54 protein-coding genes, 3 tRNA genes, 1 pseudogene and 1 riboswitch (2 of these 59 only partly in view) are annotated in these 55,897 nt (G+C 63.1%); of the genes and pseudogenes, 21 read left to right on the top strand and 37 right to left on the bottom strand.

The window, feature by feature from the left end; all coding sequences use genetic code 11:
* Positions 1-405, top strand: the end of a protein-coding gene (gene pbpG, locus GHT07_RS00510) for a D-alanyl-D-alanine endopeptidase (RefSeq protein ID WP_395688397.1). The gene continues 642 nt to the left of window position 1, outside the view; only the last 405 of its 1,047 coding nucleotides appear in the window; its start codon lies off the left edge, out of view; the stop codon is at positions 403-405.
* Positions 406-447: 42 nt separating this feature from the next.
* On the opposite strand, the gene GHT07_RS00505 is transcribed toward pbpG, so the two are convergent.
* The 3 genes from GHT07_RS00505 to aat are packed head-to-tail and all read right to left on the bottom strand — an operon-like array spanning position 448 to position 2,779.
* The gene (locus tag GHT07_RS00505; protein WP_153583091.1) at positions 448-1,239 is read right to left on the bottom strand and encodes an IclR family transcriptional regulator; all 792 of its coding nucleotides are present in this window, start codon (positions 1,237-1,239) and stop codon (positions 448-450) included.
* Between the two features lie 53 nt (positions 1,240-1,292).
* Entirely contained in the window at positions 1,293-2,036 is a 744-nt protein-coding gene (locus GHT07_RS00500) for an arginyltransferase (RefSeq protein ID WP_323740718.1), read from the bottom strand.
* Positions 2,033-2,779: a leucyl/phenylalanyl-tRNA--protein transferase gene (gene aat / locus GHT07_RS00495; protein WP_153583090.1), complete on the bottom strand. Its 747-nt coding sequence runs from the start codon at positions 2,777-2,779 to the stop codon at positions 2,033-2,035. The genes GHT07_RS00500 and aat overlap by 4 nt, the downstream gene beginning before the upstream one ends.
* A gap of 76 nt (positions 2,780-2,855) precedes the next feature.
* On the opposite strand from aat, the gene GHT07_RS00490 reads away from it, so the two are divergent.
* On the top strand, positions 2,856-4,025 hold the full coding sequence (locus GHT07_RS00490) for a tetratricopeptide repeat protein (protein WP_194792779.1): 1,170 nt from the start codon (positions 2,856-2,858) through the stop codon (positions 4,023-4,025).
* A 78-nt stretch (positions 4,026-4,103) separates the two neighbouring features.
* On the opposite strand, the gene GHT07_RS00485 is transcribed toward GHT07_RS00490, so the two are convergent.
* The 6 genes from GHT07_RS00485 to GHT07_RS00460 form a co-directional block, all read right to left on the bottom strand.
* Positions 4,104-4,988, bottom strand: a complete 885-nt coding sequence (locus GHT07_RS00485) for a peptidylprolyl isomerase (RefSeq protein ID WP_153583088.1) — start codon at positions 4,986-4,988, stop codon at positions 4,104-4,106.
* 40 nt (positions 4,989-5,028) lie between these two features.
* Positions 5,029-5,835, bottom strand: a complete 807-nt coding sequence (locus tag GHT07_RS00480; protein ID WP_153583087.1) for a nuclear transport factor 2 family protein — start codon at positions 5,833-5,835, stop codon at positions 5,029-5,031.
* 127 nt (positions 5,836-5,962) lie between these two features.
* Positions 5,963-6,871, bottom strand: coding sequence for an alpha/beta fold hydrolase (locus GHT07_RS00475; protein ID WP_153583086.1), 909 nt, complete (start codon positions 6,869-6,871; stop codon positions 5,963-5,965).
* A gap of 50 nt (positions 6,872-6,921) precedes the next feature.
* Positions 6,922-8,487, bottom strand: a complete 1,566-nt coding sequence (locus GHT07_RS00470; RefSeq protein WP_323740717.1) for a cryptochrome/photolyase family protein — start codon at positions 8,485-8,487, stop codon at positions 6,922-6,924.
* Entirely contained in the window at positions 8,480-8,644 is a 165-nt protein-coding gene (locus tag GHT07_RS00465) for a DUF2256 domain-containing protein (RefSeq protein WP_323740716.1), read from the bottom strand. Before GHT07_RS00465 ends, GHT07_RS00470 begins: the two co-directional genes overlap by 8 nt.
* On the bottom strand, positions 8,641-8,949 hold the full coding sequence (locus GHT07_RS00460) for a high-potential iron-sulfur protein (RefSeq protein WP_323740715.1): 309 nt from the start codon (positions 8,947-8,949) through the stop codon (positions 8,641-8,643). Before GHT07_RS00460 ends, GHT07_RS00465 begins: the two co-directional genes overlap by 4 nt.
* A 172-nt stretch (positions 8,950-9,121) precedes the next feature.
* Here GHT07_RS00460 and GHT07_RS00455 point away from each other — a divergent pair, with 172 nt between their 5' ends.
* Positions 9,122-10,180, top strand: coding sequence for a MerR family transcriptional regulator (locus GHT07_RS00455; RefSeq protein ID WP_228488107.1), 1,059 nt, complete (start codon positions 9,122-9,124; stop codon positions 10,178-10,180).
* Between the two features lie 204 nt (positions 10,181-10,384).
* A pseudogene (locus tag GHT07_RS00450) lies at positions 10,385-10,504 on the top strand (helix-turn-helix domain-containing protein); the annotation flags it as partial.
* A 50-nt stretch (positions 10,505-10,554) separates the two neighbouring features.
* On the opposite strand, the gene GHT07_RS00445 reads toward GHT07_RS00450, so the two are convergent.
* Positions 10,555-10,917, bottom strand: coding sequence for a carboxymuconolactone decarboxylase family protein (locus GHT07_RS00445; protein ID WP_153583084.1), 363 nt, complete (start codon positions 10,915-10,917; stop codon positions 10,555-10,557).
* A 207-nt stretch (positions 10,918-11,124) separates the two neighbouring features.
* Complete coding sequence (locus GHT07_RS00440; protein ID WP_153583083.1) at positions 11,125-12,339, bottom strand: hypothetical protein; 1,215 nt, start codon at positions 12,337-12,339, stop codon at positions 11,125-11,127.
* Between the two features lie 169 nt (positions 12,340-12,508).
* On the opposite strand from GHT07_RS00440, the gene GHT07_RS00435 reads away from it, so the two are divergent.
* On the top strand, positions 12,509-13,384 hold the full coding sequence (locus tag GHT07_RS00435; protein ID WP_323740714.1) for a zinc ribbon domain-containing protein: 876 nt from the start codon (positions 12,509-12,511) through the stop codon (positions 13,382-13,384).
* A gap of 78 nt (positions 13,385-13,462) precedes the next feature.
* Here the strand turns inward: GHT07_RS00435 and GHT07_RS00430 are convergent.
* The 9 genes from GHT07_RS00430 to GHT07_RS00390 form a co-directional block, all read right to left on the bottom strand.
* Positions 13,463-13,538, bottom strand: a tRNA-Asn gene (locus GHT07_RS00430).
* 37 nt (positions 13,539-13,575) lie between these two features.
* Positions 13,576-15,687: a TonB-dependent siderophore receptor gene (locus tag GHT07_RS00425; protein WP_153583081.1), complete on the bottom strand. Its 2,112-nt coding sequence runs from the start codon at positions 15,685-15,687 to the stop codon at positions 13,576-13,578.
* Between the two features lie 69 nt (positions 15,688-15,756).
* A riboswitch (TPP riboswitch) is annotated at positions 15,757-15,855 on the bottom strand.
* Between the two features lie 37 nt (positions 15,856-15,892).
* Complete coding sequence (locus GHT07_RS00420) at positions 15,893-16,993, bottom strand: NAD(P)/FAD-dependent oxidoreductase (RefSeq protein WP_153583080.1); 1,101 nt, start codon at positions 16,991-16,993, stop codon at positions 15,893-15,895.
* Position 16,994: 1 nt separating this feature from the next.
* Positions 16,995-17,324, bottom strand: coding sequence for a ferredoxin FdxA (gene fdxA / locus GHT07_RS00415; protein ID WP_153583079.1), 330 nt, complete (start codon positions 17,322-17,324; stop codon positions 16,995-16,997).
* Positions 17,325-17,389: 65 nt separating this feature from the next.
* A complete protein-coding gene (locus tag GHT07_RS00410; RefSeq protein WP_153583078.1) occupies positions 17,390-18,676 on the bottom strand; it encodes a sulfate adenylyltransferase subunit 1 in 1,287 nt (428 codons plus the stop codon).
* The gene (gene cysD, locus GHT07_RS00405; RefSeq protein ID WP_153583077.1) at positions 18,676-19,608 is read right to left on the bottom strand and encodes a sulfate adenylyltransferase subunit CysD; all 933 of its coding nucleotides are present in this window, start codon (positions 19,606-19,608) and stop codon (positions 18,676-18,678) included. The genes GHT07_RS00410 and cysD overlap by 1 nt, the downstream gene beginning before the upstream one ends.
* On the bottom strand, positions 19,605-20,345 hold the full coding sequence (locus tag GHT07_RS00400; RefSeq protein ID WP_153583076.1) for a phosphoadenylyl-sulfate reductase: 741 nt from the start codon (positions 20,343-20,345) through the stop codon (positions 19,605-19,607). The genes cysD and GHT07_RS00400 overlap by 4 nt, the downstream gene beginning before the upstream one ends.
* Positions 20,342-20,731 (bottom strand): DUF934 domain-containing protein, encoded by a 390-nt coding sequence (locus tag GHT07_RS00395; RefSeq protein ID WP_153583075.1) that lies wholly within the window; start codon positions 20,729-20,731, stop codon positions 20,342-20,344. Before GHT07_RS00395 ends, GHT07_RS00400 begins: the two co-directional genes overlap by 4 nt.
* Positions 20,731-22,551, bottom strand: a complete 1,821-nt coding sequence (locus GHT07_RS00390) for a nitrite/sulfite reductase (RefSeq protein WP_153583074.1) — start codon at positions 22,549-22,551, stop codon at positions 20,731-20,733. The genes GHT07_RS00395 and GHT07_RS00390 overlap by 1 nt, the downstream gene beginning before the upstream one ends.
* Positions 22,552-22,787: 236 nt before the next feature.
* Here GHT07_RS00390 and GHT07_RS00385 point away from each other — a divergent pair, with 236 nt between their 5' ends.
* A complete protein-coding gene (locus tag GHT07_RS00385) occupies positions 22,788-23,534 on the top strand; it encodes a response regulator (RefSeq protein ID WP_194792776.1) in 747 nt (248 codons plus the stop codon).
* A 6-nt stretch (positions 23,535-23,540) separates the two neighbouring features.
* On the opposite strand, the gene mnmC is transcribed toward GHT07_RS00385, so the two are convergent.
* Complete coding sequence (mnmC, locus tag GHT07_RS00380) at positions 23,541-25,238, bottom strand: FAD-dependent 5-carboxymethylaminomethyl-2-thiouridine(34) oxidoreductase MnmC (RefSeq protein ID WP_153583072.1); 1,698 nt, start codon at positions 25,236-25,238, stop codon at positions 23,541-23,543.
* A 14-nt stretch (positions 25,239-25,252) separates the two neighbouring features.
* Complete coding sequence (locus GHT07_RS00375) at positions 25,253-25,528, bottom strand: oxidative damage protection protein (RefSeq protein WP_153583071.1); 276 nt, start codon at positions 25,526-25,528, stop codon at positions 25,253-25,255.
* 128 nt (positions 25,529-25,656) lie between these two features.
* On the opposite strand from GHT07_RS00375, the gene GHT07_RS00370 reads away from it, so the two are divergent.
* Positions 25,657-26,685 (top strand): sulfate ABC transporter substrate-binding protein, encoded by a 1,029-nt coding sequence (locus GHT07_RS00370; protein ID WP_153583070.1) that lies wholly within the window; start codon positions 25,657-25,659, stop codon positions 26,683-26,685.
* A 28-nt stretch (positions 26,686-26,713) separates the two neighbouring features.
* Here the strand turns inward: GHT07_RS00370 and GHT07_RS00365 are convergent, their stop codons facing one another.
* Positions 26,714-27,358 (bottom strand): FMN-dependent NADH-azoreductase, encoded by a 645-nt coding sequence (locus tag GHT07_RS00365; RefSeq protein WP_153583069.1) that lies wholly within the window; start codon positions 27,356-27,358, stop codon positions 26,714-26,716.
* Positions 27,359-27,476: 118 nt separating this feature from the next.
* On the opposite strand from GHT07_RS00365, the gene GHT07_RS00360 reads away from it, so the two are divergent.
* Together GHT07_RS00360 and GHT07_RS00355 are read left to right on the top strand one after the other, a co-directional pair.
* A complete protein-coding gene (locus GHT07_RS00360; RefSeq protein ID WP_153583068.1) occupies positions 27,477-28,391 on the top strand; it encodes a LysR family transcriptional regulator in 915 nt (304 codons plus the stop codon).
* A gap of 427 nt (positions 28,392-28,818) precedes the next feature.
* Positions 28,819-30,543, top strand: coding sequence for a hypothetical protein (locus GHT07_RS00355; protein WP_153583067.1), 1,725 nt, complete (start codon positions 28,819-28,821; stop codon positions 30,541-30,543).
* Here the strand turns inward: GHT07_RS00355 and GHT07_RS00350 are convergent, their stop codons facing one another.
* The 8 genes from GHT07_RS00350 to GHT07_RS00315 form a co-directional block, all read right to left on the bottom strand.
* The gene (locus GHT07_RS00350; protein WP_153583066.1) at positions 30,544-31,263 is read right to left on the bottom strand and encodes an ABC transporter ATP-binding protein; all 720 of its coding nucleotides are present in this window, start codon (positions 31,261-31,263) and stop codon (positions 30,544-30,546) included.
* The gene (locus GHT07_RS00345) at positions 31,263-32,027 is read right to left on the bottom strand and encodes an ABC transporter ATP-binding protein (RefSeq protein ID WP_153583065.1); all 765 of its coding nucleotides are present in this window, start codon (positions 32,025-32,027) and stop codon (positions 31,263-31,265) included. Before GHT07_RS00345 ends, GHT07_RS00350 begins: the two co-directional genes overlap by 1 nt.
* A complete protein-coding gene (locus GHT07_RS00340) occupies positions 32,020-33,021 on the bottom strand; it encodes a branched-chain amino acid ABC transporter permease (RefSeq protein WP_153583064.1) in 1,002 nt (333 codons plus the stop codon). The genes GHT07_RS00345 and GHT07_RS00340 overlap by 8 nt, the downstream gene beginning before the upstream one ends.
* On the bottom strand, positions 33,018-33,881 hold the full coding sequence (locus tag GHT07_RS00335) for a branched-chain amino acid ABC transporter permease (protein ID WP_153583063.1): 864 nt from the start codon (positions 33,879-33,881) through the stop codon (positions 33,018-33,020). Before GHT07_RS00335 ends, GHT07_RS00340 begins: the two co-directional genes overlap by 4 nt.
* An 11-nt stretch (positions 33,882-33,892) precedes the next feature.
* Positions 33,893-34,510: a LysE family translocator gene (locus GHT07_RS00330; RefSeq protein ID WP_153583062.1), complete on the bottom strand. Its 618-nt coding sequence runs from the start codon at positions 34,508-34,510 to the stop codon at positions 33,893-33,895.
* Positions 34,507-35,694 (bottom strand): ABC transporter substrate-binding protein, encoded by a 1,188-nt coding sequence (locus GHT07_RS00325; RefSeq protein WP_153583061.1) that lies wholly within the window; start codon positions 35,692-35,694, stop codon positions 34,507-34,509. The genes GHT07_RS00330 and GHT07_RS00325 overlap by 4 nt, the downstream gene beginning before the upstream one ends.
* Positions 35,695-35,782: 88 nt before the next feature.
* Positions 35,783-37,369 (bottom strand): benzoate-CoA ligase family protein, encoded by a 1,587-nt coding sequence (locus GHT07_RS00320; RefSeq protein WP_153583060.1) that lies wholly within the window; start codon positions 37,367-37,369, stop codon positions 35,783-35,785.
* A 10-nt stretch (positions 37,370-37,379) separates the two neighbouring features.
* Complete coding sequence (locus tag GHT07_RS00315) at positions 37,380-37,859, bottom strand: flavodoxin domain-containing protein (RefSeq protein ID WP_153583059.1); 480 nt, start codon at positions 37,857-37,859, stop codon at positions 37,380-37,382.
* A 139-nt stretch (positions 37,860-37,998) separates the two neighbouring features.
* Here GHT07_RS00315 and GHT07_RS00310 point away from each other — a divergent pair, with 139 nt between their 5' ends.
* From GHT07_RS00310 to boxB, 3 genes are read left to right on the top strand one after another with little or no spacing between them, the layout of a single operon-like run.
* Positions 37,999-38,937, top strand: coding sequence for a helix-turn-helix transcriptional regulator (locus GHT07_RS00310; protein WP_153583058.1), 939 nt, complete (start codon positions 37,999-38,001; stop codon positions 38,935-38,937).
* A complete protein-coding gene (gene boxC, locus GHT07_RS00305) occupies positions 38,934-40,622 on the top strand; it encodes a 2,3-epoxybenzoyl-CoA dihydrolase (protein ID WP_153583057.1) in 1,689 nt (562 codons plus the stop codon). Before GHT07_RS00310 ends, boxC begins: the two co-directional genes overlap by 4 nt.
* 10 nt (positions 40,623-40,632) lie before the next feature.
* Positions 40,633-42,057 (top strand): benzoyl-CoA 2,3-epoxidase subunit BoxB, encoded by a 1,425-nt coding sequence (boxB, locus tag GHT07_RS00300; RefSeq protein WP_153583056.1) that lies wholly within the window; start codon positions 40,633-40,635, stop codon positions 42,055-42,057.
* A gap of 35 nt (positions 42,058-42,092) precedes the next feature.
* Here the strand turns inward: boxB and GHT07_RS00295 are convergent, their stop codons facing one another.
* On the bottom strand, positions 42,093-43,556 hold the full coding sequence (locus GHT07_RS00295; RefSeq protein ID WP_194792775.1) for a TRAP transporter large permease subunit: 1,464 nt from the start codon (positions 43,554-43,556) through the stop codon (positions 42,093-42,095).
* Entirely contained in the window at positions 43,553-43,996 is a 444-nt protein-coding gene (locus GHT07_RS21245; protein WP_194792774.1) for a hypothetical protein, read from the bottom strand. Before GHT07_RS21245 ends, GHT07_RS00295 begins: the two co-directional genes overlap by 4 nt.
* A 50-nt stretch (positions 43,997-44,046) precedes the next feature.
* Here GHT07_RS21245 and GHT07_RS00290 point away from each other — a divergent pair.
* The 3 genes from GHT07_RS00290 to GHT07_RS00280 all read left to right on the top strand — a co-directional run bounded on the left by GHT07_RS00290 (position 44,047) and on the right by GHT07_RS00280 (position 45,837).
* Positions 44,047-44,123: transfer RNA gene (locus tag GHT07_RS00290), tRNA-Pro, on the top strand.
* A gap of 28 nt (positions 44,124-44,151) precedes the next feature.
* Positions 44,152-44,228, top strand: a tRNA-Arg gene (locus tag GHT07_RS00285).
* Between the two features lie 139 nt (positions 44,229-44,367).
* Positions 44,368-45,837 carry a choice-of-anchor L domain-containing protein gene (locus GHT07_RS00280; RefSeq protein WP_153583054.1) on the top strand — a complete coding sequence of 490 codons (1,470 nt, stop codon included), beginning with the start codon at positions 44,368-44,370 and terminating at the stop codon, positions 45,835-45,837.
* Positions 45,838-45,855: 18 nt separating this feature from the next.
* On the opposite strand, the gene GHT07_RS00275 is transcribed toward GHT07_RS00280, so the two are convergent.
* The gene (locus GHT07_RS00275) at positions 45,856-46,548 is read right to left on the bottom strand and encodes a glutathione binding-like protein (protein WP_153583361.1); all 693 of its coding nucleotides are present in this window, start codon (positions 46,546-46,548) and stop codon (positions 45,856-45,858) included.
* Positions 46,549-46,605: 57 nt separating this feature from the next.
* On the opposite strand from GHT07_RS00275, the gene GHT07_RS00270 reads away from it, so the two are divergent.
* On the top strand, positions 46,606-47,298 hold the full coding sequence (locus GHT07_RS00270; RefSeq protein ID WP_194792773.1) for a hypothetical protein: 693 nt from the start codon (positions 46,606-46,608) through the stop codon (positions 47,296-47,298).
* Between the two features lie 65 nt (positions 47,299-47,363).
* On the opposite strand, the gene GHT07_RS00265 is transcribed toward GHT07_RS00270, so the two are convergent.
* The 3 genes from GHT07_RS00265 to GHT07_RS00255 all read right to left on the bottom strand — a co-directional run bounded on the left by GHT07_RS00265 (position 47,364) and on the right by GHT07_RS00255 (position 51,122).
* A complete protein-coding gene (locus tag GHT07_RS00265) occupies positions 47,364-49,520 on the bottom strand; it encodes a 3-hydroxyacyl-CoA dehydrogenase NAD-binding domain-containing protein (RefSeq protein ID WP_153583053.1) in 2,157 nt (718 codons plus the stop codon).
* 11 nt (positions 49,521-49,531) lie between these two features.
* On the bottom strand, positions 49,532-50,737 hold the full coding sequence (locus GHT07_RS00260) for an acetyl-CoA C-acetyltransferase (protein WP_153583052.1): 1,206 nt from the start codon (positions 50,735-50,737) through the stop codon (positions 49,532-49,534).
* 76 nt (positions 50,738-50,813) lie between these two features.
* Complete coding sequence (locus GHT07_RS00255; protein WP_153583051.1) at positions 50,814-51,122, bottom strand: hypothetical protein; 309 nt, start codon at positions 51,120-51,122, stop codon at positions 50,814-50,816.
* A 122-nt stretch (positions 51,123-51,244) separates the two neighbouring features.
* Between GHT07_RS00255 and GHT07_RS00250 the strand changes: the two genes are divergently transcribed.
* From GHT07_RS00250 to GHT07_RS00230, 5 genes are all read left to right on the top strand, one after another.
* Complete coding sequence (locus GHT07_RS00250) at positions 51,245-52,309, top strand: dipeptidase (protein WP_194792772.1); 1,065 nt, start codon at positions 51,245-51,247, stop codon at positions 52,307-52,309.
* Positions 52,306-53,469: an acyl-CoA dehydrogenase family protein gene (locus GHT07_RS00245; RefSeq protein ID WP_153583049.1), complete on the top strand. Its 1,164-nt coding sequence runs from the start codon at positions 52,306-52,308 to the stop codon at positions 53,467-53,469. Before GHT07_RS00250 ends, GHT07_RS00245 begins: the two co-directional genes overlap by 4 nt.
* A gap of 50 nt (positions 53,470-53,519) precedes the next feature.
* Positions 53,520-53,915: a VOC family protein gene (locus GHT07_RS00240; protein WP_153583048.1), complete on the top strand. Its 396-nt coding sequence runs from the start codon at positions 53,520-53,522 to the stop codon at positions 53,913-53,915.
* Between the two features lie 115 nt (positions 53,916-54,030).
* The gene (locus GHT07_RS00235; RefSeq protein ID WP_153583047.1) at positions 54,031-54,414 is read left to right on the top strand and encodes a hypothetical protein; all 384 of its coding nucleotides are present in this window, start codon (positions 54,031-54,033) and stop codon (positions 54,412-54,414) included.
* Positions 54,415-54,712: 298 nt separating this feature from the next.
* Positions 54,713-55,897 carry the 5' portion of an AAA family ATPase gene (locus GHT07_RS00230; protein WP_153583046.1) on the top strand. 960 nt of this gene lie beyond the right edge of the window, so the window shows 1,185 of its 2,145 coding nt (coding positions 1-1,185); its start codon is at positions 54,713-54,715; the stop codon falls past the right edge of the window.

The raw sequence follows: 55,897 nt of genomic DNA, 5'->3' as shown, positions 1-55,897 counted from the left end.
GACACGCGCTACGTCGAGCCAACTGGCCTGTCGAGCCAGAACCAGTCCAGCGCGCACGACCTTGCGACGCTTGTGGCAGCTGCGTACCACGACCCTGTGGTTCGTGAGTACTCCACGTCACCTGGCCATCAGGTCGCGGTGGGCAACCGTACCCTGACGTACAACAACACGAACCGCCTGGTGAAGAACCCCGATTGGGATATCGGTCTGCAAAAGACCGGCTACATCTCGGAAGCAGGGCAGTGCCTGGTGATGCAAGCCAAGGTCGCGGGGCGCAAGCTCATCATGGTGTTCCTGGATTCCGCGGGCAAACTCAGCCGCATTGGTGATGCTGAACGCGTTCGCAAGTGGGTGGAAGCGCACCCCGCTTTGCCGAGCACGGTCATCCGCCAGGTCAACGGCTAGGGTCTATGCCACAGCGTTAAAACGGCCCTTCGCGGGCCGTTTCTATTTTTTGGCTGCCTGCGCAGCATGTCCCAGCGCAGAAGAAATTTCGTTCGCCGTGCTTTGCAGTTTGCCGAGCCACTCTTCGTCCAGCCTGTCTGCCGGCGAAGAGATCGACAAGCCTGCCACCAGGCGGCCCTGGTCGTCGTAAATGCCGGCCGCCATGCACCGCACGCCCAGTTCGAGCTCTTCATTGTCGCGGGCAATGCCATATTGGCGCGCCTTGGCCAGTTCGCGCTCAAGCACGGCAAGCTGGGTAATGCTGTTCTTGGTGTGGCCCGCCAGGCCGGTGCGCGTTGCATAGGCGCGCACACGCTGCGGATCATCCGCAGCAAGAAACAGCTTGCCGGTGGATGTGAGATGCAGAGGCGCACGTCCGCCGATCGCTCGCACCACCTGCATGCCAGAGCGCTCGCTATAGGCGCGTTCGACATAGACGATTTCGTCGCCCTGGCGCATGCTGAGGTTCACAGGCTGCTGGATCAGCCTGTGCAGCTCACGCATCGGCGCGAGCGCGGCGTCCCTCACGCTCAGGCGCCCCTTCACCAGATTGCCCAGCTCCAGCAGGCGCATGCCCAGACGGTAGCTGCCAGCTTCGGGACGATCGACAAACCGACCTGTCGCCAGGTCGTTCAGGATGCGGTGGGTCGTCGACGGATGCAGCCCCGTCTTTTCGCTGATCTCTTTGAGCGAGATTGCCTCTTCACGCGAAGCGAGCACGTCGATCAAGGCAAACATGCGCTCGATGACCTGGATCGTCGGTGCGGCAGGTGTGCCGGGTTCCCGTTTTCTCATGAATGGCCCAAGGTAGACACCAAGAGCATCATTTTATCTTGTGAAATCTACTTTCACCGCTGGGCAGGTGCGATCCATTGGCCGTCGACGAGCGTTTCGAACGGGATGAAGCGCGACTTGTAGTTCATCTTCGGGCTCTGGTCGATCCAGTAACCCAGATACACGTGGGGCAAGCCCAGTTGCCTGGCCTGCTCGATCTGCCAAAGGACGCTGTAGGTGCCATAGCTCGACTTTTCATCGGGCTCATAGAAGGTATACACCGCCGAAATTCCATCGTTCAGGACATCAAGAATCGAGACCATCCGCAGCGCGCCGTCCGAGCCGTCGGCGGTCGTTTCGCGGAATTCGACCAGGCGTGAGTTGACGCGGCTTTGCAGCAGGAACTGCGTGTACTGATCGATGCTGTCGTGGTCCATGCCGCCGCCCGCGTGCCGGCCCGTCTGGTAGCGCAGGTAAAGCTGGTAGTGCTCCGGCACGAAACACAGCTTGAGCACGCGCGCCTGCAGCTGGCGGTGCTGCGCCCACGCGCGGCGCTGGCTGCGGTCAGGCTTGAACTGGCCAGCCAGCACGCGCAGCGGCACACACGCGCGGCATCCGTCGCAATAGGGGCGATATGTGAACATGCCACTGCGCCGAAAGCCCGTCGTGACGAGATCGGAATAGGCGTCGTTGTGGATCAGGTGACTCGGCGTCGCGACCTGCGAGCGGGCCAGCTTGCCCGGCAGGTAGCTGCACGGGTAGGGCGCCGTTGCATAGAACTGCAGGGTCTGGAGCGGGAGATCCTTGAGGTGCGTCACGCTGTTGGCTTGCGCGGCAGAAGTTCGTCCCAGTATACGGGCAGGAATTCGAACGCAGGCGCGGTGAGCACCGCGTTCTGTGCGACCTGCGCAACAAAGTGCTCGCGCCCAATTTCGCGACCGCCGAGCGAAGCCAGGTGCCGCGTGTTCTGCTGGCAGTCGATGAAGTCGATGTTGTGGTGCCTGCACCAGGCGCACAGCGCCGCCAGCGCAATCTTGGATGCGTCGGGCACGCGCATGAACATCGACTCGCCGAACACAGCGCGGCCGATGACGATGCAATACAGGCCACCGGCGAGTTCGCCGTCGATCCATGTCTCGACGCTGTGAGCAAAACCCGCGCGATGGAACGCTTCGTAGGCGCGCACCATCTGCGGCACGATCCATGTGCCGGACTGCCCCGTGCGAGGGCTGGCGGAGCAGGCGCGGATCACTTTCGAAAAGCTTGCGTCGAAGCGAATCTCACACCGCGGCTCGGATGCGAAACGGGCAATCGTCTTTCGCAGCGACCGATGCAGCTTCAACTCGCGTGCGTACAGCACCATTCGGGGATGCGTGCTCCACCACAAAATGGGCTGGCCTTCGCTGAACCACGGGAAGATGCCGCTCGAGTACGCGCAATGCAGCGTCTGCACGTCCAACGAGCCGCCTGCCGCCAACAAGCCGGGCGCAGGTTCGGACTCGTCCCATGCCTGCGATGCAGGTGGGAACGGATCGCCAGGTTCGAGCCAGGGCAGTTTCATACTGACAAAAATGGGGTCGCAAGTTGGTGAGGACGCTGCTATTGTGGAGCGTGAGCCGCCACCGACGGAGGTCCGCATGTTTCGTTCGATGCTCATTGCTGCAGCGTGCACCGTGATCCTTGCGGGTTGCGCCAGCGCACCCGTTGAACCCGAGCGCCTGCCGTGGCGCGACGCTGCGTTCAACTACCGCGCAGGCCTGGTGGAAGTGTCACGCGACGAGCTGTTCCGGCTCGACCCTGAACTCCAGGCGCACGTGTTGAACCCGCCGCCAGAACAGCTGGGCCCATCGCAAAAGCTCAAGCACCTGATGGCCGTCGTGTTCGGGCCGAACGCCAAGCGCTTCAACTACATGGCCGGCCACTCGACAACGGCGTCGCAAACCTGGCGCCTCGGGCGCGGAGACTGCCTCTCGCTGACCGTGCTGACCTACGCCGTGGCGCGAGCGATGGGCATGACAGCGCAGATGCAGGAAGTCGCGACGCCTGTGCTTTTCGATCGCCGAGGCGAGTTCGACTTCGTCAACCAGCACGTAAACGTGCGGTTCCCGCGCGCCCACAAAGTCCTGACCGAAGACGCTGAGGCACGAGACGTCGTCGTGGACTTCGAGCCCGACTTCATCTCGCCGCGGCCGGGCCGCCCCCTGACGGAGAGCGGCATTTACGCGCGCTACCTGAACAACATCGCCACCGAGCATCTCGCGCTGGGCGACACCCAGCTGGCCTATGCGCATTACAAAGCGGCCATCGAGGCCGATCCTGCCTATGCGGCCAGCTACGGCAATCTCGCGCTGCTGTATCGCAAGTCGGCGTTGCATGCCGAGGCGGAACAGCTGCTGCGCCGCGCAATGGCACTGGAAGCCGAGGCCGATGTGCCGCTTCTGGCCTTGCAGCAGATGCTCAATGAACAAGGCAGGCAATCCGAGTCGCGCCGCTATGAAAGCGTGTTGCAGGGGCGGCAGGCGCGCGACCCCTACTACTGGATCAATGCAGGCGTGCAGGCCCTGCAGGAGGGCGATCACAAGAAGGCCATTCGCGCGCTCGAGCAGGCGCGCGAGATGACCGGCAATTTCCGGGAAGTGCACGCGTTTCTTGCACTGGCGTATTGGCGAGCAGGGGAAGCCAGGCGCGCCACCGAAGAGCTTTCTACGCTGGCGCTACTCGGGACTTCCGAGGCGGGCATCAGCAAGCTGCGCAAGAAATTCAAGGGCCAGGAATCGCAGCTGCAGTGGCAGCCGCAGGTGCAGTAAGCGCGGCCCGCGTCGCCCGAGTCCGTGGCCGAGGCCGAGGCCGTGGCCCACAGCGGGCCACGGAAGGTGGCACCACGGTCAGTAGCCGTTCGCCGTGGCCGTCGCGAACCAGCTCTCTGTCGTGCCCAGGTCGTACACGTCGGTCATCCACGCGGGCGCGTAATACCAGATGTGGCCATCTTTTTCGCCCAGGTACGAGTTGGCGCCAGCGTAGTAGCGATAGGTGAAGTAATAAGCCTCGCCCGACCACGTCGGCAATGCGCCGACATACGCGGGGTATGCAGATTCGAGGTAATTGAAGATGCGGTCGACCGGGCTCGATGACGGGATCTCGGTGGCTGCCAGGATGCGAATGACATAGGGCCTTCCCCAGGTGGCCTGAGTCAACGGCACTGACGTGAACGGGGTGCCATTGACGTTGTAGCGGGGCAGCCCCGCCATCTGGTCGGCGTTGAGCATGGTCGTTGCCGTCACGCGCGCGAAAACGGTGAAGCCGCTGTTCTGGTTATCAAGGTTCGCGGCGTTGTTCACCATGTTGATGAACCACTGGTTGGTGGCGCTGTTCGGCTGGCCATCGACTTTCGCCATTGCCACGGTGCCGCGCAGGTTCGAGCGAGTCGGGCTGAATTCGTTGACGACAGGCGGCTGGGTGGGTACGAGCCCGTAGTTCGATCCATCGGGCCAACGGTAGCCGCCCGCCTGGATGATGAACGACGCGATGCTGCGGTGAAAGAACGAATCCACGTAGTCGCCGCGGCTGACGTAGCCCCGGAAATTGGCCACCGTTGCAGGTGCCTCTGCGTCGAGCAGTTTGAAATCAAGCAGGCCGACATTCGTCTGGATGCGGACCATCGTGTTTTCGGGCACCACGCCTGCAAGCACGGGTGCGGCCGCACAGAGCGCCAGGAGGGGAGCAACAAGAAGGCGGGCTAGAAACTTCATGGTCGGTGAAGGCGAAGACATATGCCGATATTGTGCGTTGAGTTTTGACAGCGATGCGCGGTCAGGGCGCCTGTTTTGCCAGGCGCTTGCGCGCAGGCTTGCCAGCGGCCTGATCCTTGATCCACGCCTCGGCCACGATCTTCCACTGCGTTCCGCTCCTGCGCAGTTGCACGTGCTTCAGGCCGTCATCGACGTGCTGGTTCGATCGGTAGTGCTGAATGAAGCGCAGGTCGGCCTCATCGGCGGTGGCGCGTATCACGCGCACGTCGTCCAGTGTCAGTTCGATGCTGCGATTGGCCAGGCGCTCGCGGCGCTGCGCCTCCCATTGGGCGCGCGTGGCGAACGTACCCTTGAATTGCGGGTCATAGGCGCTCAGGTAGGCGTCGATGTCGCCACGCGCCCAGGCGCTTCGCCAGTCTTCGAGCGTACGGCGCCAGGCGACTTCAGGATTCGGTGGCGCGATGGGCGAGGCCGCGGCGATCCGCGGCGAGCCGATGGGGGCTGAGACCGCCGCGGGCTGCGCCACCGGCTGGGCCGGTTGCTGTGCCACAGGCTGTGCGGCCGTTCGCGCCGGTGCAGTGGTCGGGCCGGGAATTGTGGCGATCACATTGGGCGGCGGCGGCACAGCCCGGCCCCAGCCATCGGTGACGACTGAGAGCCGGCCGTCGCGTGTCGGTTCGACGCGCGCTGTCGCGCGATTGGCCTCGGCCCTGGAACTCGCCGCGGCCGCCTGAACCTCCAGGTCACGCGTGGAACTCGCGCCGCCGTTGGACGAGCAGGCCACGAGCGCCGAACATCCTGCAAGCAGGCTCACTTTGAACACACGACCAGTGATGGGCCGGATCCAGCGAGTAAGGCAGCGCGACATGAGTGCATTCCGAAATGTGACGAAACGCAATTTTGCTGCACTGCGTGCGCGTGCGAAACCCGCATTTACTCGCACATGACAGGACGCGCCCAATGACGCGGCGGGGCTGGTCAACAGGCAGCGGTCTTCAAGCGCCAGGGCCTGCGCTTGCGAGTGACAAGAATCGGTCGTAGGCCGCAATGAAGCTATCGGGCACCTCGAAGTAGGGCAGGGCACCGGTCGGAAAAACAGAGAACTGCCAGTTCGGGCGCTTTTCGACAATCGCCTTGCCACGGTAGTCCGTGAAGTCGCCGCGCACGCCATGCGACATCCACACAGGCATGGTCAGTTGTTCGTAGATGGTGTGGATGTCGGCGCTGAAAAGCTGCGCCGACAGGAAGTGCAGCGGTGCGTGGTGCGCACCCGGCGCCTTGGTGGTGAGCACGTCATAGGCCCACAGCGTCTCGTCGATCTCTTGCGCGCCCCACGTTCGGCGAAGAAAGTAGCGGATCACGCCCGGCCTGGTGAGCCCGCGGAACACTGCTTCACCCCAGCCCTCGCCCGGGCCATGCAGCGCCTTGTAGAGCCACGGCTTGCCTCGTGTCGTGCCAGGCGCAGCACGCCACGGCTTGTGGCCCCGAAAGCCCGTCGGGCTCACGAGCGCCACGGTGCGGAAGTGTTCGGGCGCCTGCGCCGCCGCGCGCGCCAGATACTCGCAAGACAGCGACAGGGCGAGCGCATCTACAGGCCTCACTTTGCAACGCGTGCGTATCTGTTCGGTGATGGCGTGAATGGCATCCGTCATCAACTGGGGGGTGTAGTTGCGGTCGCTGCGGTCTGAAAAACCGTAGCCTGGCAAGTCAACGCAAAAGACGGTGCGGCTTGCGCTGTAGTGCTCGTGCAGCGGCCGCATTTCCGCTGCCGATGCAGAAGCGTTGATGCTGTGGATGAGCAACAGCGGCGGGCCTTCGCCTGTGACATACGCACTCAGCCTGCCCGCCTGGCTGTCGAATTCGAAACGGTCGCCGCGCAGGGCTGGTGGCAGGGCCAATGTCATTGCGTGAATGATGCACCGGAAAAGCAGGCGGCAACGCCGGTTGGCTTTACTCAGCGCGGCGACGCGGCGCCGACCTTGCCCTGGCGAATAGCGGCTGCGCGCTCAAGCACTTCCTGCTTTTGCACATCGCTCAGCCGTGCGACGTTCTTGACCTGCAGCGCCATGCGGGGATTCTTCGCGAGCGAGGCTTCATGCCGCATCAGGAAGTCCCAGTAGAGCGTGGTGAACGGGCAGGCTGAGTCGCCCGAGCGCTGCGCCGGGTCGTAGCGGCAGCCCTTGCAATGCGGACTCATGCGCTGGATGTATTTGCCCGTGGCGATGTACGGCTTGCTTCCCATCACGCCACCATCAGCGTACTGGCTCATGCCGATCGTGTTGGGCAACTCGACCCACTCCACCGCATCGACGTAGACCGCCAGATACCACTCATGAACCTGCCTGGGCTCAACGCCCAGCATGAGCGCGTACAGCCCGGTGACCATCAGGCGCTGGATGTGGTTGGCATAGCCGTGCGTGAGCGTCTGGGTCAGCGCGTCCCGCAGGCAGGCCATGTCCGTGCCGGCCGTCCAGTACCAGGGGGGAAGGTCTTCGTGGGCGTCGAGCGCATTGCGCCGGGCATAGGCGGGCATCTGCGTCCAGTAGATGCCGCGCACATATTCGCGCCAGCCGAGGATCTGGCGAATGAAGCCCTCCACGCTGGGCAGCGGCGCCCGCCCGGCACGATACGCCGCCTGCGCGGCAGCCACCACTTCACGGGCGTTGAGCAGCTTGAGGTTCAGCGCTGCCGACAGGTGAGAGTGATACAGCCACGGATCGCCCGGCCACATCGCGTCCTGATAGCGGCCAAACAATGGCAGTCGCTTTTCGATGAAGGCGTGCAACGACTGCAAGGCCTGATCACGCGTGACAGGCCACGCAAAACCGTCCAGCAGGCCCGGGTGATCAGCAAATCGCGAGTTGACGAGGGCGATGACGTCGCGGGTGATTGCGTCGGGCTCGAACGCCGCGCGCGGCGGCACGTCGCCTGGCCCGGCGGCATCGAACGCCTCGCGATTGTCGGCATCAAAATTCCACTGGCCACCGACCGGCTCATCGGCCTGTGCGCTTTCCATCAGGATCTGATGGCGCTTGCGTTGCTCGCGATAGAAGTACTCCATCCGCAGCGACTTCCGGGCTTTGGCATGCGCCAGAAATTCGCGGACCGTGCAGAAGAAGTGACGGTCTTCGCGGATGTCCAGTGGCAGCGCGTTGGCCTGCGCCACGTCCTTGACGTCTTGCAGCACGCGCCAGTCTCCGGGAGCCGTCATCACCAGGCGTTGCGGCTTCAGGCGGGCGATGTCTCCACTCAGCTGCGCGGCCAGGCTGCCGCGGTTGCCGGGTGCATCCAGCCGCGTGTAGTGCAACGGCCGGCCCGACGCCTCCAGTGCCACCGCAAAGTGGCGCATGGCAGCAAGGAACAGCGCCGTACGCGGTTTGCTCGACCAGACATGCACTGATTCTTCAGCCACCTCCGCCATCCAGGCGGCGTCTTGCGTGGCGTCAAATCCATCGAAGCCCGAGGCATCCAGATCGAGCTGGTCGCCCAGCACGATCACCAGCGACCGCAACTCAGCCACCGCTGGCCTTCCTGTTGCGGCACGCGTTGGAACAGTACTTCACTTCATCCCAGTTCCTGGCCCAGCTGCGCCGCCATGTCATGGGCAGGCCGCACGCCGCACAGGGCTTGCTGGGCAACGCAGACTTGTTGCCGCGAAAGCCGGTGCGTGGCTTCACGCCTTCTTGGCGTAAGCGCTGCACCAGCCTGCGCCGGCCACTTGCTTGCCTGCGAACAGCGGGCAGGCGCCCGCCTTGTCAGCTGCCTTGCCCTGGTACAGCGCGCAGCCTGTGCAGTTCTGGCCAGCAGCGTACTTCGCGTACTTCTTGACGTCGGCACGCTTGGCTTCGGAGACGTAGCCGAGAGCGACCGCCTGCGGGTCTTTTTCGTCAACCATGGCTTGGGCCTGTGCGCTCGTGGCAATCGCTGCGCCAGTAGCGGCGAGGCTCAACAGGAAAACACGACGGGGCAAAGATGGGTTCACGCGAGGCTCCTTGAATGCAAAGTGGAAAGACTTGAGTTGAACCGAAGATCAACTGACGCCGAATAATACAGCGAACCTGCATTGAATCCATCAAGTGACGTTTAATTGGCTCTGAAATCCATTAATATAAAGAGTCAAATACGAGTCAAATGCATTTCCGTCCATGCCATCCATGAACTCCGCCAAAGCCAAGCCAGTGACAAAGGCTTCGATGTACCGAAGCGGTGCGGTAGCGCGCATGTTGCGCATGCCAGTGGCGACCTTGCGTGTGTGGGAGCGGCGCTACCAGCTCACACAGGCGGCCCTGTCGCCGAGTGGTCAGCGCCAATACTCGTCGGAGGATGTCCGCCGGCTTGCCCTTATCAAGCAGCTCACCGATCTGGGCCATGCGATTGGCAGCATTGCGACGCTGGGCATGGAGGAGCTGCAACGCGTGGCGTCCACTCACGCGACCGTGCTGTCGGGCAGCGCAACGGGCGAGCGGCCAGCCGTGGCGCCTGTGCCGCCCCTGGCGTGGCGTGTTGTCGTGATCGGTGCTGCTCTGGGCTCGCGCATGCAACGGCCGGCACTGCTGCGGCGCCTCGCGCGGCCTGTTGAATTGCTCGGGCCGTTCGACAGCCTGGGTGAGGCCGCTACCGCGCTTGAGGGCAAGCACGTTGATGCACTGCTGGTCCACGAGCCGCAGTTGCTCGACGGGTGGATCACCTCGCTCGAATCCCGCGCCCCTGCATTTGCGCAGACGCCCAAAGCGATCATCTATGGCTTTGCCGCCGATGCCGCGTGCGATGCATTGGCCACGGCCGGCGTTGCACTGCTGCGGGAGCCGCAACCCGATGCCGTGCTGGCGCAATGGTTGAACGGCCTCGCACGAGCGGACGGCCCTCACCAGAAGGCTGCGAGCCAGTCCACGCGTATGCCTGGTGACGTGCGGCCGCGGCGCTGGAGCGATGCGGCGCTGGCGGACTTTGCGACCCTCTCGTCCACGATTGCGTGCGAGTGTCCGCGCCACGTGGCTGAACTGCTCGTGCAGCTGTCGCACTTCGAGAAATACAGCGCCGAATGCGCGAATCGCAACGCGCAGGACGCGCAGTTGCATGCCTACCTGCAGCAAGTCGCCGCAGCATCGCGTGCCAGCTTTGAAGACGCGCTCGAGTACGTCGCCATGCATGAGGGGCTCGTGCTGCCGGCGTCGCACGCTCAGCTGCCCCACCCGCCGGCAGATTCGCAGTAGCGCTGCTATCAGCGCGCTGCCGCGGCGATGGCGTCTGCCAGGGCCCGAGGCTGCGTGAGCATCGGGGCATGAGAAGTGTCGAGTGTTACCACCTGGGTTGCACCACCCGCATCACAGAGGGGTGGGCGAGTACGATGGCCGCGCAATTTCGCGCCTTCGCGTTGACGACATTGGGGTCCAACAGACTCGTGAAAATTCCAGTAGGTGCGTGCGGCCAAGCTGCTTTCCACACCGAAGAGCTATGTGAGCCGCGCAATTGCGCAACTGGAGGCAGAGCTCGGCGCGAAACTGCTCGTGCGCACCACCCGTTCGCTGTCCGTCACCGAGATGGGCCGCGAAGTGTTCGAGCGTGTCGTGGCCATCCTTCGCGCCCTTCAGCCTCTGGTTGCGCCAGCGGCCTCGTCAAATGCCTTGATGGCGCTGGCGGCGTACATCGCGGACGGCCCGCCACCCATGTACACGGTCACGCCAAGCGTCTCATCGATTTCCTGGCGTGTAGCACCGAGCTTGGCGAGCGCCTGGGTGTGGAAGGCGATGCACGGGTCGCAGTGCGCGGCCACGCCCAGTGCGAGTGCGATCAGCTCCTTGGTCTTCTTGTCGAGCGCGCCGTCTGCCATGGCGGCGCGGCCCAGGTCGCCAAAGGCCTTCATCACGTCGGGCGTGCTGGCCCTGAGGCTGGCCAACTCTGCGGAGACTGATTGCGTGAGGGCGCGATAAGTGTCGGTTGGCAGTGGCATCGGGGGCTTCTTCCTCTTTTCCTTGCGATGTCTTGATTGGGCACGCGCTCACGGCGCAGGCCATTGACATGCATCAAGCGAGTGGGCCGTTAAGAGCGGGCCCGACAAAGACGAAGGGGGTAGCGACTTGCATCGCTACCCCCTTGATTTTTTTGGCTCGCCGATGCGCGCGATTCTGAGAACTGGGAAATTTGCGTGGACATCTTTCTAGGAAGGGTCGGTCGCTGATTTTGGACCTTTCGCTATATCCGGCGCGGACGTCTTGCCCGTTGCGAGTTTGACCAGTTCTTTCAGGCCGTCCGAGATTTCACTGGTAGGCGAAATAGTTAACTGGTGCTTATCGTAGATGCGACCCGGCGGGCTACCAATCGTCGCCAAGGTATCCGAGCAAAGCTTAGCAATCGGGCTGTCTGTAGGAGCGTTTCCGGTCAGATCTGACATTTGCTTGTTGAACCCTTGAAAGGAGGCCGCAACCGCCGCCTTGTAGCCATAGTCTTCCTCTAAACGCTTTGCCAAGGCAGACTCCCGACTTGCATACAAGGCCAACCAAATCAAAGCGCCAGCAATTGGAAGACGCGCAAGCCAAAGTCGAAACAGCTGGTCATACGTGAGGGGGGTTGCCGCTTGATAAACCTGCCAGAGCCCCGACAAGGCTAAACCGACTAGGATGACAACTGACCACAAAAACACGGTTTGCCATCGTTGCGTAGGCACGATAAATTGTTTTCCTCGGGCATCAAAGGCAAAAGCCAACCCTGCGCTTGTAGCACCAGGAAGAAGGCCGACGATCGTTGCAAGTTGAGACTCTGATTCCTTTCTTAACAGCAAAAGTTTTGCCTCATATTCGGCGAGTTTCTGCTCCACTGCACTTGCCTTCTCTGCCATACCCGCAAGTAAGGATTCGGACTCTTTGGCTGCAGCACGCGCAGCAGTCATTCCAGCCGTTTCCTCGCTGCTCTCTTTCGAAAACTCCTTGATTTCGTCAAGTAGGTCGCTGGCAGCACCCGCCGAAGTCTGAGTTTTAACTTTCAGAGCCTCGATTTCACCGACGAGGGTAGTCATCTTCAAGTTAATGGCACTGACTTCGGCGCTGGCAGCGGCAGCTTGCTCCTTCGCTGCTTTGACGGCGGCCATGTCTTCAGTCACTCCCACCCTGTTTGCAGTCAGCGCGGCTGATAGGGCGGTCGCTTCTTCTGCGAGCGTCTTCGCGGCTGCTAGCACGGAGGTCGCCTCAGCTGCGCACGCTCCAGCCTGCCTTTGGCTTTCGGCGGCGGCAACTGAAGCCGCCTTTGCCAGCTCAAGTTGGGCGCGTACTTCTGCCACCGTTGCTTGGGCTTGACTTAACGCAGTTGCAAGTGCTTCGTCGTTGGTACTAGCGTGTGCAGGCGCACCGCCGGCGTCGCCCGCTGGCGTAGATTCCATATGCCTCCTCCTTTTGTCGCCCCGTTGAAGTAACACGGGGGGCTATAGATACTAAACGTCGATAGTAATGAGATAGGTTGCTGGCGTCATCCTCATTGTTGGGGAGGGAACGGCGGGAGGGCGGGGTCCCCCTCTGGGGGGGGGGCACCGACCTCCCGCCATTGCTTGCGTGAAAGTCGCGCAACATTCAAGCAGGGCGTGCTACTCCGCGGTCGCAAGTGGGCGCGCAATCGGGTTCATCAGCTGTTGTGTGACGCGACCTACAAAGGCGACTACTGCTTTAACAAGACAGCAGGATGGGCCGCTGAGAAAAAAACCGCAGTCGGAATGGGTAGCGGTGGCTGTCGATCCCATCCTTGATAAGCAGGTTTTTGAGGCCGTTGAGCAGAAGCGGCATTCGAGATCGCCCCAAGTCACCCCGGGGCGGCTCGTCAGCTCGCCGACTCTGCGCACAGGGCTGCTGAGGTGCGCCAATTGCGGCGCTGCAATGACCGCAGCGACGGGAAAGGGCGGGCGGTATCGGTACTACAAATGCAACACGCGCATTTCTCAGCATTCAACCGCCTGCACTACACCGGCGGTGTCAATGCCGAAACTGGACGGTCTTGTCCTGGCCGCGTTTGCAGACAAGGTGCTGACTCCAGAGCGGCTGCGTGAAATGCTTCGTGAGATGAAGACGCACCTCAAGAACACGCATGGGCGACAAGACGAGGTGATTCGCGGACTTCAATGGGAGCTCGGCGAGCTTGAGTTGGCGACGAACCGGCTTTATGAGGCGGTCGAGAAGGATTTGCTTCCGATGGACAACATGCTGCGCAAGAGGGCGCAGAAGCTCAAGGCGCGTCGGGACGCTGTGCTGGTGGAGATCGCCGGTGCGCGTCGTCAGGGGGAGATGCCTGTGGCGATGCTGTCCGCAAAGCAGATGGACGTGTTTGGTGCCGCACTGCGCGTTCGCCTTACCGATAGCCCAAGTGGAGCGACCAAGCGCTATTTGAGACAGTTCGTGGGCGAGATTCGCTTCGATGGAAAGCGCGTCGTCATGTGAGGCAAGAAGGCGGCTCTGCTGACCGCTGCGGTACAAAATGAAATGGGCACTACGGGAGTGCCCATTTCCGTACCTAGTTGGCTCCTCGACCTGGGCTCGAACCAGGGACCTACGGATTAACAGTCCGGCGCTCTACCGACTGAGCTATCGAGGAACAAGCCTTAAATTATAGCGTCATTTTTGGGCGATGCTCAGAGGCTCGCATTCATCGTGAGCCGAAGCGTGCGCGGCGCACCGGGGTAGAGGTACACATGGCCAAACTGGAAGGGCGACTCTTTCCAGAAGCGGCGGTTCGTCACGTTGTCCACGCCCAGTGTCCAGCCCACATTTGCACTCGCGACTTTGTGCTCGTAGTGCACTGCTGCATCGAGGCGCGTCCACGCGGGCAACTCGATCGACTCATCCGCAAACACCGAGCGTTTGCCTTCGTGCGACAGGTTGGCACGCAACTCCAGGCCGGGCAGGACATCAACCTTGTAAGCCGCGTTGGCACGGAGCACCGCGTCGGGCACGTTGGTCGGGCGCTTGCCGTTGTTAGCGGGCTCCAGCACGCTGCCTTCGCGCCGGGCACGCAGCAGCGTCACGCCGCTCCCCACTTGCCATGCACCGGCCGTCCACTGAAAACTCGCCTCAACGCCACGATGCACGGCATGGCCATCGAACTGGCCCACGCACGGTGAGCCGGTGCGGCTGCAGAAGTCCACATTGCTCAACGGGCGCTTGATGTCGAAGATGGCGACCTGCCAGTCGAGTGCGCCCTGCGCACCCTTCGCGCCGATCTCGACCTGCTTCGACTTCAACGCAGGCAGCACGTCGCCCGCGTTAGCGAACAACGGGCTCGCAGGCACGCGTTGCGACTCGACACCCTGGCCGTAGCTCGCATACAGCGTCACCGCAGGATTGGCCTTGTACGACACAGCGGCCCACGGTGTGGTGAGGGACTGCTTGTAGCCCCTGTCGAGCTTCGTGTGGCGCAGGCCAATCCACGTCGTGAGCGATTCGTTCCAGTGCACCGCGTCGTTCAGTGAGAGCTCCACCGACCGCTCGTCGCGGTCATTCACCACGTACGTGAGTGATGGATCAGCGGGCACCACAGTCTTCCCGTCGATGGTTCCAGTGCCCACGTAGTTGTAGGCCTGTGTGTTGAAGCGGTCGCGCGCACGAGCCGTCGTGAGGCCTGCCGACACATCATGTGTCACGCCGGCGGTGCTGAACCTGCCCTTCAGGCTGAGCGCCGCGGCCGTCTGTTGACGCCGCTCATCCTGGCTGCGAAAGTCGTAGTAGTCGAACGTTCCATCAGAGCAGAAGCGGTCGTAGTTGCCTTCGGCGCTGCAGCCATACGGGAATGCGGTGAAGTCGTTCGTCTTCAGTCGCTGGCTGCCAATTTGCGCGGACCACTTCCAGTCGGGCGAGAGCGATTGGCTGAACCGCAATGTGCCGGTCGTGCCTTCGAACATCGTGGGCTGCACCCAAGGCTGGTTGTTCAGGTTCAGCCGCGGATCGGGCACTGCGGGCAGCACCGTGCCCAGCACGCTGAAGCCGGTCTGGCTCGGCTGCGACTTGCGGCTCCATTCGATCTCTGCTTCGAGCACCGAGTCGCGATTGATGCGCCAGTCGCCCGCCAGCGACAGGAAGCTGCGATGCCCGTCGAGGTTGTGCATTTCGGGGCGCAGTTGCTCTTGTGCGGCGTTGATCCGGTAGCCGAAGCTTCTGTCGGCGCCCCATCGCCCACCCAGGTCCAAAGCACCCATCACGCTCGCGCGGCTCGACCATTCGAGCGTTACCTCGCGCACGTCGCGCTCAGTCGGGCGCTTGACGACGTAATTCACAAGGCCACCGGGCGCGCTCACACCGGCCTGCAGGCCGCTCGTGCCTTTGAGGATCTCAATGCGCTCCTTGTTGTCCAGCGGCACGGACGTCTGCGCATTGAATGGCAAGCCTTCGCGGCGGTAGTTGTAGAGGTTGTCGAGCGTGAAGCCGCGCACCGCCAGAAAGTCCCAGTAGCCCGGCGCGTTGTACGAGTCCGTCACAGACGAGTCGAACTGCGTCAGGTCCGCCAGGCGCCGGGCGCCAGCAGCCTCGATCTGCTTGCGCGTGATTACGGTGGCAGAAGCGGGCACCTCTTTGAGCGGCACTTCGCCGAAGCCGGTTACGTCTGCCGTCGGCGGGGCGCTCTGGCTCGTGACCGTGACGGGTGCCAGCGTGGCTTGCTGCGCGTGCACGGTGAGGGGGGAGACGAAAAGCGAGGAAATGGCCAGCGGGATCGCGGCCTTGTGCATGAACTTCAATGAATGTTTTGCCATGACGTTCTTTCGACGTGATGACAGGTCGGCTTGCTTTTGGCGGATGTGCGCCGGGGAGAAAATCCGGCGCCGCCTGACTGCTTGCTTCCCTGCGCGAGGATTACCTCAATCAGGTTCAAAGGGACTTTCTCAGTCGCCGCTTGCGCGGCAACACCCCTAGCGAATGCGCCCGGTCAGGGGCGCGTGGCGATTGTAGCGGCGTTCGTCAGTCGAACACCGGCGACTCCACACCCAGCACCTTGTGCAGCTTCGGGCTGGTCGTTGTGTATTGCAGGTGGATCTTCTTGTCCGGGAAGATGAAGGGTGCAGCGCCGAATGCGGCCAGCGCGCACTCGTGAAAGCCCGAGAGGATCAGCTTCTTCTTGCCCGGATAGGTGTTGATATCGCCCACCGCGAAGATGCCCGGCACGTTGGTCGAGAACTTCTCGGTATCGACCACCAGCTGCTTGCGCTCGATGTCCAGGCCCCAGTCGGCGATGGGCCCGAGTTTTGGTGAGAGGCCGAAAAACACAAGCAGCATGTCCAGCGGCACCACGCGCGTCACGGCATCAGCGCCTGTGACCTTCACGCCCGTGAGCACGCCATTCTTTTCGTCGTAGCCCGTCACCTGGCCGACGACGAACTGCATCTCATACGCATCGCACAGCGTGCGCATCCTGGCAACAGAAGCGGGCGCGGCCTTGAAGCCGTCGCGCCGGTGCACCAGGATCACGCTCTCGGCCTTGTTCGGGCCTTCCTGCACGAAGTTCAGTGCCCAGTCGAGTGCCGAGTCGCCCCCGCCCACGATCACGAGGTTCTTGCCTGCGAAATCAGCCGGGTTCTTCACGCGGTAATGCAACTGAGTGCCCAGGAACGCATCCAGGCCATCGACCTTCAAGGTGCGCGGCTGGAAGGCGCCCACGCCTGCGGCAATGAAAATCGTCTTCGTGATGAAGCGCGTGCCCTTGGAGGTTTCGACGAAGAACCGGCCGTCGTCCTGGCGCTGAACCGTCGTGACTTCCTGCCCGTAGTGGAAGGTGGCGCCGAAAGGCTCGATCTGCTTGAGCAGGTTGTCGGTGAGTTCCTGACCGGTACACACGGGCACGGCGGGAATGTCGTAGATCGGTTTGTCGGGATAGAGTTCGACGCACTGGCCTCCCGGGTAGGCGAGAGAGTCGATCACGTGCGCCTTGATTTCCAGCAGCCCCAGCTCGAACACCTGGAACAGGCCCACGGGGCCAGCGCCCACAATCACTGCATCGGTTTCGATGGGGCCGTCGTGGGCGGCGGCGGCCTTGATCACTTCCTGGTTCAGTTGCGGTTCCATCTCAGCGCACAAGCTCCTTGAGCTTGCCGGGCACGTCTTTCCATTCATCTGCGTCCGCCAGCGCGGGCTTGCGCTTGGTAATGCTCTTCCAGCCTGCAGCGTGCGAGAGCTCGACGTTGAGCTTGATGAAAGCGATCTGGTCGGGCGGCGTGTCTTCCTCGGCGTAGATCGCGTTGACGGGGCACTCGGGAATGCACACCGCGCAGTCAATGCATTCGTCCGGGTCGATCACCAGCATGTTCGGGCCTTCGCGGAAACAATCCACGGGGCAAACATCCACGCAGTCGGTGTATTTGCAGCGGATGCAGGATTCGGTGACGACGTGAGTCATGTTGTAGTTCGATTTCGGCGGGGTGGAGAATCCCCTATTTTATTGCCTTGCCTTGCGGCAGGCTGTCACCGTACCAGTACAGCCCCTGAGGTCTTGTGGCTGGCGGTGTCTACCAGCACCAGCGAGCCGAGCACGCGCGAGCGGGTGAATGGCAGCGTGGCCAGTGGCTCCTGCAGCGCAAGTTCGATGTGGCCGATCGAATTCGGCTCCAGCTGGCTTGCGTCCGCCTCAGAGAGCGTGTTCACGTCCAGCTTGTGCACGATGCGCTTGACCTTGGCCTTCACCCAGCGGTGGCCGTGCAGAGCCCAGTAAACGCGGCCCGCCACCAGCGGCTCGTCGTCCATCCAGGCCACCGTCGCGGAAATCTCACGCGACGCCTCGGGCGCACCTTCTGACAGCAGCCAGTCGCCGCGCGACACATCCACTTCGCGGTCCAGCACGATGCCCGCGCTATGACCGGCAGGCACGTTCTTTGGCTGGCGAACGTGGTTCAGCACCTGGGCAACCTTGGCTACCTGGCCGCTGGGCATGACCTTCACTGCCTGCCCAATCTCGATATGACCCGTGGCCACGCGGCCCCAGAACACCCGGCGGCCCTGGCTCGTATCGGCTGAAGATGAGAACTTCTCTACCCATTGCACGGGGAAGGAGAACGCTTCAGCCGTCTCGGCCGCCGTGACGTCGAGGGTTTCCAGCAGCTGCAGCAGCGAAGGCCCCATGTAGTTGCACCAGCCGGGCTCGGCTGCGACCACGTTGCGGCCCTTGAGAGCGCTGATCGGGATCACACCGCGCACGCCAATGCCCGCTTCCTCGGCAAAGCGGCGCAGTGCGCCATTGATGTTGTTGAAGGCGACGGCGGGGTCGTCCACCGCGTCGAGCTTGTTCACGGCGAACACGATCGATGGCACACGCAGCAGGTTCACCAGCAGCGAATGGCGGCGCGTTTGCGGCAGCAAATCAAGTGCGGGGTTTTGCCATTGCAGCTTGGTCGCATCGACCAGCACCACGGCAGCATCGGCACTCGACGCGGCTGTGACCATGTTGCGCGTGTACTGCTCGTGTCCCGGCGTGTCGCCGATGATGAATTTGCGGCTTGCCGTTGCGAAGTAGCGATACGCCACATCAATCGTGATGCCTTGCTCGCGCTCGGCAGACAGGCCGTCGGTCAGCAGTGCCAGATCGGTCTCGCCCGAACGCTGCACACCGGCAAGCTGGTCTTGCAGCACCGATTTGCTATCGACCAGCAGGCGGCCGATGAGCGTGCTCTTGCCGTCGTCGACGCTGCCGCAGGTGATGAAGCGAAGCGCAGCCGCATGGTCGTGCAAGACCTCGTCGTGTGTGGTGGTCGTCATCAGAAGTAACCGTCTTTCTTGCGCTTTTCCATCGACGCATCAGATGTCTTGTCGTCCATGCGAGTGGCGCCGCGCTCGCTCACATCGGCAATCAGCGTCTCGGCCACAACCTCAGTTGCGTTGGCCGCAGGGCTTTCAACCGGGCACGTGCAGGTGATGTCGCCCACGGTGCGAAAGCGAACCGTGCGTGTCTCGACCTGCTCGCCGTTGCGCGGCGGCGTGAGCTCAGTCACCGGCACCAGCAAACCCTTGCGCTCGACGACTTCGCGGCGGTGCGCGTAGTAGATCGAAGGCAGGGCGATGGCTTCCCGCTCGATGTATTGCCACACGTCAAGCTCGGTCCAGTTCGAAATCGGGAACACGCGGAAGTGTTCGCCGGGCGCAAGGCGCGTGTTGAACAGCGTCCACAGCTCGGGGCGCTGCGCCTTGGGCTGCCATTGGCCGAAGCTGTCGCGGTGCGAAAAGATGCGCTCCTTGGCGCGGGCCTTTTCCTCATCGCGGCGGGCGCCGCCAATGAGCGCATCGAAGCGGAATTCGTCAATCGCTTCGAGCAGCGTGACCGACTGGTGCACGTTGCGCGATTCGCCGGCGTGGGCCAGGCGCACGGTGCCGCGCTTCATGGAGTCTTCAACACTGCGCACGATCAGTTCGGCGCCCAGCTCTTTCGCGCGCAGGTCGCGGAAGTGCGTCACTTCAGGAAAGTTGTGGCCCGTGTCGATCATCAGAAGCGGGTAGGGCAGCCGGCCTGCGCCAAATGCTTTCTCAGCACACTTGAGCAGCACCAGCGAATCCTTGCCGCCAGAGAACAGCAGGGCGGGGCGTTCGAAAGTGGCTGCGACCTCGCGCAGGATGAAGATCGTTTCTTCTTCCAGTGCATCCAGGTGCTGGTTGCTCAGTTGGCCAAGCAGTTGTGGTTCGGCGCGTGCGTTCATGCTGTTTCCCTGTTGTCCTGTTTCACATGCAGCCCGCATTCCTTGGCAGACTCGTTTTCCCACCACCAGCGGCCGGAGCGGAAATCCTCGCCCAGTGCAATGGAACGTGTGCATGGCACGCAGCCGATGCTGGGATAGAAGTGATCGTGCAGCGAGTTGTAGTCCACGTTGTGCAGCTTGATGTAGTGCCACACGTCACCCCACGTCCAGTTGGCCAGTGGGTTGAACTTGGTGCGGTTGTGGGCGGCGACGTCGCTCGAATCTTCGAGCGGCACTTCAGCGCGAGCCGTGGATTGATCGCGGCGCAGCCCCGTCACCCACGCCCTCTTGCCCGCGAGCGCGCGCTCAAGCGGCTCCACCTTGCGCAGGTGGCAGCAGGCCTTGCGCAGTTCAACGCTGCGATACATCGCCGTCGTGCCTTCGCGGCCAACGAACTGCACCACAGCCTCAGCCACAGGCTCATAAACCGTCACACCGGCGCGCGTGGCTTGCTTCGTGCGGGCCAGCAGCTGCAGGGTCTCCTTGTGCAGCATGCCTGTGTTGAGCACGAACATCGCAATGTCGAGCTTGAGACTGTTGATCAGGTGCGTGATCACGACGTCTTCGGCGCCAAGGCTCGACGCCTGGGTGATCGGGCTGAACTCGGCGGCAGCACGCTTTAACAGCGCCTGCGTCTCGGCCAGCTTTGCTGCGAATGTCGGCGACGCCTTGGCGTGCAAGTTGATGGCGGTGGTCATGCGGCTTTCCTGAACAACGGCTGGGTATTCACGGCGTCACCCTGGTAGTACGCGCTGTACTGGGCAAACAGCTTGCGCGCGTGGCCTGCGTCTTCGCCAGCACGCAGTACAGCGCTGGAAAAACCCGTGCGCTGCATCTGCACGAGCTGGTCGACAAGCACTTCGCCCGTGGCGCGGATGTCGCCCTTGAAGCCCAGGCGGCGGCGCAGCAGGAATGCCTGGCTGAACGCGCGGCCATCGGCGAATTTCGGGAAGACCAGGTCGATGCGCGAAACGCCATCCAGCGACACGGCGCGCGGATCGGCATCGTTGGTCAATGCCAGAACACCGGCTTCGTCAGCGGCGTGCTCGGCGGCCTCGATCAATTGGAGTGTGTGGGTTGTCATCAAGCCACCTGCTTTTCAGTGAAACGGGCCGCGTTGGCTGCAGCCTTGAACGGTTCGATGCCGACGCGGCGCAGCGTGGCAATGAACGTTTCCGCCTTGCCGTCGACCAGCTGGCGCTGCTGGCGATAGGTATCCAGCACAGCTTCGATCACTTCCGGCACTTCAGCTGCAGAGAACGACGGGCCGACGACCTTGCCGGGCGTCGATGCGCCCGACAGCAGCGAGCCGTCCGAGCCGCCAAGCGTGACCTGGTACCACTCCTTGCCGTCCTTGTCGACGCCCAGGATGCCGATGTGGCCGCTGTGGTGGTGGCCGCACGAGTTGATGCAGCCGGAGATGTGCAGGTCGATCTCGCCGATGTCGTGCAACTCGTCGAGGTCCTGGTAGCGCAGCGTGATCGCCTCTGCGATGGGCAGCGAGCGGGCATTGGCCAGCGAGCAGAAATCACCGCCCGGGCACGCGATCATGTCGGTGAGCAAATGAATGTTCGCCTTGGCAAGACCCGCTTTGCGCGCGGCGTTCCACAGCTCGGGCAAGTCGTCCTGGTGCACCCAGGGCAGCAACAGGTTCTGGTCGTGCGTCACGCGGGCTTCGCCTGCAGAAAAGCGCTCTGCCAGATCAGCGGCGACGTCGAGCTGTTCGCCCGTCGCGTCGCCCGGCGCCTGCCCCAGCCGTTTGAACGACAGCGTCACCGCGCGCAGCTTCGGGTTGCGATGGGCCGCGACGTTCTGCTGCAGCCAGCGGTCGTACTGCGGATCGGCTTCAGCGTCGGCGCGCACGATCTCATGCACCTTCGCCTCGGCGCCGGTGCGCGGCGCGTGCAGCTCGGGCGGCACGAAGGACGCCGCCACGCGATCGAGCTCAGCCTGCGGGATCGTGTGGGGCGCGCCGTCGATCTCGACGATCTGCCGGTATTCAGCCTCGACCTCATCGATATAGCGCTGGCCCTCGGCCTTCACCAGGATCTTGATGCGCGCTTTGTACATGTTGTCGCGGCGGCCCCAGCGGTTGTACACGCGCACGACAGCCTCGAGGTAATTCAGGATCTGGTCCCACGCCAGGAACTCGCGCACCACGGTGCCGATGATGGGCGTGCGGCCCATGCCACCGCCCACGATCACGCGAAAGCCCAGCGCGCCCGCGTCATTGCGCACCACATGCAGCCCAACGTCGTGCCAGTACGTGGCGGCGCGGTCTTCGCTCGCGCCTGTCACAGCGATCTTGAACTTGCGCGGCAGGAACGCGAATTCCGGATGCAGCGCGCTCCATTGGCGAATGATTTCGCAGTAGGGCCGCGGGTCGGCGATCTCGTCCACGGCAATGCCGGCGCGCTCGTCGCTCGTGATATTGCGGATCGTGTTGCCGCTGGTCTGGATGCCGTGCATGTCGACGCTGGCCAGCAGGTCCATGACGTCGGCGCTCTTTGCCAGCGGAATCCAGTTGAACTGCACGTTCTGGCGCGTGGTGAAGTGGCCATAGCCGACCGTGAGCACCGAGCGCACCGAGCCGCCGTTTGGCAACGGCACGGGGCCCAGCTCATCCTGCTTCGCCTGTGCGCTGCGCAGCAGCTGCGTCGTCGGCTGGTCATAGTCACGCGCGATCTTCGCCAGCACGCGCAGCTGGCGGCTGGAGATCTCGCCATAGGGCACGGCGATGCGCAACATCGGTGCGTAGCGCTGCACATACCAGCCGTTTTGCAGCCGCAGCGGGCGGAATTCGTCGTCGCCAAGCTTGCCGGCGAGGTTGCGCTCGAGCTGGTCGCGGTATTGCGCGGCGCGATTGCGCACGAACTGCTTGTCGAACTCGGTGTATTGGTACATCGTCAGGGGGTCTCTTCGGAGGGCAGGCGCCAAGCCATGCGTGGCCGCGACTGTAGACAAACCCCTTATGGATCCAAACTAATTTTTAGTTCGCGCGTTATGCGGATAAGCTTATGCGCGAGCACTGGTGCGGCCTGCGCGCCACGCAAAAGCTAATTCCGGATAAGGCCCTTTGGTGCTTTGGCCGGTGCGACCCGATAATTTCAGGCGAGGACCGGACTCTCACGTTCGACACAATGGCTCAGAGGATTTTCGTCAAAGTGATGGGCTTCAACGATGTGGAACGCCACGCGTTGAACACGCTCTTTCGCCTGTCTGAGCAGCGCGAGACGGTGTATGCGTTGTGGAGGCCCGACGCGCCTGAGCCGCCCAAGCTCGCCCTGATCGACGGCCAGAGCTACGAAGCCACCGTCGAATTCGAATCCCCCAGCAACGAAGGCCTGCAGATCATCTGGATCGGCTCGGTCGTGCCGGTGCGCGCCTACCGCAGCTTCGACCGGCCCTTGTCGTGGCCGGAAGTGATCAAGGCGATGGACGAATTATTCGCTTCGCCGGAAGCACTCGACATTGACCTCGGCTTCGGCGACGACACCTCCCCGGGCGAAGTTGCTGCCGCAGGCCCACCGGCGCGTCGGGCGCTGATTGCCGCCGCCAGCCGCGACGAACGCCTGTACCTGCGCGCCAAACTAGCCCTGGCCGACCTGACCCAGGCCGACGAGGCAGAGACGGGCCCGCAAGCGCTTGAACTGGCGCGCGCCAATCACTACGACCTCGCGCTGGTCGACTTCGGCCTGACTGGCATCAGCGGCTGGGACTTCCTGAAAGAGCTGACGCAGTCACGCGGCAGCCTGCGGCTGATCGTCACCAAGGAGCGGGCGTCGATCGGCGAGCACATCCGTGCGCGTTTCAGCGGCATTGAAGGCTTCTTCAACAAGCCACCGCATCCAGGGCGGCTGGCCGACCTGCTTCAAAAAGTCCATTAGCGGGCCTTAGGCCGGCGCGTTCGCGTCGCCACCAACGGGCGGGGCCAGACTTTCAGCCAGGCGCAGCTCGACCGGCAGTGGCTCGGCATGCAAGTGCGCCGCCAGCACTTCGGCGCACAGCCTCGCAAACGTCAAGCCGCGTGACCCCATCGCCGTACTCATCCACAGCCCCGGCCGCACCTGCGACACGATCGGCCGCCGGTTGGATGACGCGCATCGCACACCCGCCCAGCCTCTGACCGAACCGCCTGCGAATGCGCTCTCCAGCTGGGCCGCAACACCGGGCGCGAGTGCACGAAGCCGCTCGAGATTGGCGAGGTGGTCGCTGGCGCGTTCGTCGCGCTGCATATCGTCGCGATCGAATGTGGAGCCGGTGAACCAGGCCATTTCACTTGCAATTGCCGATGTATGGGGAACAGCCGGTATGAAGTGCCCGCCGCCGTTGACCGCAAACGGGGCGAACGCATGGGACGCGTCTTGCTGCCCCCATGACACCTGCCCCCGCACTGCCTGCAGGGGCGCGCATGCACCAGTGAGGGCGCTGCTTTCCAGCGCTGCGGCCACCACGATGAGCGGAGCGCGCGCGACTTCGCCCGCCGCATTGCGCAGAACCCAGTCGCTGCCTTCCATTTGAATCGAGCAGACGCGCGTGTTGCCGCGCCACTCAATGCCAGGCTGTGTCAGCCATGCTTGCACGAGCGCCTTCGGCCTGATCCACGCGGCCTGCTCGTGCCACACGGCGCTGATGTCCTTGGTGCCTGCGAGCCCAGCCGCAGCGATCTGCGCTGCCGTCGGTACGCGGCTCCAGGCATGTCCGCTCGCGGCAAGCGTGCGTGGATCCACCGGCTCGGCACGCCGCTCCAGCGAGCCGGCGAGGCGCCAGTCCAACCCTTCACGCAGCAGCTGCCGCGCCTGCAAGACGGTGGCGCGCACACCGCTGCGAGCAAGGCGCGAGAGCAGGGCGGCGTCCGGCGAGAAGTGCGGCGTGAGCAGCGCGACTGGCACACCCGAGCCGCCCGTGGCCGGCTCATCAGCGGCGTCCAGAACGGTGACTTGCCATCCGCGCAACGCGAGGCTGGCCGCCACCGCAGCACCTGCCAGGCCCGCACCCACGACAACACAGCGCGATGGCGTTGCGCCGTATGGCGGCAGGGGGTTCTTGGGTTGCCAGACGGGGTCGAACACGCCTTGGACGACTCCGCCGCGAGCTTCGACCACAAAGCCGCACTGCGTGAAGTCGCGCTGCATCGTTGCGCTCAATGGCGCGCCAGTTACCGCTACGCGCATCTCCATGCGCGAGCCCCGCCGGCAGTGCCGCCCGATGGCCTTGAGCGTCGCGAGGTCGCAGTCGCGCTCGTCCAGCAACACGGCGTCAACCACAAACGGTTCATGCCGCAGCACGTCGCGCAATTCATTGACGTGCAAGGTGAGCGTGACGCGCCCTGCTTCGAAGGTGAGCCGGTGTGTGCCCGGCGTGAGGCCAAACCACTGGTTTGCAAGTTCGGCTGCCAGGGGCGCAAGTGCTGCGTCATGCGCAGCCGCTGCGACAAGATATGCAGGTGAAACGGGGTTGGCTTGAACCGCCACGTAGTGCAGCAACTGCGGCCGGTCCGGGTCGCCTTTCCAGTCTCGCCAGGCCGCCAGAAACCCCAGACCGTTCTGGAGCCGCGACTCCAGAACACGCCACTGCCGCAACGCGGCCAATGCAGTCTTCCCGCTCAGGGATTGGTCGGCGGCACGTAGCCTTGCACCACGTCTGCGCCGCTGCCAAAGAAGTGCTGATCCATCTGCCGCGCCAGGTATTGGCGTGCCCGCGCATCTGCCAGGTTCAGCCGGTTTTCATTGACGAGCATGGTCTGCTGCTTGAGCCATTGCGCCCAGGCTTCCTTGCTGACGCTCTCATACAAGCGCTTGCCGAGATCACCGGGGTAGGGCGGGCGGTCGAGGCCTTCTGCCTCTTTGCCGAGCTTGATGCACTGAACCATGCGAGCCATATGGAGCCTCTTCATTGCCGAATGCGCATAAGCATTCGCGAATAAACATGTGAAAACACAGTCGTTCCCGTTTCGCGGGGGTCCTTTCAGAATCCGCCTCATCGACAACTCACGTGCGAACGAGAAACATGAACGACCAACGACGCGACTTTATCAAGATTCCCCTGGCAGCCCTCTTTGCGAGCGTGATGGCCTTGGGCGCGCTGCCGGCTACCGCCCAACAGCCAGTGACGCTGCTCAACGTCTCTTATGACCCGACGCGCGAGCTGTACGTCGATTTCAACCAGGCCTTCGCCAAGTACTGGAAGGCCAAGACCGGCCAGGACGTGACGATCAAGCAGTCACATGGCGGCTCGGGCAAGCAAGCGCGTTCCATCATCGATGGCCTCGACGCCGATGTGGCAACCCTCGCGCTGGCCGGCGACACCGACGCCCTCGTCAAGAACGGCGGCTGGCTTGCGGCTGACTGGCAAAAGAAGCTGCCGCACAACGCATCGCCCTATGCATCGACGATCGTGTTCGCGGTGCGCCAGGGCAACCCCAAAGGCATCAAGGACTGGGACGACCTGGTCAGGCCGGGCGTGAGCGTGATCACGCCGAACCCGAAAACATCCGGCGGCGCACGCTGGAACTACCTGGCCGCCTGGGAATTCGCCAAGCGCAAGTACGGCGGCGATGCAAAGGCGAAAGAGTTCGTGGCCAAGCTGTATGGCAACGTGCCGATTCTCGACACGGGTGCGCGCGGCTCCACCATCACGTTTGCACAGCGTGCACAGGGCGACGTGCTTATCGCCTGGGAGAACGAGGCTTACCTGCTGGAAAAGGAATTCGGCTCCAAGTTCGATATCGTCGTGCCGCCGCTGAGCATCCTGGCTGAGCCTGCTGTCGCGGTGGTGGACAAGAACGTGGACAAGAAGGGCACGCGTGCCGTCGCCGAGGAATATCTGAAGTACCTGTACTCCGAAGAAGGCCAGGACATCGTCGGCCGCAATTTCTACAGGCCCGCCGTGTCGGCGAAGGCACAAGCCAAGTACGCGAAGCAGTTCGGCAAGCTGACCCTCTTCACCATCGACCAGGCGTTCGGTGGCTGGGCTGCAGCCGACAAGGCGCACTTTGCCGACGGCGCGAGCTTCGACCAGATCTACACGAGGAAATAATCGAAGGCCCGCGCGGCCTTCTGCGTAATTACGCTGCCAGCGTGGCCGACGCTTCGTTCGCCGGCACCGCTGTCAGTGCCTTGATCGTCACGTCGGCGGCGCTAAGCGCCGTTGCCTTCGCAGCCTCACCCATCGCAATGCCTTCGGCGCGAACGAAGCGAATGTCGGTGATGCCGAAGAAGCCGAACACCGTCTTCAGGTAGCTCTCCTGGTGGTCCAGGTGCGCCAGCGCCGGGTTCGTCGAATACATGCCGCCACGGGTGGAAGCAACGATCACCGTCTTGCCACCGGCCAGGCCTTGCGGACCCTTTTCGGTGTACGTGAACGTGCGGCCGGCTTGCGCAATGCGGTCGATCCATGCCTTCAGCTGCGTCGGCACTGAGAAGTTGTACATCGGTGCGCCAACGACGATCACGTCTGCCGCGAGGAACTGGCTCACGAGGCGCTCGGAGATTTCGTTTTCCTTGCGCTGGATGTCGGTCGTCGCAGCGGTGCCGAGCTTGAAGCCAAGCGAGTCGAGCGACAGGTGGTTCGGCGCATCCACGGCCAAGTCGAGGTGCTCAACGGTCGTGCCGGGGTGCGTGGCGACCCATTGGGCGACGGTGCGCTCAGTCAGCTGGCGCGAGACCGAGTTGGCCTGAAGGGGGCTGGAATCGATGTGAAGCAGTTTCATGATTTCTCCTGTAAATCGCCGTTTTGGGCTTGGGAGAAGTGTGCGGGCGCATCGATCAATTGATAAGTCGGCAAAATCGCGTTAGATTGTCCTGCTAATAGAACGATGAGGCGCCGCCATGCAAGACCTGAACGACATGCTTTACTTCGCCGAGGTCGTGGACCGGGGCGGTTTTGCAGCGGCGGGGCGCTCGCTCAACCTGCCGAAATCGAAGCTGTCACGCCGCGTCGCTGAACTGGAAACGCGGCTGGGCGTGCGCCTGTTGCAACGCACGACGCGCAAGCTCTCGCTGACCGAAGCAGGCGAGGTGTATCACCGCCATGCCGTTGCCATGCGCGAGGAAGCTGAGGCAGCGGAAGAGGCTGTGGCTGTCGTGCAGACCGAGCCGCGCGGCACGATCCGCGTGACGTGCCCGGTCACGGTCGCGCAGTTCACCCTTGGGCCGTTGCTGCCCGCGTTTCTTGAAAAACACCCGAAGGTGCGCATCGACATGCAGGTGAACAACCGCGTTGTCGATCTGGTCGAGGAGGGCATCGATGTAGCGCTGCGTGTGCGCACGTCACTGGCCGACAGTGGCAGCCTGATCGTCAAGAAGCTGGGCGAAACACAGGCGCTGCTGGTCGCCAGCCCGCAGTTGCTCGAACGTGTTGGCCGGCCCACGTCGGTGGAGGACCTGCAGCGCATACCCACTGTCGCGATGTCGGCAGCAGATGGCCGCGCTTCATGGCGCTTTGCGGGGCCTGGCGGCAAGGAGCACGATCTTCACCACCGCCCGGTGTACACGGCAGACGACTTGCTCACACTGCAGTACGCGGTGAGCGCGGGCATCGGCATGTCGGTGATACCGGACTACATGTGCCGCCGCGACCTTCGCGAGGGCCGGCTTGAACTCGTGCTGCCAGGCTGGGCGCCCAGGCAGGCCATGCTGCTGGCGGTTTTTCCGTCGCGGCGCGGGCTGGTGCCGGCGGTGCGGCGCTTTCTCGATTTCCTGGGCGAGCATGTGACGGGCGAGGGCGTGGAGTGCCCGCCGTGATACAAGACGGCGCTGCCACAGCTGAATGGGTGGGGACGAAGGTCTGGCTAGCGTGACAAAGGGCGCAGACGAGCTTTGCGCTTATGCGCAAATCTCGCACCCTTTCAGAAAGACCGCCGTGAAGAGCCATTCGCTACCCCGTCCACCCAACGCACGCGCAAGTGCGTCGGGTCACAGTCAAACCAGCGCCGCCGCAAGCACCGCCGCTGCGCAAAGCGCAACGACGGCATCGACGCAGCAGCAACCCGTCCGCCATCTCACGATCCCTGCTGATCGTAAGGACGCGCAACCTGGCTCAGCGTTGCCACTGGCGCCTGCGCCAGCGTTGCCCCCATCAATCTTGGACGACATGCTGGTCTTGCTCAGACGCAAGGGCATCAAGGCGACCGAATGCTATGTCCGGCTCACGGAACAAGGTTGCGCCGTAATGCCCACAGCTGAGCAGCGCCTGGATCGTGAGGCCACCGTCCACTTGCGCAATGTGCTGTTGTCTGAATTGGCGGTTTGTGTCCCGCCAGCGCAGCGACAGGGCTTCGCCATGCAGGTCGCCAGTTCGGTCGACAGCCTGATTGCGCTGCTGGCGCTCGACAGAGCCCGAGATGCCAGGACGCAGGGGCTCGTCCCCGAGCGCGCAATGACGGTTGATGAGTTCGCGCGACTGTTCTGCAGGATCAACCTGCTAAGAGGCAAACCCGTTGACCAGATTTGCGCCACGCTCAAGGCCCACTACGACAAGCGCATGCTTGAGTTTCCGCCGGAGGTGCCACTGCTGCCGTCCGCGCGCGACACGCTGGGTGAGTATCTGAGATCGAAGGTGCCGAACGGCAAAGCCCGCCAGAGAGTTGTCGAATCCTGGATAGCGAGTTGGGAGAACGATCCCCATGGGCGTCATGTGGGGCAGATCGCCGCCGTGCACGAAGAACGGGTGCGCGCGATGCAGACCGTGAATCTGACCGACAACACGATCTACGGCCTGATGTTTGCAAGCGGCTATCCCGTGGCGACTGGCACCAAGACGCCGTTGAATGTGGCTGCCTTTGATGACGCCTCTGCGTTGCGGGCCCTGCAGTCCCTCCAAAGCGGCGACTGGCTCGACGAGCACGCGCTGGCGTGCCTGTTCGCGAGCATCCGCACGCGGCCCGCAATATCTGCGGCAGCAGCCGACTGCGCTTACGCGTTGTTGCGCAAGTACACGACGAACAGCGAGATCGACCACACCGTTGGCGTGTGGCAGGCGGCCACTGCCATCGTGCTGAACCTGCCGCCGCAGGTGCTCAAGCGGATGGTGTTTGCGCCGCGTGTCGTGGAGCTTTTGCGACATGAGGCTCGCATGCTGCTTGGCAATGCGCATTTCCGCGCCATGCCCAAGAAAGATCGCCCCAAGGTTAACTTTCGCCAATACGCGCGCGGGCAAGGGTTGCTCGACGAGCTGGCGCAAGCGGCGTTGACGACACCGGACGGTCATCGGCTTGCGCAAAGTCTTGCGGCGTCGCTGCAAATCCTCGAACACAACGCGCAGCGCCTGATGACGCTGCTCGAGCAGGAGCATGAGTTGCCGTCGCAAGACGAGGGGCGCTTGCTGATCGATGTGCTCGACGCACATGTGAAGGTTCCGTTTCCTGGGCAGGTCACGCTCCGCTTTGTCGAGGAGCCGTTGCTGGCATTGACGGTGGAGGGCGAATTTCCGGAACTGGACGATGCGCCGCACGCTGGCAACGATTCCCCGGCGTTGCCCGCGGCTGGGGCGGACACTCAACCGCGTTTGCAGCCGGCTGCCCAGTCGGCCGCCGGGCGCGCAGCTCACGTCACCGTGCACCTTCCGCCAGGTGACGATACTGCAGGCAGTGAGTCCAAGCGCCCTGCGGCTGCACCCGTGCGGCCAAACAAACAGGCAGGCTCGCGCGCGGACCAGCCTGGCATGCATTGGCACCGACGCGAGCACAGGCAGCTCGACAAGCACCAGGTGAAAGACCGCAAGCTGCGGCACAAGCTGGTGAATGCCGGGCTGCTCAATCCTTACGCAACGTGGACGCCTGAAGTGCGGGCCGCGCTGCTGGACGAAATGCGCAACGAGCGCGTGCGCCGCAACCACCTCACCGAAACAGTTGTGGGCAACAGGCTGGTGGCCAGGGATTTGCTGCGCGCGCGCTGATCAAACGCCGAGGTATTGATCGAGCAGTTGCGGCTGCTCGCGCAGCGCATCGGACGAGCCGTTGAACACGACTTCGCCTTTGACCAGAATCACGTTGCGATCAGTGACTTGGGTGACGTGCTTCCAGTTCTTGTCCACGATCACACTGGAGATGCCGCTTTCGCGGATCAGCGCGCAGATGCGCCAGATCTCGCGCGCAATGAGCGGCGCCAAACCCTCCGTTGCTTCATCGAGGATCAGCACATCGGGGTTCGTCATGAGCGCGCGGCCAATCGTGAGCATCTGCTGCTCACCGCCCGACAGTTGCTGGCCGCCGTGGCCCAGCCGCTCCTTCAGGCGAGGAAAGGTGTCAAGCACGCGCTCGTACGTCCAGTCGCGCTGGCCGCGTGTGCCGGCGCGCGACGCCATGACGAGGTTTTCGACCACGCTCAGGTTGCCGAAAATTCCGCGGCCTTCGGGCACGTAAGCAATGCCAAGTTGCGCGACTTCGTAGGGCGGCCGGCCCACCATGTCGCGGCCCATCACCTTGACGCTGCCTGAGCGCGGCGGCACGAGGCCCATCAATGTCTTGAGCAGTGTGCTCTTGCCCATGCCGTTACGACCCATGAGGCCAATCGTTTCGCCGCGCCGCACGCTGAAATCAACGCCGCGCAGGATGTGGCTCGCGCCGTAGTAGGTGTTCAGGCCCGTGCCTTCGATCAGGAGGTCAGTGGCTTGCATCACCCGTGCCCCTCGGCGAATTCTTCGCCCAGATACGCTGACTGAACATTCGCATCGGCGCGCACATCGGCAGGCGTGCCGCTGGCGATCACCTGGCCATTGACCATCACGGTGAGCGTGTCGGCGAGTGTGAACACGGCGTCCATGTCGTGCTCGACCAGCATGATCGCGTGCGCGGGCTTGAGTTTGAGCAGCAGCTGCACCATGCGCTCGGCTTCAGCCACACCCATGCCAGCGAGTGGCTCGTCGAGCAGCAACGCGCGCGGGCCTGTGGCGAGCGTCATCGCGATTTCGAGCTGGCGTTGCTCGCCATGGCTGATCGTCGCGGCGATCACATCGCGTCGTGCGGACAAGCCCGCCATCTCGATCGCCTGGGTGGCGCGGTCGTTGATCGATGCGAAGCTGCCCGCGAGCTTGAGCCAGCTTGCGCCATGCGGCTCGCGTGACTGCGCGGCCAGACGCACGTTCTCCCACACGGTGAACGGCTGGAAGATGTTGGTCTTCTGGTAGCTGCGGCCGAGCCCGGCGCGGGAGATTTTTTCGGGCGACCATCCTGTCACGTCTTGCCCGGCGAGTGTGATGCGGCCAGAGGTGGGCGGCAGGTCACCTGAGAGCAGATTCGTCAGCGTCGATTTGCCCGCGCCATTGGGGCCGATCACCGCATGGATCTGGCCTTGTGCGACTTCCAGCGACACATCGTTCACAGCCGCCAGGCCGCCGAAACGCTTGGTGAGTTGGCTCGCGATGAGCAGTGCGTCAGACATCGCTGTCCTTCCTGCTGCGCGAGAACCGCTCGACCAGGCCGAGCAAACCGCGAGGCGCGAATGAGATCACCAGCACGATGAAAATGCCCATCCACAGTTGCCAGTGTTTGCCAAGGTTCACGCCTGCGATCTCGGGCAGATCCTTGAAGACGTGCAAGAGGTATTCGAATGCGAATGCGCCGATGATCGCGCCCGCAAAGTTACCCATGCCGCCCAGGATCACCATCATGATGGCGTGCGCACTCATGTGAAAACCCATCAACTCCGGATTTACGTAGCCGGACTGCGCAGCCATCAAATAGCCAGCAAGCCCTGCGAGTGCGCCAGCGAGTGTGAAGGCTGCGAGCTTGTAGCCGAAAGTGCCGTAGCCAATCGCGCGCATGCGGTGTTCGTTCACGCGGATGCCAGCGAGCACGCGGCCGAACGGGCTGAACAGCAACCGGCGCAGGAACGCATACACCAGCACCAGCATCACCAGCACGAAGTAATAGAAGACGACTTTGTTGTCGAGGTTGAAGAGCTTCGCGTCGGGCTTGAAGTTGACGTAGATGCCGTCGGAGCCGCCCAGCGCCTTGTTGTCGAAGAACAGGTAGAACACCATCTGCGCGAAGGCCATCGTCACCATGATGAAGTAGATGCCATGCGTGCGAACAACGAAGAAGCCGATCACCAGCGCACCCAGCGCTGACGCTGCCACGGCGGCGGGAAGCGACCACCACAGGCTGACCGATTCACTCGCGGGCATCACGAAAGCAAGCGTGTAGCCCGCGAGGCCGAAGAACGCTGCGTGCCCCAAGGACACGAGCCCCGTCACGCCAAGCAACAAGTCCAGGCTCATCGCAAAGATGCCGAGGATCATCATTCGCGCGACCATCTGCGCGTAGAAGTCGCTGCCGACAAACGGGAAGGCGGCGAGCGCGATGAAACCGATCGCCAGCACGACCTGCAGGCTGCGCGGCAGCGCCTCGAGGTTGTTGGATTTAGTCGAGCTCATTGCTTGAAGAGCCCTTCAGGTTTCCACAGCAGGACGGCGGCCATGAGCATGTAAACGAGCATGCCCGCGACTTGCGGCAGCAGCACTTTGCCGAATGTGTCCACCAGGCCCACCAGCAACGCCGCAATCAACGCGCCGCGCACGGAGCCGATGCCACCGATCACCACGACCACGAAGCACATGATCAGCACTTGCGAGCCCATGTTCGGGTACACGCTGGAGATGGGCGAGGCGATCATTCCGGCGACTGTCGCAAGCGCCACACCAATCGCGAACACCACCGAGTGAATGAGCTTGATGTTCACACCTAGCGCTTCGGTCATGTCGCGGTTGAAAGCGCCCGCGCGAATCTTCATGCCGAGTTTTGTCTTCGAAATCAGCAGGTACAGGCCAATGGCCAGCAGCACGCACACAGCAGACATGAAGAGGCGATAGACCGGATACGACAGTGTGTCTGTCAGCGGAATGGAGGCCGACAGCACATCAGGAATCTTCACGCCGTGCACGTCGTCGCCCCACAGGATGGAGCGCAGTTCTTCGAAGATATAGATCAGCCCGAACGTGAGCAGCACCTGGTCGAGGTGGTCGCGCTGGTAGAAGTGGCGAAACAGCAGGCGTTCGAGCAGCAGGCCGAAGATGACGGAGAGCACGGCACCACCAATCACGGCCAGTGTGAAGCTGCCCGTCAGGCTCGACAGGGACCACGCCACGTAAGCGCCGAGCATGTAGAACGCGCCGTGCGCCAGGTTCACGACGCCCATGATCCCGAAGATCAGCGTGAGGCCTGCGGCAAGCATGAACAGCAGCAGCCCGTACTGCACGCTGTTGAGAAGCTGGATGAGGAAGTTGGCGAGATCCATGCGGGTACAACTCAGGCGTTACGCCGCACGAAAAGCAGCATGCCGCCCAGCAATGCAAAAAACGTTCCGCATGTGCGGTTGATCCAGCGGATGGCGCTGTGTTGGCGCAGCAGTGGCGCGATGCGTCCGACGCCAAGCGTGCACAGCAGCATCATCAGGCCGTCGCCCGCCATGAACGTGAATGCGAGCACGGCGAACTGCCATGCGGCAGGCTGTGAAGCGTCAATGAACTGCGGAAAGAACGCAGCGAAGAAGATCAGCGCCTTCGGGTTGCTCGCGCCCACCAGCAAGCCTTGCACGAAGAACGAGCGGCTTTGGCGTGGCGCCATGCTGCTCACTGGCGCGGCCTGGCTGTGAAAAGTCATGATGCCCAGCCAGATCAGGTAGATCGCGCCGAATACCTTGAGCCCCGTGAACGCTGCTTCTGAGGCAGCCAGCAATGCGCCCAGCCCCAGCGCCGATGCAGCCATGATCACAAAGCTTGCGGCGATCGCGCCGGCGCCGGAGGCGAGCGCGCGGCGCGGCCCGTGGTTGATCGCATTGCTGACGCACATCAGCATCGTCGGCCCGGGCGTGGCGACGAGGACCGCCACTGCGCCGAGGTACAGCAGGTAGGTGGCGAGGCTCAAGCCATCTTGCAGCCGGCGCCCGAATCGGCGAGCGCCTTGGCTGCCACGCCAATCACCTTGTTTTCCTTGTTCTCGACCACGCGCAGGTACATGTCCTGCACCGGGTTGTGCGACGGGCTCATCGTCCACTTGCCGCGCGGGCTGTCGATCACGGCTGTCTCCATCGACTTGTACAGCGCCTGCTTCGCGCCGATATCGCCCTTGACGGCGGCCATGCCATGTGCGAGCAGCAGGCCCGTGTCGTAGCCCTGAACGGCGTACACGTCCGGCTGCATGCGGAATGTCTTGGCGTATTCAAGGCGGAACTTGTTGTCGCGCGGCGTGTTGAGCGAGTCGCCGTAGTGCATCGTGGTGATGATGCCGTCGGCAGCAGGGCCTGCGGCATCCAGCACGCCTTCGGTGAGAAAGCCCGAGCCGTACAGCGGGATCTTGCCTTTGAGGCCCGCAGCTGCGTAGTCCTTGATGAACTTGGCTGCGCCGCCGCCTGCGAAGAAGCACGCAACTGCATCGGGTTTGAGCGAAGCGATTTCGGTGAGCAGCGCCTGGAATTCAACATTGGGGAAGGGCAGGCCCAGTTCCTTGATGATCGTGCCGCCGGCCTTGGTGTAGCTGTCGCGAAAACCTTCGAAAGCTTCGTCGCCCGCAGCGTACTTCCAGGTGATCCACACGGCTTTCTTGTGGCCCTTGTCCACCATGGCCTTGCCAAGCGCGAGCGTGGGCTGCGAATTGGTGAAGGACGTGCGGAAGACGTTGGGTGCGCACAGCGCGCGGGTGGCGGCATGCACGCCAGCATTCGGGATCAGGCACAGCGTGCCGCTTTCGCGCACGACTTTCTGGATGCCCATCTGCACGCCTGAATGCACGGTGCCGATCAGCACATCGACCTTGTCGCGCTGCACGAGCTTGGTCGCGTTTTCAACACCCTTGGATGGTTCGGCTTCGTCATCGACCTTGAACCATTCGATGTCGCGGCCACCCAGCTTGCCGCCTTTTTCATTGATCGCCATGCGCACGCCGTTTTCGATGGCGACGCCCAGCTGCGCAAAGGTGCCGGTGTACGGCAGCATCAAACCAACGCGGATCTTGCCCGACTGCGCGCGGGCGATTTGCGGCAGCAGCAGGCCGGTCGAGGCGGCGCCAATCAGGGCGGCGCTGCGGGAGAGGACGAGGCGGCGGGTGGTCATGTCTGTCTTCCTTGTGAATAGGTGCACGGCGAATTAGTTGAGGCCTAAAGCATTTTTAACCTGCCGCCCCTGCGGCGCGTACTCTGGCTTACCCGGAGTGTGCCGCCTTCGCAGCGTTGCGCAACTTGAAGCGCTGGATTTTTCCGGTCGCTGTCTTGGGCAGCTCGGCAACGAATTCGATCCAGCGCGGGTATTTGTACGGCGCGAGGCGCGACTTCACGTGGGCCTGCAGTTCTTCAATGCTCGCTGACTGCGACGCCTTGAAGACGACGTACGCCTTGGGCTTGACCAGCTCGTCGGTATCAGCGGCGCCAACCACGGCGGCTTCCAGCACCGCCGGATGCGTCATGAGGCAGGCCTCGACTTCGAAGGGCGAGACGTAGATGCCGCCGACTTTGAGCATGTCGTCGCTGCGGCCACCGTAGGTGTAGAAGCCATCGGCGTCGCGCGTGTACTTGTCGCCGCTGCGCGTCCATTCGCCTGCGAACGTGGCCTTGGTCTTGGCGCGGTTGTTCCAGTACATGATCGCCGAGCTCGGGCCCATGATCTGCAGCTCGCCGATCTCGCCGTCGCCGCATTCCTTGCCGTCATCGCCCACCACACGCAATTCGTAGCCCGGCACTGCCTGGCCCGTGGTGCCGTAACGCACCTGGCCGGGCCGGTTCGACAGGAAGATGTGCAGCATCTCGGTCGAGCCGATGCCATCGAGGATTTCGCAGCCGTACTGCCCGGTCCAGCGGTTGCCGATATCGGCGGGCAGGGCTTCACCAGCGCTGGTGCACACGCGCAGCTTCAGCTCGCTGCGCGCCGGCTTGTTCGGGTCCGCGAGCAGTGCGGCAAACAGCGTTGGCACGCCGTAGAAGATCGTCGGCTGGTAAGTCTTCAACGTGTTGAAGACATCGCCCGGTGTCGGGCGGCCGGGCCACAACACGGCCGTTGCGCCCACGCTCATCGGAAACGTCAGGCTGTTGCCAAGGCCGTAGGCAAAGAACAGCTTGGCGGCAGAGAACACCACGTCGTCCGCGCGAATTCCGAGCACGCCGCGGCCATACAACTCCGCGGTCTGGATCAGGTGGCTGTGCAGATGCACCGTGCCTTTCGGCGTGCCGGTCGAGCCGCTGGAGTAAAGCCAGAACGCAGGGTCATCGGCGGTGGTGTCGGCAACGCGCCGCTCACCATCGCCCGACTTCACCAGGGCAGCCACTGAATCCGGCGTGTCCGTGCCCGCAATGAACACATGGCGCAATGTAGGGATGCTGCCGATCAGCGATTCGAAGGCGGGCAGCAACGGCTTCGACACGAACAAGGCCTGCGCGCGCGAGTCGCGCAGCATGAAGTCGAAGTCTTTCGTGGTGAGCAAGGTGTTCGTTGCGACGGGCACGACGCCCGCGAGCATTGCGCCCAGAAACACGACAGGCCATTCCAGCGTGTCGAGCATCGCGACCATCACGCGTGCTTCAGCCGGCAAGCCGAGTGCGCGCAATGCGTTGGCGAAGCGATAGGCCTGGTGGGCCAACTCGCCATAAGTGAGCTTGGCGCCGCTGGCCGCATCGACGAAAGCGATGCTGTCTGGCCGGCTGGCATTGCGCTCAAGCAGGTCGAAGGCCGCGTTGTAGTCGTGCGGAATCTCGACGCGCGGCGGGGAGTGGGAATGGTCGGCGCGGCTGATGTTCATGGGCGCGCGTTCAGGCAGTGGTCTGGGCGGGCGCGGTTGCTGCAGCCAGCGCGAGCCATTCGCGGCACCATGCGGTGGCGAGCTCTTCGGGCATCGTTCCGGCGCTGGCATCGTGGCACCACACATCGCCGATGCGTTGCGCGCCCAGGCCTTGCAGCCGTTCATCGAACTTCTTGCCGCCAAATGCGAAGGTGCTCAGGTACGTGCGGTCGCCCAGCGCAATCACGCCGTAGCGCACATGGCCGAGGAACTTGGGCGTGGCGTCGAGCGAGTCGTAGAGCGCACGCGCGTTGTCGGGCACGTCGCCCGAGCCATAGGTGGAAGTGCAGATGAGGTAGAGCGCCTGCGGGTCGTCAAACACCGAGATGTCCCTGCCGTCCATGAGCAGGACTTCGATGTCGTCGGCGATATCGGCGCAGTCCATCTGGATGGCCTGCGCGACGTAGTCGGCGGTGCTTGTCATGGTGCCGACAAGTATCTTGAGCTTCATGTTTTGTCTGTCCTCTTGTCGCGCACGGCTGCGGCGCGACTCTTGTTTGACCTGCAATAAACTGCTTGACTTGGCTGCAACAGGAAGTATAGTGCAATCTTGATCTAGCGCAAGTCCTGGTCGAAAAAGCACAACTTCCATGTCGATCGTCAACGAAAACGAAGCCAGCGTCACCCTCGTGGAATTGGGTGCGCGGGTGCGGGCATGGCGGGCGCGGCGCGGCATGACGCGCAAACAACTGGCGAGTGATTCAGGCTTGTCCGAGCGCTTTCTGGCCGATGTGGAAAGTGGCAGGGGCAATGTGTCGATCAACTCGCTGGAGGCCACGGCCCGCGCGCTGCACATCACCCTGATCGAACTCCTGCAAGACGCACCGCTGCCTGCCATGGCGCGCGTGCATGGCCTGCTGGCGCGGCTGGATGAATCGCAACTGGACAAGGCCTATGCGCTGATTGCTTCTGCCTTTGGGCTGGCCGCCGATGCGGGGCGCGAGAAGCGCATTGCGTTGATCGGGCTGCGTGGGGCGGGCAAGTCAACACTGGGCGAACAGCTCGCAAGCGACCGCGGCTTGCCGTTTGTGGAGCTCGACCGCGAGATCGAGCGTGAAGCCGGCACCAGCATGAATGAAATATTGCTGTTGCACGGGCAGGGCGGCTACCGGCGCTATGAGCGCCGCGCACTGGCCCGCATCGCGCAGGACCACGCAGACGGCGTGGTGATGACCACCGGCGGCAGCATCGTGAGCGAGCGCGAAACGTTTGACCTGCTGCAAAGCCACTTCTATTGCGTGTGGCTCAAGGCCAGCCCGCAGGAGCACATGAGCCGCGTGATGGCTCAGGGCGACATGCGGCCGTTCGAAGCCACCAGCGGCGAGCGCGGTGCCGCCCGCAGCGCGGCGGGCGAGGCCATGGAAGACATCCGCCGCATCCTGGCCAGCCGCGAAGTTCTGTATGCACGTGCCGATGCCGTGGTGGACACGACGGCACGCAGCATCAAGCAATCCCTCAAAGACCTCGAAAGAGCCGTACCCGCCAAGTCCCCGGCGCCAGCGCGCCGCAAAAAGGAAACTGTCCAATGAACGCCATTACCGAGCCCCTGCTGATCAAGCAGGGCGACCGCGAGCTCGTGAGCTTCGCGACGCATCCAGCCAAATACCAGCACTGGACGCTGGCCGTCGATGGTGAAGTTGCGAGCCTGAAGCTGGACATCAATGAAGACGGCGGCATCAAGCCGGGCTACAAGCTCAAGCTCAACAGCTACGACCTGGGTGTCGATATCGAGCTGCACGACGCGATCAATCGCATCCGCTTCGAGCACCCGTCGGTGAAGGTCGTGGTGTTCGAAAGCGGCAGGGAAAAGATCTGGTGCTCGGGCGCCAACATCTACATGCTCGGCTTGTCTACCCACGCCTGGAAGGTGAACTTCTGCAAATTCACCAACGAGACGCGCAATGGCCTGGAAGACTCTTCGCGTAACGACGGCCTGAAGTCGCTTGCCTCGGTGACGGGCGCTTGCGCGGGCGGCGGCTATGAACTGGCGTTGGCGTGCGACCGCATCGTGATGGTGGATGACCGCTCGTCCACCGTGAGCCTGCCGGAAGTGCCGTTGCTGGGTGTGCTGCCGGGAACGGGCGGCCTCACGCGCGTGACGGACAAACGCAAGGTGCGCCGCGACCTCGCCGACATCTTCTGCACAACGAGCGAGGGCGTCCGAGCCGACCGCGCACGCGACTGGAAGCTGATTGATGCGCACGCCAAGCCGCAGCAGTTTCCGCAGCTCGTGGCCGCGGAAGTTGAAGCGCTGAAGAAGCAGTCGACACGCGCTGGCGGCAAGGGCATTGTTCTCACGCCGGTGCCGCTGCGCCTGGAAGACAACGGCTATCACTACACGACGGTCGAAGCGACCCTCGACCGCGCGGCACGCATCGCGACGATCACCGTGCACGCGCCCAATGCCAATATCGAATCGACGCCCGAGGCGATCGAAGCTGCAGGCGCCAACTGGTGGCCGCTGCAACTGGCGCGCGAGCTGGACGACCTCATCCTGAACCTGCGCACGAACGAGCTTGAAATCGGCACCTGGGTGCTCAAGACACGCGGCGATCACAACAAGGTGATGGCTGCTGATGACGTGCTGGAAAAGCACAAGTCCCACTGGCTCGTGCGCGAGACGATTGGCGCGCTGCGCCGCACGCTGGCGCGGCTGGACGTGACGTCGCGCTCGCTCATCGCGCTGGTCGATCAAGGCTCGTGCTTCTCGGGCACGTTGTTCGAACTCGCGCTGGCCGCAGACCGCATCTACATGCTCGACTTGCCCGACGCGCCGGATGCAGCGCCGTCGCTGCAATTGAGCGAAGCCAACTTCGGCCGTTACCCGGAAGTCAATGGCCTCACGCGCCTGCAAACGCGGTTTTGCGAAGACGAAGCGACCATTGCGCAACTGCATTCGCTGCAAGACAGCCAGCTGCGCGCCGACCAGGCGCTGGCGCTGGGGCTTGTGACGCTCACGCCCGACGACATCGACTGGGACGACGAGATTCGCATCACGCTGGAAGAGCGCGCATCACTCTCGCCGGATGCGCTCACCGGCATGGAAGCATCGCTGCGCTTTCCGGGCAAGGAGACGATGGAGACGCGCGTCTTCGGCCGCCTGTCTGCGTGGCAGAACTGGATCTTCATTCGCCCGAATGCGGTGGGCGAAGAGGGCGCCTTGAAATTGTTCGGCACTGGCAAGAAGGCCAAGTTCGACTGGAAACGAATCTGAAGGAAACGTCATGAGCAACATCGACCTGCAAGCACTCATTCCCAACAACGTTCACCTCGCCGAGAACCGCCAGCTGCAGCGCGCGCTGGAACACTGGCAGCCCGCGTTCCTTTCGTGGTGGGACGAAATGGGGCCGAGCGATTTCAAGGCCAAAGAGGTTTACCTGCGCACCGCCGTGGGCGTTGATGCGCAAGGCTGGGCGAGCTACGGCTACACGCCCATGCCCGACTACCGCTGGGGCATCTTCCTGGCCGACAAGGAAGAAAACCGCAAGATCGGCTTTGGCGACTTCATGGGCCAGGACGTGTGGCAAGACGTGCCCGGAGAATATCGCTCGACCTTCCGCCGCCTGATCGTGACGCAGGGCGACACGGAGCCGGCATCGGTTGAACAACAGCGCTTGCTCGGGCACACCGCACCGTCGCTCTACGACTTGCGCAACCTGTTCCAGGTGAACGTCGAAGAAGGCCGCCACCTGTGGGCCATGGTGTACCTGTTGCACGCGCACTTCGGCCGCGATGGCCGCGAAGAGGCGGAAGAGCTTCTTGAGCGCCACAGTGGCGATGTGAACAAGCCGCGCATTCTGGGCACGTTCAACGAGCCGATGGACAACTGGCTGTCGTTCTACATGTTCACGTACTTCACGGACCGTGACGGTAAGTTCCAGCTCAAGTCGTTTGCAGAAAGCGCGTTCGATCCGCTCGCACGCACCACCCGCTTCATGCTGACGGAAGAAGCGCACCACATGTTCGTGGGCGAGACGGGCATTGGCCGCGTGATCAAGCGCACGCTGGAAGTGATGAAGGAGCTCGACACGGACGACGTGGCGACCCTGCGCAAGGCTGGCGTGATCGACTTGCCCACGGTGCAGAAGTTCATGAACTTCTGGTTCACGAGCTCGCTCGACCTGTTCGGCTCGGAAGCCTCGTCGAACGCCGCCAACTACTTCAGCAACGGCATCAAGGGCCGCCCGGACGAAGCGAAGTTTGCGGATCACGTGGAGCTGGATACCGAGATGACGATCCAGGTGCCCGATGGCAAGGGTGGCGTCAAGGGAGAGGTGATCTCCACGCGCAACGGCATGAACGAGATCACGCGGCTTGAATACGTGAAGGACTGCAACGTTGGCCTCACGCGCTGGAACATGGGCATCAAGCGCGCGGGCGTGGCATTCGAATTCAAGCTGCCTTCGACGCGGTTCCGCAGGCAGGTCGGCATGTGGGCGAATGTGCCCACCACGCCCGAAGGCCAGCCGATTTCGCAGGCCGAGTACGACGCGATGAAGAGCCAGTGGCTGCCGACGCAAGACGACATCACCTTCGTCAAGAGCCTGATGCAACGCGTGATCGAGCCCGGCAAGATGGCCGGCTGGATCGCGCCGCCCGATCGCGGCATCAATGCGCAGCAGGTCGAGTACGAATACGTGAAGCTCTGACGCGTGGCGCCCGGGGTGGCGCTACCTGTCAGGCGTCACTTCCTGGGCGCGTCTTCGGATGGCTCGGGCTGCTGGGCCATCTCTTCCATCTGCTTCACGATATCTGCGTCGCTTGGCGCTTGCGTGCCGGCGGGCCTGTCGGCGGCCAGGCGTGCATTGGGCCTGTCGAGCATGTGCACGACTTGTGGCGCAGCGAACACCGTGACGATGGCGATCAATTGCACGGCAACAAACGGTGCCAGTGAACGCAGCAGATCGCGGTTGCCCACGCTCGGCAGGTGCGACGTCGCTCGGGCCATCAAGATCGCGTAACCCATAGGCGGCAGCAGAAAGCTCATCTGCAGCACAAGCAGCAAAAGCACTGCGGCCTGCCGCGCATCGCCGAGCTGCATGATCAACAGCGGCGCGACGATGGGAATGACGACGAAGATCATCTCGAAGGCGTCGAGCACCCACGCGCAGAGTGCGACGCTGAGCAAGACCAGCCCCGCTGTGGCCATCGGCGGCAGGGGCGACGCGAGGATCATGTCGGCCAGCCAGCGGTCCGTGCCGAATATCCGCAAGACCAGGCTGAAGGTCGTCGCACCCACCAGCAGCGCAAACAAGGCACCGCTCAAGGCGAGCGTGTCGAACAGGACGGACTGCCATTGCGCTGCATCGAGCTTGCGCGTGACCAGTGTGGCAATCACCAGCAAGCACGCACCGGTGGCGGCAGCCTCCACCGCGAACATGCGGCCACTGAAGACGCTGCCCAGCAGCGCCACGATGATCGCGGTTGTCGCTGCGGCAAGCCACACGTGCGAGCGGGGCAAAGGCAGGTCGGCGGATGCATTGGCAACGAGCCTGTCCTTGCGCCAGACGACCACGGCCCACGCCAGCAGGATCGCCAGCGCAGGCAGCAGGGCACACAGCAATACGTCTTGCGTGTTCAGGATGCGCTCACCCGCCACATAGCCGGGCAGGTTGCTCGCCTCGGTGTGGGCGCGAAGCATCGCGTCTCCCAGAAGCAGCAACACGAGTGAAGGCGGCACGACAACGCCTATCGTCGCGGCCACGCTCACCAGGCTCAATGCGTTCGGCGCGGCCAGCCTGTGCAGGCGCGGCGCGACCAGGCGGGCCAGCAGTGCGGAGCTGGACGCGACCGAGCCATTCATCGGCGCGATTAGGGCGCCCACCGCCAGCGCCGCGAGCGGCTCGCCTGCGCCCGTGCGGCGGAACAGCCGCGCTGCCGATTCAAACAGCGCGTCAGCCACGGCCACGCGCTGCAGCAGCACACCGATGAAGACGTAAAGCGGCATCGCCTGCAACAGGTCGTGCTCCAGCAGGTTCACGATGCGACCGCCCAGCGCGGCGAGGATGGCGACGTCGAACGTCCCCATGACGAGCCCGATCGCCGAGAACAGCGATGCGACGCCGATCAGCAGCGCCCACACGGGCAGCCCCGTCGTGACGATGGCCACCGCGAGCACCAGCAGCATCCACAGGCCGGCGCTGTTCATGAATGCACGGTCGCAGGCTTTGTGGGCGCAATGGCGTGCGCGACAACCAGCCCCAGCATCACAGCCAGCGACAGCTTGATGATGAAGAAGCCGGGGTTGAGCGTCTCGCCGAAGTGTTCGAGCTGGGCGACGGAGCGCCAGACCTGCGGCCCCGACGTCCACAACACAAACAGGGCCCACGGCACCACGCATGCAGCGATGGCCCAGCGCCGCCACGGCGCCCGGGCCGAGGCCGGCGAGTGCGCGGCAGCCAGGTGGGCGTCGCTCTGGCTGGCAGCGGTGACCGCCACCGCCATGTAAACCGCAAAGAGGATTTGGGCGAGGTCATTCGCCTCGCGCGAGAAGGCCTGGATGGCGTCGCGCAGCGGCCATTGGGCACATAACAGCACGGCCAGCGGCAAGACCAGGCAGGCGGCGGCACGAAAGAGAAGCTGCAGCATGAACACAAGTGTAGGTGGGCGGCTCGCTTCGCCCGTTAGAATGGCGCAGTCGGAGCGTAGCGCAGTCTGGTAGCGCATCTGGTTTGGGACCAGAGGGTCGTAGGTTCGAATCCTATCGCTCCGACCATTCATCTTTGAGGCAAATCGCCCTCTCTCTGCCCGTAGCTCAGCTGGATAGAGCACCGGCCTTCTAAGCCGGTTGTCGGGGGTTCGATTCCCTCCGGGCAGGCCATCAAATTCAAACCATTGTTGCGCGGGGCACGGGCCCGCCCCGACAACATTCCCAAATTGATCACATGTAGCAGTTGTGGCTGACTTGTGTCCGGTGGTGTCTCGCGCGATGATGAGCGCTTCATTTAGCGGAGTGAGAGATGGCGTTCACAACTTTTGACCCGGCAAACGACTCGCTCACGAGCCTCGTCCATGCGATCTTCAATGGCTCTCCTGGAGCGAGCCTGGTGGGCGGCTCCATCACCACGCGCACCGGTGTGCCGATCGACCCTGACACTGGTTTTCTCAGCGGTGACCCAAGCACGATCGCCTTCTACAGCGGGAGCATCAGCCAGCTGGGCATCGGCGCGGGCTTGCTTCTGACCACGGGTGACCCGACGCCCCCCGGATCGAACTCGTCCACCTTCTATGGCAACGACACCGGCGCTGACCAGGCAGATGCTGACTTGCAGGCCACGATCAATGCCGCATTCTCGGGCGCGGGGTCGCTGCAGGATCTGACCTACCTGCAGTTCCACATCAACGTGACCGACCCCAACGCCACCGGCCTGCGCTTTGACGTGGTGTTTGCGTCCGACGAGTTTCCCGAGTTCTCCAACACCTCGTTCGTTGATGTCGCCGGCGTGTACGTCAACGGCGTCAACTACGCCCTGTTCAACAACAACCCGCTCACGCCGCTGAGCGTGGTGCAGGCGAACCTGAATGCCGGCAACTTCATCACCAACAGCGGGCAGGTGCCGATCGAATACGACGGCGTGTCGATCCCGCTGCAAGTGACGGCGCCGCTGCACATGGGCGACAACCTGATCAAGATCGCCATTGCCGACACCGGCGACTCGTTCTACGACTCCGCGATCTTCGTCTCCGGACTCCAGGCCGTGAACTACCAGGGGTTTGGCCTGTCGCAGCAAGTCGAAGTCGAAGACTCGCAGGAGGTGCTCGATACCGGTGGCAACCAGACCTATCTGGGCAGCGCGCTCAGGAACCTCATCAAGCTCATCAGCGGGCAGGACGTGGTCGATGGCGGCGCCGGTCTCGACGAAGTTGAAATTGCCTATGCGCTGAACTCCTACAGCTGGAACGGCGCGACGCTCAATCTCAATGGCGTCGGTGGCAATTCGAGCCAGCTGATCAATGTCGAACGCGTCGACCTGTCGGCTTATGGCTATCTCGTGGCAACGGATACGAGCCCTGGCGGCGATGCCTACGGCGCGGTCGCGTTGCTGGACGCACTGCTGAACACGACGTTCACGGTGCCGCTCTCGCTGCCGAACCTGACGTACGCGCTCGACCCGCTCAGCCACTGGATCAAGGTGACGGACGACGTGGCAGCTGGCGGTGGAACGCTGGGCAATGTCGCCACGCAGATGCTGGCCGCGTTCGTGCCCGGTGCCTCGCAAGAGACCATCATCGGCTCGCTGTACCAGAACATCTTCGGTGCGCCGGCCGACGCAGGAATCATTTCCTATGTCGAGAGTTTCATCGGCAGCACCTTCCCCACGATAGGTGACTTGTTCGCCTTCGCGGCTTTGCTGCCGCAAAACACGGCCGACCTCACTGCGGCCGGCTTCACGGGCTCGATCCTGGTACTGAACCCTGCCGAGTTCTGAGCGCGCAGGCGGTGCCGCCTAGCGCTGCTGGTATTGCGTGGCGCCGAAAAGCATTTCGCGCGCCTTCTCATCCGTGATGGGCTTGCGCTGGCTGGCCAGTACCGCAACGCCTCGTTTCACCGCGGGGCGTTCTTCCATTTTGTGGAACCAGGCCTCGAGCCTGGGGTAGTCCGACAGGACGATGCCTTGCCTTTCATAGCTGCGCAGCCACGGAAACGTGGCGATGTCGGCAATGGAATAGGCTTTGCCGCCCAGCCACTTGCTTTGGGCAAGGCGCCTGTCGATCACGCCATAGATGCGCTTGGCTTCGTTGGTGTAGCGGTTGATCGCGTAGTCGATCTTTTCGGGCGCGTACGCACGGAAGTGGTGGTTCTGGCCGAGCATGGGGCCTACGCCGCCCATCTGGAACATCAGCCATTCAAGCACGGCATATTTTTCGCGATCGGTCTTCGGCAGGAAGCGTCCTGTCTTGGCGGCGAGGTAGATCAGGATCGCGCCGGATTCGAAGATCGAGATGGGCTTGCCGTCCGGGCCCTGCGGGTCAACGATGGCCGGTATCTTGTTGTTGGGGCTGATCTTCAGGAAGTCAGGTTTGAACTGGTCGCCAGCACCAATATCGACCGCGATCGCACGGTAGGGCAGACCGCACTCTTCCAGCATGATGTGCACTTTGTGGCCGTTGGGCGTGGCCCAGGAATAGACGTCGATCATTGCGCTTTCCAGAGAAGTTTCCATTGATAATCCGACTTTAGGGGAATAGTCAAAAGCATGTTTGACCGCATCAAGAAGGCCTTCGGCAAGGGCGCAAAAGACGCGCAGGGCGCCGATGGACAGTCACCGTCCCAGCTCGCACACGGTCCCGTATCGGAATGGGCCGCGACGCAGGGCTTTGCCTTTTCGGTCAGCCGCACCGGCGAGGAAATCGGCCTTGAGGGCCGCGTCGGCGGCAAGGCCTGGCGCATGCAGCTGGGCCGCCCCACTCGCAACTACATCCTGGGCGAAGAGTTGCGCGCACGCGCGGAGTTGAACGTGCGCGACGAGGTCGCCGTGCTCGTGATGAACCGGCCGCTGAAAGAGGCGCTGGAGAAAAAGGCCTATTCGATCTACACCGACCAGATGCAAACCTCTGTCGATGCCAGCTTGCCGGAAGAGATGCGCTGGCTCGCCATGTTCGAAGAAGTCGGCTGGGAAGGCCCGAGTGAAGCCTTCTGGGACCGGTTTGCCGTGTTGACCGACAGGCGCGAAAACGCGGTGGCGTGGGTGGACGACAAACTCGCCGAGCTGATGGTGGCATGGCCCGCGCCAGCGCCGTCTGCCGAGGTGCCGTTCATGGTCTTGCTGCTGCGCGGCAAGGGCTACCTGCGCATGGAATATTCACCGGCAGACTTGTCAACGCTGCGCCATGCGTCGCGGATTTTCACGGCCTGCTGTGAGTCGGCCCTGAAGAACATCGGGCAGTAGTCCTGTGCAGCAGGGCGGCCCTGGCAAGCAGGGCGCGCCGTATTCGCCGGCAGGGCGCGCCGTGTTCAATACCGCGGCTCGTGCGAGCGAATGGCGTCCTTGACTTTCTGCGTCAGCACAAAGCCCGGTCCATACGTGTCGGCAAGCTGCGCAGCACGCGCGAAGAAGGCGTCAATGCCCGTGCCGTAAATGAACTGCATCGCGCCGCCGGCCCACGCCGGAAAACCGATGCCGAAAATCGAGCCGATGTTGGCGTCGTGCACGCTGGTCAGCACGTTTTCCGAAAGACAGCGCGCCGTCTCCACCGATTGCCTGTACAGCAGGCGATCAATCAGGTCGGGCATGGACCATGGCACGCCGGGCTTTTCAAACAGGCTCTTCAACTCGGGCCACAGGAATTTCTTCGCGCCCTTTTCCTGCGGGTACTCGTAGAAGCCGCCGCCTGCTGCGCGGCCGTTGCGGTCGTACTCTTTGACGAGGCGCTCCACCAGCAGCTCGCCCGGCGATGCGATGTACGTGCCACCCTCGGCACGAAAATCGGCACGCGTCTGGTCGAGCACGTGAACTGAGAGCGACAGCGCCGTTTCATCCATCACCGCCAGCGGCCCCACCGGCATGCCTGCCTGCATGCCCGCCTGTTCGATGACTGCTGCCGGAATGCCTTCGCCCACCATCGCAGCGCCTTCCATGACGAAAGTGCCAAACACGCGTGAAGTGAAGAAGCCGCGCGAGTCATTCACGACGATCGGGATCTTTCCGATGGCCTGCACATAGTCGAATGCACGCGCCACCGTCTGGTCGTCGGTCTGCTTGCCGCGGATGATTTCGACCAGCTTCATCTTGTCGACGGGGCTGAAGAAATGGATGCCGACAAATTTCGCCGGGTTCGCGCTGGCCTTTGCCAGGCCCGTGATTGGCAGCGTCGAGGTGTTGCTCGCGAAGAAGCCGCCGGGCGCGAGCAGGGCTTCGGTTTCCTGCGTGACCTTGGCCTTGAGCTCGCGATTCTCGAACACGGCTTCGATGATCAGGTCGCAGCCTTGCAGCGGCTCCAGTGCGGCGGTCGCAGTGATCTTGTCCAGCAGAGCAGCCTGGTCGTGCGGGCTCATGCGCCCCTTGTCCACGCGCGGCTGTGTGATCTTCACGCTGTAGGCCTTGCCCGCGTCGGCCTTGTCTTGCGTCACGTCGCGCAGCACCGTCTCGATGCCGCGGCTGGCTTGCTGGTACGCAATGCCGGCGCCCATCATCCCTGCGCCAAGAATGCCGACCTTTTTCGGCTTGTAGCGCTCTGCCACGGCAGGGCGAGACTGCCCCGATTTGATCGCGTTCATGTCGAAGAAGAACGTGTTGATCATGTTCTTCGCGACGGGTGAGGTGATCAGCCGGGCGAGGTACCGCGACTCGATGCGCAGCGCCGTGTCGTAGTCCACCTGCGCGCCTTCGACCATCGTGGCGAGCGCGTATTCAGGCGCCGGATAACGGCCACGCGTCTTTTGCCGCAACACGGCGGGCGCGACGCTCAGCATGCCAGCGATCTTGGGGTTGCTTGGCGTGCCGCCGGGCATCTTGTAGTTCTTGTCGTCCCACGGCTGGGCGATCGGCGAGACGCCGTCGTGGCGCGCGATGAAGGCCAGGGCGGCAGGGCGCAGTGATGCGGCATCAGGCACGAGCTCGTGCACGAGGCCAAGCTCCAGCGCCTCACGCGGCGAGAACAGTTTGCTTTCCATGATGTAGGGCTGTGCGCCCATCAGGCCGAGCAGGCGCGTCATCTTGGTCACGCCCGTCGCACCGGGAATGAGGCCCAGCGTGACTTCGGGCAGGCCGAACTGGATCTTCGGGTTGTCGATGGCAATGCGGTAGTGCGCAATCAGCGCCACTTCCCAGCCGCCGCCCAGGGCCGCGCCGTTCAGGCAACTCACCACCGGCCTGCCCAGTGTTTCGAGCGTGCGAAAGCACTTCTTCATGCGCTCGATTTCCTCGAACACGCGCGGCGCGTCGGACGGCTGCAGGCGCATCGTGCCTTTGAGGTCAGCGCCGGCAAAGAACGTTGACTTTGCCGAAGCGAGGACGATGCCGCGAATCGATTCTTTATCTTTCACGACCTGGGCCGTGACGTCTGCCAGGTCTTGCTGCCATTGCAGGCACATTGTGTTGACGGGCGAGCCTTCCTCGTCGAAGGTGAGGGTGGCGATGCCGTCGGCGAGTTCGTACTGGATGGTTTTCATGGGCGCGCGGCTCAGATGCGTTCGACGATCGTCGCGATGCCCATGCCGCCGCCGACGCACAGCGTCGCCAGGCCAAAGCGCAGCTTGCGGCGGTGCAGCTCGTCGATCAGTGTGTTGAGAATCATCGCGCCGGTTGCGCCGAGCGGATGGCCCATGGCGATCGCACCGCCGTTGACGTTCACGATCTCGTGCGAGACGCCCATCTCCTTCATGAAGCGCATGGGCACGGCTGCGAAGGCTTCGTTGACTTCGAACAGGTCGATCTGGTCAATGGTCATGCCCGCCTTCGCGAGCGCCTTGCGCGCGGCCGGCATCGGGCCGGTGAGCATGATTGTCGGGTCAGCGCCCGACAGCGCAGCGGCAACGATGCGCGCACGTGGCTTGAGGTTGTGCGCTTTGCCGACGGCCTCGCTGCCGATCAGCATGGCCGCGGCGCCGTCAACAATGCCTGACGAATTGCCAGCGTGATGCACGTGGTGGATGCGCTCGACCTGCGGATAGCGGCTGATGGCGACGTCGTCAAAGCCCATCGCGCCGAGCTGGTCGAAGGCGGGCTTGAGCGATGCGAGTGCCGCCATGGTCGTGTGCGGCTTGATGAATTCGTCGAAGTCGAGAATGGTCTGGTCCAGGAAGTCTTTCACCGGCACGACCGAGCCTGCAAAGAAGCCGCCTTCGCGTGCTTTCGCCGCGCGCTTCTGGCTCTCCATCGCGAAGGCATCGACGTCTTCGCGCGTGAAGCCGTCGAGCGTGGCAATCAGGTCGGCGCCAATGCCTTGCGGCACGAATGAAGTCGCTGAATTTGTTTCGGGGTCTTGTGCCCATGCGCCGCCGTCGGAGCCGATCGGCACGCGGCTCATGCTCTCGACGCCGCCTGCGACCACAAGATCTTCCCAGCCGGAGCGCACCTTCTGGGCGGCCATGTTCACCGCCTCCAGTCCCGATGCGCAAAAGCGGTTGAGCTGCACGCCTGCGCACTTCACGTCCCAACCCGCCTTCAGTGCAGCAACCTTGGCGATCACCGAGCCCTGCTCGCCGATGGGCGAGACCACGCCCATCACCACATCATCGACTTGCGCGGTGTCGAAGTCGTTGCGCCGCTGCAGCTCGGTGAGCACGCCGGCGAGCAGGTTGACGGGCTTGACTTCATGCAGGCTGCCGTCTTTTTTGCCTTTGCCGCGAGGCGTGCGGATGGCGTCGTAAACGAATGCTTCGGTCATCGCTGGCTCCTGTGGGGAAGGAGCCAGTATAGTCACCGTTATCCCCAAGCAAACGCTTGGTGAAAATCAAGCGCCGCTACAGAATGGGCATGCCGGCGACGCTCAAGTTCTTCACGAATTCGTGCAGGTCGAAGGTGTAGTAAACGCCGTCAGGGTGGTCTTCGGTCTGGTGGGGTGCGGCGCCGCAAAGCAGGGCGTGGCGCTGGCTGACATGAACAGTGAGGTAGCGGTCATCAACAAGGTTCAGCATGCGGGCGTTGCAGCCGTTGATGCTCAGCATCAGCGGCTCGCCGGGCTGGCGTCCTGATTGCGCCCAGAGTTTGCGCAAGATGGCGGCGTTGGCTTTGCGAATGGCCTTCATGCCGGCGACGCAGAGAGATTCCATGGTGGTGCGTATGAATACGTTCGTTTGACGCGTGCGATGGTCCTTGGAATCTGCGGCTCCCCCATCCATACCAACGTATCCTGCCGTCTCATCCACTCGCTGATGCCATGACAAAAATCACGTTGACCCGCAGACGATTCGGCCTCGCAGGCGCAGCGTTTGCAGCCGCAGCTGCGTTGCCCGCTCGCGCACAACACAAGGGCCTGTTCCTGGCCGACATGCATTCGCACTACGGCATGTTCATGCCGCGTCTTTTCAAGCTGGATCTGGCCAGGCACATGTCAGACACGGGCACGACGTTGCTGGCCTGGTCAGCCACCGACGACAACCGCTGGATCGGCCAAAGCGATGGGCGCCTGAAGCAGCTCAAGGACCCGCAGCCCGGTGAGCTCTGGGAGCACTTCCAGAAGCGGCTCGCCGGCTATGAAGCCCAGCGCCGCGACTGGAAGATCGAGCTGGCCTTGACGCCTGCCGATGTGGACAACGCGGTTGCCGGCCATCCGCGCATCCTGCTGGCCACGGAGGGCGCCAACTTTCTCGAAGGCCGCCCCGAGCGTGTGGCGCAAGCGCACGCCTGGGGCATACGGCACATGCAGATGGTCCACTTCATCCAGAGCCCGCTGGGCGATCACCAGACGGCGCAGCCGCAGCACGGCGGGATCACGAGCGTCGGCGCGCAGGTCGTCGCGGCGTGCAAACGAAGCGGCATCGTGGTCGATCTCGCGCACAGCACGGCGAACTTTGTCGATGGCGCGCTGGATGCGTCGGATGCAGCGATGGTCTGGTCGCACTCATGGATTTCCATGCAGGGCGGCAGCTGGCAGGCGCCGGGCTACATCGCACGGTCGCTGTCCCTGGCGTCAGCGAAGAAGATCGCTGCGCGTGGCGGCGCCGTGGGCCTGTGGACGGTGCGCGTTAACGGCGATCCGCTCTACACCGTGACGAATGTTCGCTCGTTCGCAGACGAGATGATGCGCATGTGCGACCTGATCGGGCCAGACCATGTCGCATTCGGCACTGACATGGAAGGCGCCGGCCCCGGCCCCATCCTCTCGAACTACGTCGACATGCGCGAAGTGGCAGACAACCTGGCCAGGCGCGGCCTCGCCGAAGCAACACTGGGCAATATCTTCATTGGCAACTACGCGCGCATCGTGAGGCAGGCGATGCAAGGAGCAAGCACATGATTGAACGCACTCTTTTCAGCCCCGAGCACGAGGCCTTCCGTGACAGCTTCCGGCGGTTTGTCGACAAGGAAATCATGCCGCACAACGAAGCGTGGGAAGAGCAGGGCTATGTTGATCGCGCCGTGTGGAGCAAAGCGGGCGAGAACGGGTTTCTGTGTGCCACGCTGCCTGAGCAATATGGCGGCGCGGGTGTGGACAAACTCTATTCCGTGATCGAGATGGAGGAGTTGGCTCGAGTCGGCCACACGGGTGTCGGGTTCAACCTGCACAGCGAAATCGTCGCGCCCTACATCCTTCACTACGGCACACAGGCGCAAAAGGAGCGCTTGCTGCCCAAGCTTGTGAGCGGCGAGATGGTGGGTGCCATCGCCATGAGCGAGCCCGCCGCGGGCAGCGACTTGCAAGGGGTGAAGACCACCGCAATCAAGCAGGCCGATGGCACCTACCTGCTCAACGGCAGCAAAACGTTCATTACCAACGGCTGGCATGCCGACCTCGTGATCGTCGTCGCGAAGACCAACCCCCAGGCTGGCGGCAAGGGTACAAGCCTGATGCTGGTCGAGCGCGGGATGAAGGGCTTCGAGAAGGGCAAGCGGCTCAAGAAGCTGGGCTTGAAGGCGCAAGACACCTCCGAGCTGTTCTTTGACAACGTGGTCGTGCCGGCCGACAACCTGCTGGGTGGCGAGGCGTTCGAGAACCGTGGCTTCATCTGCCTGATGGAGCAATTGCCATGGGAGCGGATGCAGATCGCCGTGACGGCAGTGTCCGCGGCGCAGGCCGCGATTGACTGGACGCTGCAGTACGTGAAGGACCGCAAGGTGTTCGGCCAGCCTGTGGCCTCGTACCAGAACACGCGCTACAAGCTCGCCGAACTGCAGACCGAAGTGCAGATCGCGCAGGTGTTTCTCGACAAGTGCCTGGAGCTCGTGTGCCAGGACAAGCTCGACACCGCCACGGCCAGCATGGCGAAGTACTGGACGAGCGACCTGCAATGCAAAGTGATGGACGAGTGCGTGCAATTGCACGGCGGCTATGGCTACATGTGGGAGTACCCCATCACCCGCGCCTATGCCGATGCGCGTGTGCAGCGCATCTATGGCGGCACGAATGAAATCATGAAGGAAGTCATCTCGCGCTCGCTGGGGCTGGGCGCCCGGTAGCCTGGTGGCGGAGAAAATCCGGGTTCCACCATTGATCAAAGGAGCAAACCATGGACCCCGTCGTTCACTTTGAAATGCCTTATCGCGATCGCGACCGGATGGCCGCGTTCTATTCAAAAGCCTTTGGCTGGACCATGCAGATGCTGGGCGCAGAAATGGGCAACTACGCCGTGGCAACCACGGCAGTCTCCGACGCCATCCCGGACGGCTACCGGGGCGTCATCAACGGCGGCTTTTTCGAGCGCAAGGACGACTGGCCCGACCAGTACCCTTCGGTGGTGATCGCCGTCAAGGACGTTCGAGCCAAGATGAAGGAAATCACGGCAGCCGGCGGCGAAGTGCTGGGCGAGCCGATGATGATTCCCGGCGTTGGCGACTACGTGAGCTTTCGCGATACGGAGGGCAATCGCGTCAGCATCCTGCAGGCGCTGCCGCAAGGAAGGTAACGCCATGTACGGGCAGGAAACTGCCCGCTGTGTGACTTCGTTGGCAATCCGCAGTGCGTGCAGTTGCGCCTCGAAATCAATGATGCGCTTTGCGGGCGACTTGCAACATGTCGCTGTGGCACTCTGGTCGGCGATGAATCTCGTCGTTGCTTCCCGCCAGACAGGTCCTTTGATCCGCTTCGATGTGGAAGGACGCTGGCGTGACGGCGATGCGCTCAAGCTGGCCTATCTCATCAAGGCGGCAGTCACGCGCGTGCGGCAAGACCATGTGCTGATCGACTTGCGGCGGGTTGCCGCGCCGCCCGGTGCCCAGGGCAAGTTCCAGATCTGCGACAGGCTGCGCCGCGCGCTGAACGCCAACATGCGCATCGGCGTCATCGCCAGGCGTGATCTCGTCGATGCAGACGAGCCCGGTGCTTTCCAGCAGTGTCCAGAGATCGGCCGCTTCGACGGCGAGGGCGCGGCCATCAAATGGCTGAGCGCGCAACCAGGCGGTTGACGCCGCGCACGCGGCAGAAAAAATCCCCCGGCTTTTTCAGGACCGAGGGATTGAAGAGCCGGGAGAAGAAACTTGAAGAAAACCCGACCAGCCTGTTGGAGTGCGCGGGTGCGGGCTGGTTCCCTTCACGGACACAAATGACCGGCGTCAGAGCTGTCCTACAAGTAAAAAATCACGAGCCCCCTGTGTGTTGCTGGCTTTACCCGGGCGACACTGGCTTGGCTGCACTGCTTTCTGTAGGATGCCTCTGACACCCGGGCGCATTCTGTTGCCACCGTCCCCACGAGGAAACGCAGCCATGTCCGATCTTTCGGCAAACTCATCCAGCGATTCGCAGGCCAGCGCGGCTTCGCGTGGCACCAACCGCGCGCTGCTCAGCGTCAAGAAGGGCTGGAGCCGGCTGCTGGACTGGTTCGCCATTCAGTCGATGATGGTCAAGAGCCTGCTCGTTCTTGCCGCGTTCATGATTCCGGCGTTGGGGTTGTACTCAGCGTCACTGTTGCAGCGGCAAGCCGCCGTGGTCGAGCAGGTCAGGCAGATGACCGCCGCCGATGAGGCGGCCGGCGCCACCCCATACGCCATCAATCCCAAATTGCCGATCGCCTTCGGCACGGGTTCCATCCTGAGCTTTCTCGACGGCAACCCTGTCGAGCGCATCACGGTGATCTACAAGCCTTTGATGTGGAATGTCTCCGAGCGGGTCGTGCTCATTGAGTCGAAGGGCAAGCAGTACGCGTACTACCCGAGCGACATGGAAACAAAGATTTTCTCGGACAAGGCCGTGCAGGCGCCCTGGGGCGGCAAGATTGCTTTCGTGCCGCGCGCCGACCTCGACAGCGGATCGATCGAAGTGCTCGAGCGCATCGACCAGCGCTTCTCGGGGGCGAGGCCGCAGTCCGAAAAAGACGCGTGGAAGGCCGGCGTGAGCGGCTTGCTGTCGGCAACGCTGACCGTCGGCCTCATCGGTTTCCTGGCGTTCCAGCTCAAGGGCCAGTTCAAGGCGCTGAAATTCCTGGAGCCTTCGCAAGTGCAGGGCTCGATCGATGACCTCGTTGGCATGGACGACATCAAGGCCGAGGTCGCGCAGATCAAGGACCAATACCTGCGGCGCGCGGAATATGCCGAGTACGGCATCAGCAAGCCGTTCAACGTGATGTTCAGCGGCCCTGCAGGCACGGGCAAGACAAAACTCGCGAGCTATCTCGCCAAAGAGCTGAACCTGCCGATTCTTTTCCACTCGGCAGCCAACCTCGAGACGGGCTTCGTCGCCGGCGGCTCGAACACACTGTCGCGCATCGTGGCGATGGCCAAGCGCCGCAGGCGCTGCATCGTGTTCCTCGACGAAGCGCAGGACCTGTTCATGAAGCGCGGCGGTCACCGCAAATTCGATGACGACACGCAGAACATGCTGCTGGCCATTCTGGACGGCGTGCGCACCCGGCATGAGGCCGAGATCATCTGGATCGTCGCGTCCAACTTCAAC

It is taken from the genome of Caenimonas koreensis DSM 17982 (assembly GCF_009646335.1).
GTDB lineage: Bacteria > Pseudomonadota > Gammaproteobacteria > Burkholderiales > Burkholderiaceae_C > Ramlibacter > Ramlibacter koreensis.
This window is presented reverse-complemented; position numbering and strand designations above follow the sequence as displayed.

Coding starts and splice junctions, on each gene's coding strand:
- GHT07_RS00505 (WP_153583091.1), bottom strand. CDS start 1,239: ATGAGAAAACGGGAACCCGGCACACCTGCCGCACCGACGATCCAGGTC.
- aat (WP_153583090.1), bottom strand. CDS start 2,779: ATGAAACTGCCCTGGCTCGAACCTGGCGATCCGTTCCCACCTGCATCG.
- GHT07_RS00490 (WP_194792779.1), top strand. CDS start 2,856: ATGTTTCGTTCGATGCTCATTGCTGCAGCGTGCACCGTGATCCTTGCG.
- GHT07_RS00485 (WP_153583088.1), bottom strand. CDS start 4,988: ATGTCTTCGCCTTCACCGACCATGAAGTTTCTAGCCCGCCTTCTTGTT.
- GHT07_RS00480 (WP_153583087.1), bottom strand. CDS start 5,835: ATGTCGCGCTGCCTTACTCGCTGGATCCGGCCCATCACTGGTCGTGTG.
- GHT07_RS00475 (WP_153583086.1), bottom strand. CDS start 6,871: ATGACATTGGCCCTGCCACCAGCCCTGCGCGGCGACCGTTTCGAATTC.
- GHT07_RS00455 (WP_228488107.1), top strand. CDS start 9,122: ATGAACTCCGCCAAAGCCAAGCCAGTGACAAAGGCTTCGATGTACCGA.
- GHT07_RS00445 (WP_153583084.1), bottom strand. CDS start 10,917: ATGCCACTGCCAACCGACACTTATCGCGCCCTCACGCAATCAGTCTCC.
- GHT07_RS00440 (WP_153583083.1), bottom strand. CDS start 12,339: ATGGAATCTACGCCAGCGGGCGACGCCGGCGGTGCGCCTGCACACGCT.
- GHT07_RS00425 (WP_153583081.1), bottom strand. CDS start 15,687: ATGGCAAAACATTCATTGAAGTTCATGCACAAGGCCGCGATCCCGCTG.
- GHT07_RS00420 (WP_153583080.1), bottom strand. CDS start 16,993: ATGGAACCGCAACTGAACCAGGAAGTGATCAAGGCCGCCGCCGCCCAC.
- fdxA (WP_153583079.1), bottom strand. CDS start 17,324: ATGACTCACGTCGTCACCGAATCCTGCATCCGCTGCAAATACACCGAC.
- GHT07_RS00410 (WP_153583078.1), bottom strand. CDS start 18,676: ATGACGACCACCACACACGACGAGGTCTTGCACGACCATGCGGCTGCG.
- cysD (WP_153583077.1), bottom strand. CDS start 19,608: ATGAACGCACGCGCCGAACCACAACTGCTTGGCCAACTGAGCAACCAG.
- GHT07_RS00400 (WP_153583076.1), bottom strand. CDS start 20,345: ATGACCACCGCCATCAACTTGCACGCCAAGGCGTCGCCGACATTCGCA.
- GHT07_RS00395 (WP_153583075.1), bottom strand. CDS start 20,731: ATGACAACCCACACACTCCAATTGATCGAGGCCGCCGAGCACGCCGCT.
- GHT07_RS00390 (WP_153583074.1), bottom strand. CDS start 22,551: ATGTACCAATACACCGAGTTCGACAAGCAGTTCGTGCGCAATCGCGCC.
- GHT07_RS00385 (WP_194792776.1), top strand. CDS start 22,788: ATGGCTCAGAGGATTTTCGTCAAAGTGATGGGCTTCAACGATGTGGAA.
- GHT07_RS00375 (WP_153583071.1), bottom strand. CDS start 25,528: ATGGCTCGCATGGTTCAGTGCATCAAGCTCGGCAAAGAGGCAGAAGGC.
- GHT07_RS00370 (WP_153583070.1), top strand. CDS start 25,657: ATGAACGACCAACGACGCGACTTTATCAAGATTCCCCTGGCAGCCCTC.
- GHT07_RS00365 (WP_153583069.1), bottom strand. CDS start 27,358: ATGAAACTGCTTCACATCGATTCCAGCCCCCTTCAGGCCAACTCGGTC.
- GHT07_RS00360 (WP_153583068.1), top strand. CDS start 27,477: ATGCAAGACCTGAACGACATGCTTTACTTCGCCGAGGTCGTGGACCGG.
- GHT07_RS00355 (WP_153583067.1), top strand. CDS start 28,819: ATGCCCACAGCTGAGCAGCGCCTGGATCGTGAGGCCACCGTCCACTTG.
- GHT07_RS00350 (WP_153583066.1), bottom strand. CDS start 31,263: ATGCAAGCCACTGACCTCCTGATCGAAGGCACGGGCCTGAACACCTAC.
- GHT07_RS00345 (WP_153583065.1), bottom strand. CDS start 32,027: ATGTCTGACGCACTGCTCATCGCGAGCCAACTCACCAAGCGTTTCGGC.
- GHT07_RS00340 (WP_153583064.1), bottom strand. CDS start 33,021: ATGAGCTCGACTAAATCCAACAACCTCGAGGCGCTGCCGCGCAGCCTG.
- GHT07_RS00335 (WP_153583063.1), bottom strand. CDS start 33,881: ATGGATCTCGCCAACTTCCTCATCCAGCTTCTCAACAGCGTGCAGTAC.
- GHT07_RS00325 (WP_153583061.1), bottom strand. CDS start 35,694: ATGACCACCCGCCGCCTCGTCCTCTCCCGCAGCGCCGCCCTGATTGGC.
- GHT07_RS00320 (WP_153583060.1), bottom strand. CDS start 37,369: ATGAACATCAGCCGCGCCGACCATTCCCACTCCCCGCCGCGCGTCGAG.
- GHT07_RS00315 (WP_153583059.1), bottom strand. CDS start 37,859: ATGAAGCTCAAGATACTTGTCGGCACCATGACAAGCACCGCCGACTAC.
- GHT07_RS00310 (WP_153583058.1), top strand. CDS start 37,999: ATGTCGATCGTCAACGAAAACGAAGCCAGCGTCACCCTCGTGGAATTG.
- boxC (WP_153583057.1), top strand. CDS start 38,934: ATGAACGCCATTACCGAGCCCCTGCTGATCAAGCAGGGCGACCGCGAG.
- boxB (WP_153583056.1), top strand. CDS start 40,633: ATGAGCAACATCGACCTGCAAGCACTCATTCCCAACAACGTTCACCTC.
- GHT07_RS00295 (WP_194792775.1), bottom strand. CDS start 43,556: ATGAACAGCGCCGGCCTGTGGATGCTGCTGGTGCTCGCGGTGGCCATC.
- GHT07_RS21245 (WP_194792774.1), bottom strand. CDS start 43,996: ATGCTGCAGCTTCTCTTTCGTGCCGCCGCCTGCCTGGTCTTGCCGCTG.
- GHT07_RS00280 (WP_153583054.1), top strand. CDS start 44,368: ATGGCGTTCACAACTTTTGACCCGGCAAACGACTCGCTCACGAGCCTC.
- GHT07_RS00275 (WP_153583361.1), bottom strand. CDS start 46,548: ATGATCGACGTCTATTCCTGGGCCACGCCCAACGGCCACAAAGTGCAC.
- GHT07_RS00270 (WP_194792773.1), top strand. CDS start 46,606: ATGTTTGACCGCATCAAGAAGGCCTTCGGCAAGGGCGCAAAAGACGCG.
- GHT07_RS00265 (WP_153583053.1), bottom strand. CDS start 49,520: ATGAAAACCATCCAGTACGAACTCGCCGACGGCATCGCCACCCTCACC.
- GHT07_RS00260 (WP_153583052.1), bottom strand. CDS start 50,737: ATGACCGAAGCATTCGTTTACGACGCCATCCGCACGCCTCGCGGCAAA.
- GHT07_RS00255 (WP_153583051.1), bottom strand. CDS start 51,122: ATGGAATCTCTCTGCGTCGCCGGCATGAAGGCCATTCGCAAAGCCAAC.
- GHT07_RS00245 (WP_153583049.1), top strand. CDS start 52,306: ATGATTGAACGCACTCTTTTCAGCCCCGAGCACGAGGCCTTCCGTGAC.
- GHT07_RS00240 (WP_153583048.1), top strand. CDS start 53,520: ATGGACCCCGTCGTTCACTTTGAAATGCCTTATCGCGATCGCGACCGG.